The following is a 55788-nucleotide window of genomic DNA, read 5'->3' as shown; positions in this document are numbered from 1 at the left end:
GGGTCGAGCTTCTTGTTCTTGCCGCCGTTGGTGAGCTTGTTGATCTGCTGGATGAGGCCCTGGCGTTCCTGCAGGATTTTTTGCCCTTCCTGGCAGGCGCTCGACTGCGCAAAGGCAGGAGCGGTCACGAAAATGCCGGCGACGGCAAACGCAGCCAGGATGTGCGAACGGATGTGCGTCATGCCCAAAATTCCCTCACTTGGCACGCGACGTCTCGCGTGACTGTGTTCTGTTAACAGGTTCAGGGCCTTGAGGCCAAGAGGCGAATGGTCGCCTAAATCACAGCCTGTGCCATGCCGCACCTGAATTTTTAGTGACCGGACGGGTCGTCCCCCTCCCTCGGGCCGGAGGAACTTGATACAGGGGAGGCTGTTCTGCACAAGATCCCCATGGCCGATTACGACTTCAACGCCCCCCGCCTTTTCATCGACGCGCCTCTCCGGGCCGGGTCCAGGATCGCGCTCGACCGGGGGCAGGCCAACTATCTCCTGAACGTCCTGCGCCTGAAGGCGGGGGAAACCGTCCTGATCTTCAACGGGCAGGACGGGGAATGGCGGGCCGAGGTCGCTGTCGAGGGACGCAAGGCCGCCGATCTCGTCTGCATGGAGCTGACCCGGGAGCAGGAGCCTGCTCCCGACGTCATCTATGCCTTCGCGCCTCTCAAGCATGCTCGCCTCGACTACATGGTCCAGAAAGCCGTGGAGATGGGCGCGGGCATCCTCCAGCCCGTCCTCACGCGCCGGACCCAGGCCACCCGGGTGAACCTCGACCGCATGCGCAGCAATGCCATCGAGGCCGCCGAGCAATGTGGAATCCTGGCGATCCCCGGAGTGCGGGAGGAAGAGGATTTGGGCCGTTTTCTCAAGGGTTTGGAGAAGGAGCGGCTGGTTGTCTTCTGCGACGAGAACGCGCCTGTTTCCAACCCGGTCGAGGCTCTGGCCAAGCTTGGGAACAAACAAGCTGGTCTGGCCGTTATCGTGGGCCCCGAAGGGGGGTTCACCGATCAGGAGAGAGCGCTTGTCGCCGCCCACGAAAGATGTGTTTGCGTATCGTTGGGTCCGCGAATCCTGCGAGCTGACACAGCCGCTGTGGCCGCACTGGCGATCGTTCAGTCAGTGCTCGGCGATTGGAACTGATCGCACCGGCCGACAAGGGCTGAATTCAATCGGCCTATAGATTCAGAAGCTTAGCAGTTTCGCGTCGATTCGCCCCAATCTGGCCCCATTGCGCCGGAGTTTGGGCCGGGTCGACGCAGGCCGATCCGCACGTGCGAAGATCATTTCTGAATAAGATAAGAATTGAGGATACCAAGGAAATGAGCTGGGATTTCAAGTTCGGCATCGAGGAAGAGTACTTCGTCAACGATGCGCCGAGACGGGATATCGCCAAGGGGAAGATCAAGGAGTTCTTTGCAGCCTGCCGGGACAAGGTGTCCGGCGACATCCACCCCGAAATGCTCGAGCCGCAGATCGAGATTGCCACCAAGCCCGTGCTGGAATTTTCCGAGGCGCGCACGCAGCTCGCCGGACTTCGCTCCTCCGTGGGGGCTGTCGCGCGCGAGTTCGACCTGTCCATCATGGCTTCCGGCACCCATCCGCTCGCCGTCTGGACGCGAATCCGTCCCACGGCGCAGCCGCGCTACGGGAAGGTCATGCACGACCTGCAGATGCTCGGCAGCCGGAACGTCCTGTGCGGCATGCATGTGCATGTGGAAGTGCCGGATCTCGGCATGCGCGTCGATATCATGAACCGGATTCAGCCCTACCTGCCGCTGCTGCTCGCGCTCTCGACCTCCTCGCCGTTCTGGCAGGCGCAGCGCACGGGCCTTCTGGGCTACCGGCTCGCCGCCTATCGCGAGCTGCCGCGCACGGGCCTGCCGGACCTGTTCGAGAACGAGCAGGACTATCAGCGCTACATCGACACCCTCGTGACCGCACGCGCCATCGAAAATTCCACCTACGTCTGGTGGGTGATCCGGCCGTCGCTCAAGCACCCGACCCTCGAGCTGCGGGTTGCCGACAGCTGCACGCGCCTCGACGACACCATCGCGATCGCCGCCCTCTACCGCTGCCTCGTGCGCCACTTGAGCCTCGACACCACGCTCAACGCCGGGCAGACGGGCGCCTCGCGGGCCATCAACGACGAGAACGGCTGGCGGGCCCAGCGCTACGGCATCCACGGCAGCTTCGTGGACGAGAAGACGCGCACCGCCAAGCCCGTGCGGGAACTCCTCGAGGAGACCCTCGACCTCGTGGCCGACGACGCCAAGGCCCTCGGCTGCCAGCGGGAGCTCGATCTCGCGCGCTGGATCGTCGCCCGCGGCACCAGCGCCGACCAGCAGCTGACGCTCTATACGGAAGCGGTCGGTCGCGGCCTGTCGAACCGCGATGCCCTTGCCGGCGTGGTCGACTGGCTCAGCGCGGAGACGATGGGGGAGACGGCGATCCGGCACTAGCGGATCAAATGGATCTCGGAGGAGGCGCAAGCCTTCGGGACCCGGTGCTTCGGCGAGGGCGGCGGCGCCCTCGTCGTTTTGTGCTTTGGTCCCTCATTGCGCCTTGGCCTTAAGCCCCTTATTGAGTCCCGACCCTGAGTCGGCGCGCCTTGAACGCGCTTTTTGATGAGGTGATGCATGGCGCGGGACGTATCCGATACGACCCCCATTGGTGCGCGGTCGGAGCTCGTGGATTGGATCGCCTCCGGCGAGAAGCCGCGGGATGCTTGGCGGCTCGGCACCGAACACGAGAAGATTCCGTTCTACACGGCCGATGCCGCCCCCGTTCCGTACGATGGGGCCGAGGGCATCCGCGCGCTCCTCGAGGGGCTGCAGGCGCGCACCGGCTGGGCGCCGATCCTGGAGGACGGCCAGCCCATCGGCCTTGCCGACGACGTGGGCGGCGGAGCGATTTCGCTCGAGCCTGGCGGACAGTTCGAACTGTCCGGGGCTCCGCTCAGGACGCTGCACGAAACCGCCCGCGAGACGGCGCAGCATATCGCCGACGCGAAGGCGGTCGGGGAGGGGCTCGGCCTCGGCTTCCTCACCCTCGGCATGAGCCCCCTCTGGACGCGCGCCGAGACCCCGGTGATGCCCAAGGCGCGTTACCGCATCATGACGAACTACATGCCGAAGGTAGGCTCGCTCGGCCTCGACATGATGTACCGCACGTCCACCGTGCAGGTGAACATGGACTACGCGTCCGAAGCCGACATGGTGAAGAAGCTGCGCGTATCGCTCGCGCTCCAGCCCATCGCAACCGCGATCTTCGCCAACTCGCCCTTCACCGATGGCAAGCCGAATGGCTATCTCTCCATGCGCTCGCAGATCTGGCGCGACACGGATCGCGACCGCACGGGCATGATGGCCTTCGCCTTCGAGGACGGCTTCGGCTACGAGCGCTACGTGGACTGGGTGCTCGACGTGCCCCTGTATTTCGTCAAGCGCGACGCGACCTATCACGACGTGGCGGGTTCCTCCTTCCGCGACCTGTTCGCCGGCAAGCTCTCGCAATTGCCGGGCGAGCGCGCCACCCAATCCGACTGGGCAAACCACGTTTCCACCGTGTTCCCGGAGGTGCGCCTGAAGCGCTATCTCGAAATGCGTGGCGCGGACGTCGGCAATGTCGAACACATCGTCGCTCTCTCGGCGTTCTGGACCGGCCTGCTCTACGATGAGGCGGCGCTCGACGGAGCATGGGAGCTGGTGAAGACATGGACCGCGCAGGAGCGTGAGCAGCTGCGCGCCGACGTGCCGAAACAGGCCTTGAAGGCGAGCATCGCAGGACGGTCCGTGCAGGACGTCGCGCGCGATGCGCTGGCGCTCTCGCATGAGGGCCTCAAGCGGCGCGGATATCTCGACGGAGCAGGACGCGACGAGACCCGGCATCTCACCTACGCGGAAGAGATCGTCGCCTCGGGCCGCACGCAGGCCGAGCGGTTGCTGGCGCTCTTCGAAGGGCCATGGGGCGGCTCCGTGCTTCCGGCTTTCAAGGAAACCGCGTTCTGAAGTGCTAGTTGCTTCCTCCGGTCCACGCCGAACAATGCATTGTTCCGGAAGTGAAGCGACACGTTTCCTGTCATCACCGGCCTCGTGCCGGTGATCTCGATTGATCGAGGCTCCATCCCTCACCGTATCGAGATGGACGGCACAAGGCCGGCCATGAAGCAGTGCATGTCATCCCCGCCGCACGAAGCGGGAAAGGGGATGCGCACCATGGCCCGGCGCCATGAATTCTCGCCCTCCGCCATGTCTCGCCCAGAAATGACGGCCTGGTGCTTGCCTCGGGCGGCAAGGGCACTTCCCTTCAGTCAGTATCCACAGTTGCGGCGCTGGTTCGGGACCTTGCCGCGCAACAAGGGGAAGAGTACAGCAAATTATTGTTATTACATAACAATTGATTTATTGTCGCCCCAGGGTCCTGGGATTGGCCGTGTCCGGTCTGCCTCGAGGGCGTGCGGGGGGCGCGATGGCTAATCTTGAAATTCGGAATCTCGACGGCGACAATATTTTGAGAGAGCCCGGGGCGGACGTTCTGATCGACCAGGGACAAAACGCGGAAGTCGTGGCGGGGGATCACCCCTTGCTCTACCTGGACGTTGTCACCTGGGGACCACCGGCAGCATTTGGAATTCGGACCGAAGCCGGCCAGGTGGAGCTTCCTGACGGTCTGGGCGAGGGCAAGCCGGTCGTGGTAGCCGGAATCGAGATCGGATTTATCGGCTATGTCTGGGAATCCGGCATCGGTTTCGAATTCAATGACGATGCGACGGCGGCCTTGGTTCAAACGCTCATCAGGGCCCTGACTTACAGAGATTTGTCGCAAGAGATCGGCTTCAGTGCTGGGCGCGGCATCGACGTCTACCTGACCGACGCTGGCGAGGATTCCGCTTTCGTCGATCTCCACATCGGGGACAACATCATCGGGACGGCACAGGACGACACATTCAATGCCAGCAGGAGCCTGATCGGCGCGGGAGACAGCCTGAACGGTGGCGACGGCAACGACACCCTGACGCTGACCGGCGGCGGCGCTTTTGATCTGCACCTGATGGCAGGGCTCGACAATACCGAGACGATTCTGGGAACGGCAGATGTCGATTACGTGACCTTGAGAGCTGATCAGCTGGCTGATGTCGTGCGGATCGACGGCCAAGGAGGGAGCGACAGGCTCTATCTCCAGGGCTCTAATATCGACCTGACGGGCAAAACGATCTCCAGCTTCGACATTCATCTCAAGACCGATGGCGCCACGATCACCGTCGGCAATCTGGAGATCGCGCAGCTGGTCCATGGCTATGATACGGCCAATGACAGCCTGATCCTCGAGACCGGCACCTTGACCGCTCTCGATCGACTTCTCCTCCACCGTCAGGGCATCGAAAGAATCGTCACTTTTGATCAGGACGGAAACGAGGTTGAGTCGATTCACGGCGCTCCGAACCTTGTGAGATTTGGCGAGGCGCCGATTGCGGCGGAAATCGGCACTGCCGTGTTCCTGGACACGGCGCAGGATTCCGCCCTCAGTGTGGACAGCGGTCTCCTGAAGTCGCTGGTGTTACGAGTCGACGAGGCCGATGAGCACGACGTCATCAATGTCGATCAGTCGGGTGAGGTGACGGTCTCTGCCCAAGGGTCTGTAAGAGATGTCTTCGTTGCCGGCCGGAAGATCGGGTCCGTATCCGGACTGGGTTCCTCTCTTGTGGGTTTCGCTTTCGACGATCAGGCCACGACCGAACGCGTTCAACAAGTTCTTCACGCATTGACCTACAGCAGAAGCTCGGGTGAGGAGGGTGACACTCGCACCATCCATGTGTCCCTGCGCGATGTCGGGAATCGAGAGTTGGCGACGCAACTCACCGTCAATCTTTCCGCCGACGAGACACCGGACGATCCCAACACGGCTCCAACGAACCTCGATTTCACGGGCCATTCGATCCGCGAGGTCTCCGCGACGGGCACCAAGGTCGGCGATCTGTCCGCGACGGATGAACCGGGGACGATCCTGACCTTCCGGTTGCTCAACGATGCGGGCGGCCGCTTCGCCATCGGCCGGGACGGCACGTCCATCGTGGTCGCGAATGGTGCGCTGCTCGATTATGAACGCGCCCGGTCGCACGTGATCAAGGTCGAAGTCAGCGATGGCGCTCTGACGGAGGTGAAGGAGTTCACCATCCAGGTGAGCGACCTCGATGAAACACCGGACAATCTCAATCTCGCCGGGACTTCCGTGCGTGAGGTTGCGGCAACGGGGACGAAGGTCGGCGATCTGTCGGCTGTGGATCCTGAAGGCAGAACTCTCACTTACAAGCTGCTCGACAATGCAGGCGGCCGCTTCGCCATCGGACAGGACGGCAGATCTATCGTGGTGGCCGGCGGAGCACTGCTCGACTACGAGCAGGCGCGGTCGCACGTGATCAAGGTCGAGGTCAGCGACGGCGTTCTGACATCGGTGAAGGAGTTCACCATTCAGGTGAACGACTGGATCGGTGAGACCGCGACGGGCACCTCCGGCCATGACATCCTGGTCGGCGGCAGCGGCAACGACGTCTTCTCCGGCGGCGCCGGCGACGACAGGCTCAATGGCGGTGCGGGCAACGACACGCTCTCCGGCGGAGCCGGCAACGACGTCTTCGTCTTCGACGTCAAGCCTCACAGGAGGACGAACTACGATACCGTCAAGGACTACAACGTGAAGCAGGATTCCATCTATCTCGACAATGCCGTCTTCACAAAACTCGGGCCTGGCACAGCGGCGCTGCCGAAGATGCTCAAGGCCAAGCACTTCAAGCTGAGCACTCAACAGCAGGACAAGGACGATTACATCATCTACGACAAGGGCAAGGGCGTGCTCTATTACGATGCCAACGGAAGTGCCGCAGGCGGCCGGATGGAGATCGCCAAGTTTTCCAACAAGCCCGTCCTCAAGGCATCCGAGTTCTTCGTGATCTGAGGCGATCGGGGCATTGCCGGGTCAGGCGGCCTTCGCGGTCGCGACGCGGTTGCGGCCGTCCTGTTTGGCCCGGTAGAGGGCGGCGTCGGCAAGGGTGATCAGGTCCTCGGGGCCGTGGCGGGAGCGGTCCAGGCTCGGGATCCGGGTCGCGCTGCCGATGCTGACGGTCAGGGTCCGCGACGGGACATTCGCCTCGTGCCGCAACCGCAGCGTCTCGACCTTATCGCGGATCTCCTCGGCGATGGCGGCTGCGCCGGCCGCGTCGAGATCCGGCAGGAGAACCACGAGTTCCTCGCCGCCATATCGTGCCGCCAGGTCGCCCGGCCTGCGGGCCGCTCCTGCGATCGCAACGGCAATGGTGCGCAGGCACTCGTCGCCGGCCTGGTGGCCGTAGATGTCGTTGTAGGCCTTGAACTGATCCACATCGACGAGGAGCAGCGACACGGGAGATTTTTCCCGCGCGGCCCGGAGCCATGCCGCCTCGAGCTGCCTGTCGAACATGCGCCGGTTGGCGAGGCCCGTCAGGCCGTCCGTGGCGGCGAGCACGGAGAGTTCGACCTCCGCTTCCTCGCGTCGGCGCAGCTCCGCGGACAGGATCCAGCCGAGGGTGGCGATGATGGCGACGAGAACGCTCATGACCACCGTGCGGAACACGAATTCCCGGTTCCAGCTCGCCATCGCCTCGTCCTGACCGACCGAGGCGAGGACTCCGACGGGGACCATGGGATTGCGGTAATAGCCGCCCATGCGCGTCACCCCGTCGATCGGGGAGACGTACTCGTAGGCGCCGGAGCCTCTCCTTTCAAGGAACTGCGGTTCCTTCGAGATGTCGGTTCCGATGGCGCGCTCGATGTAGGGATAGCGCGAGAGGAGCGTCCCGTCCTTGTAGATGAGCGTGATGCTGCCCTGCCGGCCGACATCGAAGCGGCCGAAGAAATTGGCGAAGTACCGGGGCGGGATGCTGGCCTGAACGACGCCGCCGAAGCTGCCGTCCGGCTTGTCGATGCGGCGGGACAGGGTGAGCACCCAATCGCCGCCGAGCGGATCACGGATCAGGGGGCCGAAGAACCAATCCTTGTCGGTCGAATTCCTGTGGTGCTGAAAGAAGGCCTGCTTTTCGGCGTTGACCTTTCCACGATGCCCCGGCAACGAGCTGGACAGGAGAAAGCCGTCGTCCTCGTAGACGGAGAGGGATTTGATGCGAGGAAGCGACTGGACCCGGTCCACGAGGAAGGTGTCCATCCTCTTGACCGCGTTGGACTGCATGCCACCGGATTCGACCCGATCCACCACGTCCACCAGAAGAGCATCCGCCACCTCGAAGGTGTCTTCCGCGTGCTGGACCAGGGATTTGGCGAGATTGAGGATCTCCGCGTTGATCCGGGCGATCTCCTGCTCGCGGTCGCTCCAGTCGCGCCAGCCCCCCAGCCCGAGGATCACGAGGCATACCACGACGACGAAGGCTTTTAGCCCTCGTGCCGCGGATTTCGGCTTCGTGTGAACGATTGCAGTCATGACCCCCCAACCATAACTGCCGCGGCTAGCCTGAGGCTAACTTGAGGCCAAGGATACCGGACACGATCAGGCCGATGCAGACGAGGCGCATCGCCGTTGCGGGCTCGCCGAAGAGATAGATCCCCAACAGAGCCGTGCCGACCGTCCCGATCCCGGTCCAGACCGCATAACCCGTACCCACGGGTAGGGTCTTCAGCGCCAGTCCGAGCAGGACGACGCTGACGATCATGCTCAGGGCGGTGAGAACCGACGGGCCGGGGCGGGTGAAGCCGTCTGTGTATTTCAGGCCGATCGCCCAGCCGATCTCGAACAGCCCGGCAAGGGCGAGCAAAGTCCATGCCATGACAGGACCTCCGTCATTGGCAGGGCCGTCCCTACCGGTGTCATGAAGGTGTGAGGTCGTCCTCACCCCTCTAAATATAGGGGCTTGGAAATACCTTCTCAATACGTGGAATATACAGCCACAGGTCTGTTTGTCGGCTTAGTTACCGGCTTCTTCCGAAGGCTGCTCCGAGCGGCCGCCCAGGGCGGCGAGGGGGTTGAAGGGGGCGTAGATCTGATGCTTCCAGCTGTCGCCGCAATTGATGCAGATCGAGCGCATCATATGGTTGCTCTGCTCCAGCCGCTTGAGCAGCCGCTGCTGCCGCTCCGTCGCCTCGTTGGCCTCGGCGTCGAAGCCGGAGGGGCGCACAGTCAGCTGAAGAGCCTGACCGTCCGGGGCGTCCTGGGCGAAGCCAGGCCCGGCAAGGAGAAGGAGGCTGGCGGTCAAGGCGAAACGGGTCATCAAGAATCCTGAGGCTGATTTGGGCCTTTTTCCGAAAGGACTCCAGACACAGTGTTTCGTCAAGGCCAGGCGGCTCCGGGGAGACGAGATGTCCCGCCGAAGCCGCCTGTTCGTTAGGACCAGAAAGGGTCAGATCTGCCGGACTGCGCCTTTGGCAGCACTGGTGGCCAGCATGGCATAGGCCCTGAGGGCCGCCGAGACCTTGCGCTTGCGCGGTGCGGCCGGTTGCCAGCCCTTGGCCTGCTGTTCGGCACGGCGACGCTCCAGCTCCGCCTCGTCCACGGCGAGGCTGATGCGGCGGTTCGGGATGTCGATCTCGATCCGGTCGCCGTCGCGCACGAGGCCGATCGTGCCGCCTTCCGCCGCTTCCGGCGAGACGTGCCCGATGGACAGGCCCGACGTGCCGCCGGAGAAGCGCCCGTCGGTGATGAGCGCGCAGGCCTTGCCGAGGCCCTTCGACTTCAGGTAGCTCGTGGGATAGAGCATCTCCTGCATGCCCGGCCCGCCGCGCGGGCCCTCGTAGCGGATGACCACCACGTCCCCGGCCTTCACCTTGCCGTTGAGAATGCCGCTTACGGCATCGTCCTGGCTCTCGAACACGATGGCAGGGCCGGAGAATACCAGGATGCTCTCGTCCACGCCCGCAGTCTTCACGATGCAGCCGTCGAGGGCGAGGTTGCCGGACAGGACGGCCAAGCCCCCATCCTTCGAGAAGGCATGCTCCGCGTCGCGGATCGTGCCGGCGGTGCGGTCCGTGTCCACGCTGTCGTAGCGGCTTTCCTGGCTGAAGGCGACCTGCGTCGGCACGCCGCCGGGAGCGGCGCTGAAGAATTCATGCACGGCATGGCTGTTGGTGCGGCGCACATCCCACCGGTCCAGGGCCGACTTCATGGTGTCGGAATGGACCGTCGGGACGGAGGTGTCGATGAGGCCCGCCCGGTCGAGCTCGCCCAGGATGCCCATGATGCCGCCGGCGCGGTGCACGTCTTCCATGTGCACGTTCGCCACGGCGGGAGCAACCTTGCACAGCACCGGCACACGGCGCGACAGGCGGTCGATGTCCGCCATGGTGAAGTCGACTTCCGCCTCATGGGCGGCGGCCAGGAGGTGCAGCACCGTGTTGCTCGACCCGCCCATGGCGATGTCCAGGGTCATGGCGTTCTCGAAGGCCGCGAAGGACGCGATGGAGCGCGGCAGCACGCTCGCGTCGTCCTGCTCGTAGTGGCGGCGGGCGAGATCGACGATCAGGTGGCCGGCCTCCACGAAGAGGCGGCGGCGGTCGGCGTGGGTGGCGAGCGTCGAGCCGTTGCCCGGGAGCGACAGGCCCAGAGCCTCGGTGAGGCAGTTCATGGAATTGGCCGTGAACATGCCCGAGCAGGAGCCGCAGGTCGGGCAGGCGGAGCGCTCGATGACCTTGATGTCCTCGTCCGCCACCTTGTCGTCGGCGGCTGCCACCATGGCGTCCACCAGGTCGAGCTTCTTGGTCACGCCGTTGAGCACGACCTTGCCCGCTTCCATCGGTCCGCCGGACACGAAGACCACGGGAATATTGAGCCGCAGGGCGGCCATCAGCATGCCGGGGGTGATCTTGTCGCAGTTGGAGATGCACACCATGGCGTCGGCGCAATGGGCGTTGACCATGTATTCCACGGAATCGGCGATCAGCTCCCGCGAGGGCAGGGAGTAGAGCATGCCGTCATGGCCCATGGCGATGCCGTCGTCGACCGCGATGGTGTTGAATTCCTTGGCGACGCCACCCGCCTTCTCGATCTCCCGCGCGACCAGCTGGCCGAGGTCCTTCAGGTGGACGTGGCCGGGCACGAACTGGGTGAAGGAGTTCACGACGGCGATGATCGGCTTGCCGAAATCGGAATCCTTCATGCCCGTGGCCCGCCAGAGGCCGCGGGCTCCCGCCATGTTGCGGCCGTGGGTGGTGGTGCGAGAACGATAGGCTGGCATGGTTTCCCCTAGAGCATCGGACCCAAAAGTGGTGTCCACTTTTGGGATTGATCCGATGTTCGATCCCTCAGTGGCGCATCGTTGAGTGCAGAAAACCGGGTCCACTTTTCCGCACGATGCGCTGAACTTTGGGGTCTTGTTCGGCTGAAATTGCGCAACTTGCAAGAAAAATTGCCATTCCTTGTGGTCGCGCCTGCTTTGCCGCAATGGAATTGCGGGCCCGTCCAGGCTAGGGAGGGGCATTAAGGAGTGGAAATCCCGTGACTCAGACGCGTTCAAGCCAGGACCTGCGCCGTGTCGTCGCCATCGTGGCGGCCTTGAACCTGGGCTATTTCGGCATCGAGTTTGCCGTCGCGCTGGCCATCGGCTCGGTGTCCCTGTTCGCCGACAGCGTCGACTTCCTGGAGGATGCTTCGATCAACCTCCTTATCCTCGCAGCCCTCGGCTGGGGCGCGCGGACGCAGGCCAGGGTCGGAATGGCGCTCGCCGGCATCATCCTGGTGCCGGGCTTGGCGACCCTCTGGACGGCCTGGGACAAGTTCTGGCAGCCGGTGGCACCGGATCCGGTATCGCTTTCCCTCGCGGGAACGGGAGCCCTGATCGTCAATGTCTTCTGCGCCTTCCTTCTCGCGCGGTATCGCCACCACAGCGGCAGTCTGACGAAGGCGGCCTTCCTGTCGGCCCGCAACGACGCTGCCGCCAATATCGCCATCATCGGGGCCGGGCTGGTGACGGCAGGGACACTCTCGGCCTGGCCGGACCTGATCGTCGGCCTTGCCATCGCGGCCATGAACGCCGATGCCGCGCGTGAGGTCTGGGAAGCGGCCCGGGAAGAGCACCGGGCTGCAACGCCTTGAGCTCGCAGAACGTTGTCCTGCTCGAATCCCCCTGAAAAGGCAGGACAACGCCATGCTCACCAAAGCCGAACTGGATGCCCCGGCCCATCTGCAATATGAGCCGATCGGAACGGCCGGCCAGGGGCATCCGAGCGACGTAAGGGAGTTCGCCTCGCTCCGCGAGGCCGTTCACTGGGCCATGAACAACGAGCCGCCTGCCGGCATGGAGGCCGTGATCCGTGCCGCCTCCGGGGCCGTGCTCGGGCCGAGGCATCTGGAGGAGATCTGGGCCAGTCTACAGGGGCCTTGAAAACTCTCGGTCATTTCGGGCGCGCTTATTCAAACCCATCCGAGACTGAGCCCCGCTACCGCCAGATACCGCCCCGTCTTGGCGAGCGCCACGAGAGGGATGAAGATCCGCAGCGGCTCCCGCATCACGCCGGCCACCAGGGTCAGCGGATCGCCGATGATCGGCATCCAGCTCAGCAGCAGGGTCCAGCGTCCGTAGCGGTGATACCAGGCCTCGGCCCTCGCCATCTGCTTGCGCTTGACCGGAAACCAGCGGCGATCCTCGAAATGGGCGAAGAACCGGCCCAGGTACCAGTTCACGACGGAGCCGAGGATGTTGCCCGCGCTCGCCACGACAACGAGAAGCCACCATGGGTAACGTTCGGCCACGAGCATGGCGAAGAGCACGGCTTCCGACTGGAACGGGAACAGGGTGGCCGAGAGGAAGGCCGCGGCGAACAGGGCGCCGTATTCGGCAAGATGAAGCATAAGGCGAGGGATCACCCGGAATGACAGGTCGGCAGGTACAGGGCTTCAATGGAAGCCTGCAGGAATGAGCCTTATCACGGTTTCGAACGAAGGCCGAGCTGACCTGCTTCGAGCAGGTCAGCATCGGATCTCACGTGTTTAGCGAGGCTACATCCGTTCGCTGAACGTGCCGTGCTGAGCGCGTGGGTTGAGACGCGCGAAATCGTCGCCTTTCACATGAACCAGCGTGGCATGGTCTCCGCCTTCGAAATAGATGTCGGGCTGGCGTTCCATGCTGTTCTCGACGATCACGTCGAGGCCGTAGCATGTGCCGACGGGCGGAATGGCGCCGCGGTCGCAATCGCGGAACACGGTGACGATCTCATCTTCGGAGGCCAGGCGCAGCTCCTGGCCAAGTTCCGACTTGAGGTCGGACAGGCGCAGGTGATGCGAGGCCGGCAGAACCGCGAGCATGTAATTCCGCCCGTCGCTGAGCATGATGCCCTTGGCCATCCGGTCGCCCGGCACGTGCCCCGCCTGAGCCGTGCCCAGTGAAGTCATTGCCGGATCGTGTTGGATCAGGTCGTAGCTGATATTCTGATCGGACATGTAGCGCTGAAGGGTAGGCGCGATCGTCATGACAACCTCCTGTGAGACGAGGACGCTCGCATGCCGGGAGGGCGGCTGAACTGACACACCGTCGCTTCGGGATGCGCAGTTGCTTTAAGGCGCCGATGGTACACCCCTGGCCGAACCGCTTCAATTGCCGGAGGCAGCGCGGTGCAAATATTGGCGGGTGCGCGTGGTCTGACGGATGACACTTTCACACATGTCGTCGTCGGGCTCGTCCCGGCCATGATGTGGCGAGGCCATGGGCCGGTACTTGCACCTTGCGGATGGGTTTACTACGAACGGCCCGTATCGAGCTCACTTTGAACCCGCCATGCGTCTGCGCGCGAGGCGCCAAGAATTTCTCAGGAAGACCTCACTTGGATCTCTTCGACGTTGTGGTGATCGGCGCCGGTGCCGCCGGGATGATGTCTGCGGCGGAGGCCGGCAAGCGCGGCCGTTCCGTGCTGGTCGTCGATCATGCCGCCAAGCCCGGTGAGAAGATCCGCATTTCCGGCGGCGGACGCTGCAATTTCACCAATCTCAACGCGGCCCCCGCCAACTTCATCTCACAGAATCCGAGCTTCGCCATTTCGGCCCTGCGCCGCTACACACAACGCGACTTCATCGCCCTCGTGGAGCGCTACGGCATTGCCTATCACGAAAAGACCCTGGGGCAGCTCTTCTGCGACGGCTCGTCGAAGCAGATCATCGACCTGCTCTTGAGCGAAATGAGGCAGGCCGATGTGGAGCTTCGTCTCTCGACTTCGGTCGAAACCGTGGAGAAGACCTCCGAAGGCTTTGCGCTCAAGCTTTCGCACGGTTCCGTTCGGTGTCGGTCCCTCGTCGTGGCGACAGGCGGAAAGTCCATTCCCAAGATGGGCGCGACCGGATTCGGCTATGATCTCGCGCAGCAATTCGGATTGAAGATCGTCGAGACGCGGCCGGCGCTGGTTCCACTGACCCTGGAGCCGACGATGCTCGAGCGCCTCACGCCCCTGGCGGGCGTGTCGGTCGATGCCGTGGCGAGCTGCCGGAAGACGTCGTTTGCCGAGGCCATGCTTTTCACCCATCGCGGCCTGAGCGGTCCCGCGATCCTGCAGATCTCGTCCTATTGGCGCGAGGGAGACGAGATCGTGCTCTCCATGCTGCCCGGCGTGAATCTGTTCGAGGAGCTGCGCGCCGCCCGCGCCCAGAATGGGCGGCAGGCCTTGCAGACCGCTTTGTCGGCCTTCCTGCCGAAGCGTCTGGCGCAGCTAGTCGCCGAGACGGAGAAGGGGCCCGCCAATCTCGCCGACTATTCCGACAAGAGGCTTCGCGCCATCGACGAGACCGTGAACGGCTGGCGCTTCAAGCCGGCCGGGTCGGAAGGTTACCGCACCGCCGAGGTGACGCTCGGCGGCGTCGATACCCGCGAGCTCGATTCCAGGACCATGGAAGCCAAGACAGTGCCCGGCCTCTACTTCATCGGCGAGGTTGTGGACGTCACGGGCTGGCTCGGCGGCTATAATTTCCAGTGGGCCTGGTCGTCAGGCTGGTGCGCCGGACAGGCGGTCTGAGGGTGCGTCCAACCCCTGGGTTCTCCCCGGCCCCTGTGTTATTCTTCTCACGGTCGCAGCTCATTGGAGGGCCTCATGCATTTGGGCATGATCCTCATCTGGATCGGCGCGCTTCTCATCGTCGCCGGGATCGTGCTCGCGGCGGGCCAGGTGCTCTGGAAGGGGCGTCTGAGCGACCCGCACCGCATGGACCCGACGGGAGCCGGCGCGACGCTCGAGCCGAGGGAGCGGGCCTGGGGGCTGCATCCCAAACATCACTGGCCCAGCATCATCCTGGTTGCGCTCGGGATTGTCGTCTTGCTGGCGGAAACGGCGGTCTGACGGGCGCGGGCATCGCGTCTGAACCGCGTTCGCCGGCCCCAAAGGGGTAGAGCGGCGCTGTTTTGGCCGTCGGGTGCTTGCATAAGGCCGCGGTTCGGGCAACGATCCCGCCATGAAGCCGCTCTCGATCCTTCTGGCTGCCGGCCTTCTCCTGACGCCGATCTCCGTCGGCGCCTCTCCCATGCTGCTGGTGGATGCCTCGACCGGCGATGTTCTCGCCGCCCAGGAGGCGACCCGCTCCTGGCATCCGGCATCGCTCACGAAAATGATGACGGCGCACCTTGCGCTCACGGCCGTCCAGGAGGGCCGGGCCAGCATGGACACGTCCATCGTCCTGAGCCCGAAGGCGGTCTCTCAGGCTCCGACGAAGCTCGGCGTTCCTCCGGGCACGTCTCTGCGGCTCGAGGATGCGCTCACCGTCATCATGGTCAAGAGCGCCAACGACGTCTCGATGGCGATCGCGGAGGCCATCGGCGGCAGCGAAGAGGCCTTCGTCGCGGCGATGAACGCTGAGGCGAGGCGCCTCGGCATGACCGGAACCCGGTTCGTCAACCCGACCGGCCTGCACGACGACCGGCAGGTGACCAATGCCAGGGACATGGCGCTGCTGATGCTGGTGCTCCTGAGCTATCATGCCGATTACCTCGACCTCCTCAGGACGCCGGCCGTGACGGTCAACGGGCGGATGCTGAAGAACACCAACAAGTTGGTGGAGGAATATGCGGGGCTCGAAGCGTCGAAGACCGGTTATGTCTGCGCGTCCGGGTTCAACGTGGCCGTTTCGGCGCTTCGCGGGAACCGTCGCGTCATCGGCGTCGTCCTCGGAGCGCCCTCTGCGGCCACGCGCACCCTGGTGATGCGGGGCATGCTCGACAACGGCCTGTCGGAAGGCGGGCATCCCGTCGGCAATCTGCGCACGATGAGGGCCACGGCACCGATGCCCGCCGCCGACCTGCGCCCGTTCAAGTGCGGCCGCCAGGCTCCCGCTCGAATGGAGGCCAAGGCCTCGGGAAGCGTCGCCAAGCGCAGCGACGCCCAGCCGCTTCGCTGACGCCTCGCAAGCCGCTCATCGCCAGGGGACGGAAGCGGAGCCATGGCTGGATTTTTCACCCAGGCCTCATGACAATTCTCGGGCCGGATCCGGGTTACACCCGATGGACCTGTCAGCGTTGCACATTACCCTTCCCGTGATGGCGCAACAGGAGGAGGGCGTACCATGTCCGAACTCGTGGTCGTTGGATTCGACAACCAGAACGATGCGGACCGCGTTCTGACCGAATTGACACGGATGCAGAAGGAATACCTCATCGATCTGGAAGATGCGGTCGTGGCCATTCGCGGGGCCGACGGGGCCGTGCGCATCAAGCAGAGCATGAATCTCGTGCGCCTCGGGGCAACCTCGGGCGGCCTGTCCGGTGCGCTGTGGGGCAGCCTTATCGGGCTCCTGTTCCTCAACCCGCTCGCGGGCCTCGCCATCGGCGGCGCCGTGGGAGCCGGCTCCGGAGCCTTGTCCGGCAGCCTGATCGACTACGGCATCAACGACGAGTTCATTCAATCCATCGGCAATACCCTTCAGCCCGACACGTCCGCCTTGTTCCTGCTGATCCGGAAGTCTCAGCCCGAGAAGGTTCTGGCCGAGCTGTCGGGGTTCAAGGGACGCATCATCCGCTCCTCCCTGTCGCCGGAGCAGGAGGCAAAGCTTCAGGCCGCCCTGTCGAAAGCGCATGCTCCTAGTCCGGGTGAGGGTATAGCGTCGGCCGCCCCGGCAGCGTAAGATCCTCTGCAAGGGTCCGGAGGGTACGATGGCGATGTCGTTGGACGCCGCGGCGGAAGTCTTCCGCGAGGCGATGCGGGATGCGGTCAAGCGTTATTCATTGTGGTATCTCGTCGAGGGCGTTCTGCTGATCGCCGCCGGTTTCCTGGCGATCATCTATCCCGTCTTCTCCTCAACGGCCGTCATCGTTCTTCTCGGCTGGCTCCTGGTGATCAGCGGCTTCGTGCAGGCGCTCAGCCTCATCAGTGCACGGCACGTGCCGCATTTCTGGCTGCAGCTGATCTCCATCTGCCTCGCCGTGCTGATCGGCTTCCTGTTCCTGCGCGATCCTGCCCAGGGCCTGGCGACGATCACGCTCCTCCTGATCGTGTTCTTCATGATCGAGGGGATTTCGAAAGTCGTCTTCGCCCTGACGATCCGGCCCTTTCCCAATTGGGGCTGGGTGCTGGGAAGCGGCATGGTCGGGATCGTGTTGTCCCTCGTCCTCTGGGCCAATCTGCCGGTGACGTCCGTATGGCTATTGGGTTTCCTGCTCGGGCTCAACCTGATCAGCGTCGGCACTGCAATCGCCTATCTCGCCTGGCAGGTGCGTGCGGGTTAGAGCATCGGACGTGAAATCGAACTCGCTTCCGATGCTCTCACCTTTTGGTTTGACTCATCTTTCCACGCAAAACCGGTTCCCACTTTTGCGTTCGATGCTTTAGCGGAGCAGCCTTGGACTGCCCCGCTCGCTGTTTTGATGCTCATGCCGCCGAGGATGTGCTGACGGGGACGGATTCGAGCGCACCCGCCTCGTCGATGCGGCGCACGAGATCATCCACTTCCTCTTCCGTCTGGTAGATGCCGAAACCGATCCGCAGGCGTTGTCCACGCACGTCGGTGACCACGCGCAGCTCCGCGAGATCGCGATAGATCGATTGAGCTTCGGGGGCTTGGAAGGTGAGGAAATTGCCGCGCCGCATTTCGTCGGCCGGCACCACGAGCGAGGCCTGCTCGAACAGGGCGGAACCGCCGATGCCGCGCAGGAAATGCTGCTGCAAAGCCTTGGCATGAGCGTGGATGATGCCGGGCGTGATGCCTTCCTCGGCAAGCCAGCGCATCACCGCGTTGAAGCGGTAAAGACCCGAAGGATCGAACGTCGAGCCCATGAAGCGCCAGCCGTCCTGGCTGTAGCCGACCTGTCCGCTCTGCGCGTTCGTGAGGTTGCCGAAAGCCGCGTACCAGCCCGTGTCGCGCGGACGTGGGCCCCAACCGGGCGGGCAGTGCATGAAGCATGCGCCTTCGCCGGCCATTGCATATTTGTAGCCTCCGGCGATGTAGAACACGCGTTCCGCGATGCTGCCGAGATCGGTCGGCCGCGCCATGAAGCCGTGATAGCCGTCGATCACGATCATCGCGCCGTCGCGATTGCATTCCGCAAGGTGGCGTCCGTCGAGCGCAAAGCCCGAATTGAAGAAGACTTGGCTTACGAAAACGAGATCGTAGCCCTCCTGCGCGGCTGCGTAGAAGCGATCCTCGAAGGTCTCGAAGGGCTCCGCCGGTACGCGCGTGACGGCAACGACCCGCTCTTCTTCCAGGCGCGCGATCTGGCGCGCGAAGGAGTGAAACTCGCCGTCCGACGTCAGGATGCGGATCGGCTGGTCGGTGGGGAAGCAGGAGAGGATGCGCTTCAGGAATTCGTGCGTGTTGGGTGCAATCGCGATGGTGGACGGGTCCGGCAGATTGAGGTGTCCGGCCACATGGCCGCGATACTCGGCGAGGACGGGGCCGAGGACATGTTCCCACTTGTCGTCGATGAGCCGTGCCGCGTCGTCCCAGGCCTGGAGTTGCGCATCGCGCGTCACGTCCGGCCAGGGATGATGGCTATGGGCGGCGAAATGCAGGCGGTCCGGCTCGGTGTTGAGGAAGCGGGAGAAATGCGAGCGAAGGTCAAGCATGGCGCATCTCCTTCGTCAAAGCTTGCCGCGAACGGACCAGAGTTCGGGGAAGAAGTAACGCTCCAGCGCCTTGCGCAGATAGGTCACTCCGGTGCTGCCTCCCGTGCCGCTGCGCATGCCGATGATGCGCTCCACTGTCTTCATGTGCCGGAAGCGCCACTGCTGAAAGGCATCCTCCAGATCCACCAGCTCCTCGGCGAGCTCATAGAGATCGAAATGCTCGCCCGAATGGCGGTAGATCTCTTCCCAGACGGCTTCGACGCCCGGATGCGCGGTGTAGGGCTGCGTCACGTCGCGATCGAGCACCTCGGCCGGTATCGCATAGCCGCGCCGGGCCAGGAGGCGGAGAGCCTCGTCGTAGAGGCTCGGTGCCCGGTAGGCGGCGTCGAGCTGCTCCGCCAGATCGCTCCGGTGGCGGTGGGGCGCCATTTTGATGGCATCCTTGGCGCCGAGCTTGAACTCCACCAGGCGGTACTGCCAGGACTGGAAACCGGAGGATTTGCCGAGCGCCGGCCGGAAGCTCAGATAATCGGAGGGCGTCATGGTGGAGAGCACGGTCCAGGCCTGGATCAGCTGCTCCTGAATGCGGTTGATCCGCGCGGTGCATTTGAACGCGGGCTGGAGTTCGTCGGATCGGATATGGGCGAGCGCCGTATCGAGCTCCCGGTTCAGGAGCTTCAGCCAGAGCTCCATCACCTGATGGATGGTGATGAAGAGAAGCTCGTCATGCTCGGCCGTCAGGGGAGTTTGGGCGGAGAGGAGAGTGTCGAGCCGGAGATAATCCCCATAACTCATGCCTTCGGAAAAATCCGTGTGAATCCCATCTGTCGCTGCGGACAACGCCATCTCCCTAAACTGCTCCGCTTCTTGGCGGATTATTGTTACCTTTAAGTCATTCAACGAAAGTAGGACATCCTAACGGGCTTGTCACGTCAAGGGGCCGGAATTGGCTTTCCCGTCCCGAGCGAGTAGGTTGCCGCCCCTTATGACCCAGTCCGGAGAAAACTTCGCATGACCGATACGCTTCCCGACCGCTTGTCCTCGAACCCGGACAGCCCTTTTTACAACGAGGAGTTGCTCGCCAAAGGGGTGGGGATCCGCTTCAACGGGACCGAGAAGACCAACGTAGACGAGTACTGCGTCAGCGAGGGCTGGGTCCGCGTGACGGCTGGCAATGCCAAGGACCGGTTCGGCAATCCCATGACCATCAAGCTCAAGGGCAAGGTCGAGCCGTACCTCCAGACCAAGGCGTAATGCTCCCGGGCAGGGCTGGACGCGCGCTGTATTGCGCGCCACTTTCAAGGATAAGCTTGTCGATCGGGGCAGATCCCCGGGAAAGGCTTGTCCTGGATGGCCATCGGCCGGCAGCGAACGATCTTGATGATTGCGGGCTGGCTCCTCAGCGCGCCGGCCCTGGCGCATAGCTGGTACCCGATTTGGTGCTGCAGCGATCAGGATTGCCGCGAGCTGAGGGAGGACCGGGGCGAGACCGTGACGGAGACGCCCGAGGGCTGGAGGCTCTGGGACGGGCGGCTCATCGGCCGGGACTATGCCAAAACGTCTCCCGACGCCAAGTTCCACCTCTGCGAAGAGCCCGCCACCCGGGCGATCATCTGCTTCTTCGCGCCGGAGGGATCGTCATGATGGGCAAGGGAGCCTGCCCATCATGACAGCTTTCAAGGCGTAGGTTTCATCCGCGTCCAGATCGCCTCTGCGGCCTTGCCGTAATCCCCATCGAAATGATGCCCGCCCTCCAGGGCGACGCGCTGCGCGCCGCCGAGTTCGGGTGCCGTGCAGGAGGTTTCGTTGTCATCGGCTTCCTCGCGGCCGTAGATGCACTGGGTCCTGTCGAGAGGCAGTTGATGCAGGAGAGGAGCCAGGGGCCGGCTCTCGGCGGAGGGTGCGCCGATGAAGCCTTCCACGGTCACCTCGAAATCGGCATTGGTACCGAGGGCCAGAAGCGACACGACGTTGACGTGATCCTTGACGGCTTTCGGCAGTTCGGGCCACACGTCGGGCATGATGTCGGATCCGAACGAGAAGCCGACGATCGCGTAATGGTTGGTGCCGAATTCGGCACCGTAATGATCGAAGAGCAGGGCGAGGTCGGAGGCCACATCCTTTGGGCTCTTCTTGGACCAGAAGTAGCGCAGCGAATCCAGTCCCACGACGGCGACGCCTTTCTGCGACAGCCACTCGCCAATGGATTTGTCGATATCCCGCCAGCCGCCGTCTCCCGAGATGATCACGGCCAGTCCCTTCACGGGGCCCTCGGGCCGGATGATCGAGACAGGCAATTGCGAAGCGCCCCGCTCGCCGGTCTTACCCAGCTCGACGGCGTTGTCGACCAGGGCCTGACGGGTCGCGGCATCGTCCTCGGCCAGCACGAATGCCACGTCGTCGTCGCTTCCCTGGAAGGTCTCGATGCCTTGACGCTCGCGCTCCGGAGCAATGGCCCGCCATGGATCGGGCAGGTCGGGTATGCGGCGCAAGGTAAAGTATCCGTCGCCCGCCGGCTCGAGCTTGGGATCGAAGCAATAGGTCCGGTCGGTTTTCAGCAGGGGCTTGAAGCCGATCCCGATGGCGCCGCCCAGGGTGTTGACGGGCGCCTGCGCCAAGGCCGCATAGGCGAAGGCCGCGCCGTCGCCGCGTCCGGCGATCACGGGAAAGAAATATCGCCCGAGCCCGAGCTTGCGCTGCACCGCCTGGGCCAGGTCCTTCATATCGTCCGAGATGTAGTGACACTCGTCTGTCGGAGGCGACTTGGCCAATTCCGCGCGCAGCGCGTCGAAGTCGAAGGACACCGCGATCATGTCGGCCTTCGCGAGCGCCAGTGCGTCCTGCCGGCGCGTTTGCGCATCGGTCTCGTTCGCCACCAGGATCACCAACCCACGCGGATCGCGGTTCTCGGCACGCACCACCTCGACGGAGCCGAATTCATCGATATCGATCTTCGTCGTTTCGATGGTCGGCGGCGTCAGCGCCGACCACGCCGAACGGCCGAGGAGGATGCTGCCGGACGCGAAGGCGGCGAGAGCCGCTACAACCGTCAGGATCTTGAGGGGCTTCATGATCTGGCTCCCTTGCTGGTGGTTCTGGACTGGGTGCCCGAAATCAGGTTCGTCACGTCGAGCAGGATCTGGGGCAGCGCCCATCCGCCGGGGCTGGCGAGATAGCGCGGCTCCCAGACCGGGCCGAACTTTTCCTTGTAGGCTCTTAAGCCCTTGAAGCCGTAGAACCGCTCGCCGTTACGGGCGACGAAGGCTGCAAGCTTGTGCCAGTTTGGCGCGAGTCGATGGTCGGACAGACCGGACAATGGCGCCATGCCGAGGTTGAACCAGCGGTAGCCCCGGGCCTTTCCCTCCTGCATGAGGCTGACGAAAAGCAGGTCCATGATGCCGGACACGCCGGGCATGTAGCGCATGAGATCGACGGTGATCTCGCCGCCGGGCTGGCCGTACCAGATATTGGCGAAGGCGACGATGCTGCCCTCGCGGCGGATGACCGCCACATCGAAGTGCGACAGGTAGCGCTCCGACCAGAAGCCGATGGAGAACCCCTTCTCGCCCGCACCGCGTTCCGCCAGCCAGGCGTCGGAGACACCTTTGAGTTCGGCGAGATGCGCGGGCACCTCGGCGGCGGGAAGGACCGCGAATTCCAAATTCTCGCGTTTGGCGCGGTTGAGCGCCGCGCGCCAGTCCTTCCCGGCCTTGCCTTCGGTCGTGAAGGCATCGAGATCCACATGTGCTTCCTCGCCGAGCTTCACGAGCGACAGGCCGCCGTCGAGGTAAAGGGGCAGATGGGTGGGGCTGACCTGATAGAACACGGGCCAGCCCGCGTGCCGATCGACCTCTTCGAGGAACTGCCACATGAGGTCGGCGGCGTGCTCGGGCTTCCCGATGGGGTCGCCCATGGCGATCCAGCTCTTGCCGCGCACGGCGTACATCAGGAAGGCCTCGCCGGATTCATGGAAGAGGAAGCGCTTGTCCTCCAGGAGGGCGAGATGCGCATCGGCCCGCTCAGCATGCGCCAGGGCGGGCGTAATCGCATTGGTCGTGACGGGATCGACCCGGTGCAGACCGGGCTGACGGTGGATCAGCGCATAGAGCGACAGGGCCGCCCCGATGATGATGGCGCCGAGGCTGCCGCGCAGGAAGCGGGATGCATCGTCGTGCCAGTTGAACTCCCACCACAGGTCATGGCTGTAATCGACGTCGTGGAACGCCGTGAAGCCGAGCCAGAGAGTACAGCCGACGATGAGGGCGATGGCCACGAGCCAGCGCGGCTCCAGCGGTTCCGCGAAGATCCCGGCCTTGCGGTAGAAGGCGGAGCGGTGTGTCAGGAGAAGGCTGAGAACGGCGCAGAGAACGAGTGCTTCCTCCCAGTCGAAGCCCTTGGCCAGCGACACGACGATCCCCGCGCCGATCAGTGCGACGGAGAGCGTCCAGGCGCTCGACAGGCGACGCATCAGGCCGCGCGACAGGATGAGGAGCATGACGCCGACCGCGCTGCCGACGAGATGCGAGACCTCTGCGAAAGGCAGCGGCACGAGGTGCCGCAGGGCGCGCACGCGGGAATAGTCGTTCGGGAGCGCGCCTGAGGTGAGCAGCACGAGGCCGCCGATGAACGTGAGCGTGGCGAGCGCGGCGGGCACGAAGGGCAGCACGACCCGTCTGACGCGCCGCACCGCCTGAGAGAACCGGGCATCCGAGCGCTTGATCTCGTGGACGGCGAACAGCACGACGGCGAACAGGAACGGGATCAGCGTGTAGGTCAGACGCCAGACGAGAATCGCGGACAGAAGCTCGGCCGTAGGCGCCTGCGGGAAAGCGAGCAGGATCGCCGCCTCGAACGCGCCGAGTCCGGCCGGGACGTGGCTGACGACGGCTAGCAGGATCGCGCTGGCGAAGACGGCGGCGAAGGCCGGAAACCCGATCCCGAGATCGCTGGGAAGGAGCACCCATAGGGCAGCGGCTGCCGCGCAGATATCGGTGAGGCCGAGACCGATCTGGACGAGTGCGGCGGATCCGCCCGGAAGACGGATCCGGATATCGCCCCGTCCGATTTCTCGGCCCCCCTTGCGGCTCCACGCCCAATAGGCCGCGAGAGCGACCAGCAAGGCTGCCCCGATGCCTTGGTTGAGGCCAGCCGGCAGGTAATCCAGCGAGGCGAGGGCCTGCGGCTCGGAGATGGCGCTGAGCCCGAGAACGCCCGCCATGCCGACCCAAAGGGTCATGGCGGCGACGGCGGTGAGCTTCGCGACTTCGGCCAGGGTCAGGCCGGCGCCGCCATAGATCCGCCAGCGCACGGCGCCCGCCGTCACCAGGGGGAAGCCGAGAGTGTGGCCGATGGCGTAGCTGGTGAACGATCCAAGGGCGATGGTCTTCAACGGCACCGGCTTGGCGGTCGCGGCGCGGACGCCGAAAACGTCGTAGCCGACGAGAGCGGCATAGCTCACGGCCGCGCAGAGGAGGGAGAGGCCGATGAGATACGAGGGCGTTCCGAGGGCGCTTGCAGCCACGGCCGCGACATCGAGGCCGGACAGGAGCTTGACGAGCAGGGCTGCCAATCCGGCGAATCCCGCGAGAGCGACGACCGGCGTGGCCCATCGCAGAAGCGCGTGCCGGCGGGTCGAGGGGACGACCGTCAGTAAGCTGGTGCTGGGGGAAAATGTCGCCTGCCGCGTTTCGGCGGCAGGGCTCGCATGGTCGGCCCGAAGAGCATTGGTGGGCATGGGAGATCTCGTCTGATGGTCTGAAGGGCGCCTGTCATTCCGGCGCCCGGATGCCTCGATAATCGATCAAGGCCTGAGCAGGGAATGTGCGGCGGCACATGGGAGCGGCGGCGCACGCGAGGGCGCGGCGCCGGCAGGCTCAGACGAGAGGTGGGCCAGTCGGAGGAGCGGCGCAAGGCCTGTGCGTGGGCGGCGCGGTGGAGTAGGCAACGCACGCCATCCGGATGAGGCGAGCCTGATCGAGGATGATCGCCGGTGCGACGGCTGGCAGGACGGAGCCCGCATCGTGATCGTTGTCGCCGTTGGCCTGGGTCTGGAGGCCGACCGCGTAATCGTCGAGCGGAGCCATGACGTCGCCGGTCAGGCTCAAGCTGCGCTCGACGGCGCCGTTCCGATCCCGGTCCTCGAACAGGCACAGCTCTGCCTGAGCCGTTCCTGCGATCAGCAGGAGCGCCAGCAGGGGCTGAACGAGGGCTAATAGGATACGATGCACGGGCACGGACAATCGCCTTATATCGATGCGATTATTCCACATGAAAGCTGAATGGTTGCTGATCGGGAACCGCCAGGGCGGGGCGGCTCTCCAAAAAGAAAGCGCCCACTTCGCAGGGGCGCTCCAAGGTCCGACCCGTAGGGGCAAATAAGAGGTCGGTGACCTATCTATTCAAAGAGTATTTTGTCCAAATTGTGACGGTTCATGACCTGAATGGGGCGTGTCAATAGAGCATCTGCGCTATTCTGACGCTTAGGATAGTTCATTCCCAAACGATTTGGCTTGATCGCGCAACTTATATGATTTATGCCGGACAAACCGTAGGGGCAAATACGGTTCGAGGGTCGCGAACACGGTCGATAAGGCCGGGCGCGGCCCTTTCTATTTATATCTATACGTTCATTTTATTGCTAAGACCCGTCGGCCTTGGGAATAGGGTCCGTCATTTGGACCTGCTGCGAGCCTCCTGCAGCCTCTCCACCATGGCCTTGATGTCCTCGACGGCCTTCGGGCCGCGGATGCCGATCACGCCACGGTCGATGGTCTTCCCGTTTTCATCCTTCCGGCCGTTGAAGAACACATCCCGTTCCTGCTTGGACATCTTCAAGACGGTGCGGGCTTCAGTTTCGATTCGCCACTCCTCGGACCAGGTGCTGACGGTTTGACCGGTGAGTTCGGAAATCGCTGTGGTGTCGCGGGAGTACGTCATGGCGGCGTTATGGCATTCAGCGGTGAACAAAGGCTTTCGGGCGGCTGACGGCTCACTCCGTCAGGCGGGACAGCACCTGATGGGCCGCCCGCACCCTTGCCTCGTTGGGATAGGCTTTGTTCGCGAGCATCACGATGCCGATCTTCCTGCCCGGCACGAAGGCGACATAGGCGCCGAATCCGAGGGTCGACCCCGTCTTGTTGACGATCACGTCGTCGCGCGGCGCCAGCGGCGGATCGATGGCGAAGGCTGGGGAGGCCCTCTGGTTCATCGTGTTGCCGGCGATGAACGTGTCCAATGCAACCGGATAGGGATATTGCTCCCAGATGAGGCCCTGGGTCAGCTCGCCCGAGCGGAAGTAGCAGGTCCGGGTCGCCCTGAGGGATCGTGCGATCGGTTCCGGAACCGAGCCGATTCCCATATTCACCTCGAGAAAACGGATCATGTCGACCGCATTCGACTTCACGCCATACGCTTCGTCCGCAAGCAGCGCTCGGGAAACGCGCACGGGCTTGCCGTCGCGGCCATAGCCCCAGGCGTAGGACTTCATCTCCGCCGCAGGAACCTCGACATAGGTCCGCCGCAGCCCGAGATCGCCAAACAGGCGCTCCGCCAGAGACGTGAAGCTCGCATCCATCGCCCGTGCGGTGACGAGGCCGAGCAGGCCGATGCTCGGATTCGCATAGCTGCGCCAAGTGCCGGAAGCCGAGGTGGGCTTCCACGCGCGATAATAAGCGATGAGCTGCTTGCGATCCTTCACGCTTGCGGGCAGCTGGAGCGGGAACCCGCCGGCAGTATGCGTTGCGAGATCCACGAGCCGAACCTTGTCGAAGGCGCTCCCCTTCAGCTCCGGCATGTGCCGGCTGACGCTGTCGGTCAGCTTCAGCCGGCCTTCGACCTCGGCATAGGTCGCCAGGGTAGCCGTGAAGGTCTTGCTGATCGAGCCGAGTTCGAAAAGCGTATCGCGTGTCACGGGAACCTGGGGCTCCTTCGATGCCAGGCCATATGCCATGAAATGGCGCCTGCCATCGACGGACACCGCGACGGCCATGCCTGGAAGCCCATACTGCGCAATGACCGGCTTCATGGCCTCATCGACGGCCTTCCGGACTTCCGCATCCTGCACAGGTCCTGCAGCGCATGCAGAAGACGGAGCACCGACGATGGATCCCATGAGAATGGTCGCAAGGCACGCGAGATGTCGTGGCGGCAAAGGCATGTCCTCTCAGCTCCAGCATGAGTCGGTCGGAAGGTGATTCATACGACCGGTCGGACGTGAGCGTACCGTCTCATGGGATGCAATCGGAGATCGGCTGGGGATAAGCCGCGGAGTGGGCTGAACATGCTCCTCGAACAAGCATTCGCCCGGCAAGCTCTCTTCAGGATGTGCTCGGACGCACCGCTTTTCCGAGGCTGCCAGCTTAGCCTGACCTGTCAATCGAAATCGGGGAGATGCATCATTCGAGCCAGGACTCAAACTGCGTTTCACCACAGCAACTGGTTTCTGGGTGCGCTGGAGCCCGCGGATCTGGCTTACCTGAAGCCCCATCTCGACGTCGTGACCCTGCCGAAGGACGCGATCCTCTACAAGGCGGGTGATCTCATCAACTACACCTATTTCCCGCATGACGCCATCGTGGGGTTGATCAATGTCATGGAGGAGGGGCAGTTCGTCGAGGTGGCCTCCATCGGGCGGGAGGGGATGTTCGGACTGATCAGCGCCCTGGTTTCCCGCGAGTCTTTCGGGCGCTACAAGGTGCAGGTCCCCGGAACCGCTTCCCGGATCACCGTGGACTGGATGCAGGAGGCGATCCGGATTAGACCGAAGCTGCGCCGGATGTTGCTGAGTTACACCGAGGCTTTGCTGGCGCAGACGTTCCAATCCATCTCCTGCAACGCCGTTCACACGGTCGAGGAGCGTTGCTGCAACTGGATCCTGAACGCACGTGACAGGATCGATGAGGATGTCCTCCCCCTGACCCATGCCGATCTGGCGGAACTGCTGGGTGTCCAGCGTTCGACGCTCAGCACGGTCCTGCGGGCCCTTCAGAGGCAGGGGCTCATCGCCCAGCAGCGTGGCGGCATCGTCATCGCTGATCGATCCGGTCTCGAAAATATTACGTGCGAATGCTATGATAAGACCAAGCGGGTTTACAGGCGCCTGCTGCCCCGTTCCTATCCTCCGGCCCACTCTTCGTAGAGTGTTCGGATGCAGACGAGTTCTTCTGCCTTCAAACTGCCCTGCGGATGAGGCGTCATATCTACCGGAAGGAGATTGACGTGGCCCGATATTATTTCGACGTCCACGACGGGGCGCAACTTGTCCGTGACGAGGACGGCTCCGAGTTCGAAAGCGACGATGCGGCCGTCCAGGCGGCGGCGCGGTCGGCGACAGAGATCGGCCAGGGGCGTTTGGCCAAGGGCGATTTCAGCGATGTCGTCATCGAGGTGCGCAAGGCCCAGAACCAGAATGTCTGTACCGTGACGGCATCAATTAAGATGGACTGGCAACCGAAGCCTTAAGGCAAGGCGGCAGATTCCCATTCACATTCGCGCGAGCGGGCCGTCGATGATCACGTGACGGCACAGGCGTGAGCATTGCTCGATGCGTCCTTCCACCTTGTAGATGGTCTGAAGCAGGGTCGGGGTGATTACCCTGTCCACCGGTCCGCAACTCACCATGGTGCCGGCATCGATCACCATCACCCGATCGGCCACGCGCAAGACCTGGTTCAGGTCATGGATGGCCAGGATCACGCAGATCCCGCGCTCCTTGGCGAGCGAGCGGATCAGAGCCAGCACTTCGACCTGTCGGTGCAGATCGAGCGCGCTCGTCGGCTCGTCGAGGAGAAGGATCTTCGGGTCGCGGACCAGCACCTGGGCGAGCGAGACCAGCTGCCGTTGCCCACCGCTGAGTTCGTGCAGGCCCTTGAAGGAGATGGGTTCGATCTGCAGGCCGTGGAGAACGCGGTCGACCTCCTCGAGGTCCATGTCGGTCACCTTCCGCCCCGCACCCTGCTTGCGGGCGAGGAGCACGGATTCATAGACGGTCAGAACCGTGTTCACCGAGGTGTCCTGCGGCATGTAGCAGACCTGGCCCGGACCGGGCAGGGGGGCCGCACCGTCGATCCGGATGCTTCCGGGGCCGTCGAGCAAGCCGGCGATGCGTCGGAACAGGCTCGACTTGCCGGCGGCATTCGGTCCGATCACGGCGGTGACCTCGCCGCCCTTCAGTTCCGGCGTGGTGACACCGGCAAGCACTTCCTGCTTGCCGTATCGAACGCCGACATCGGTGAGTTGCAGGCTCGTTACCATGAGCGCCTCCGGCTGGACATGATCAGGCTGAAGAGGAACGGCACGCCCACGAGGGCTGTGATGATGCCGATGGGAAAGATCGTTCCCGGCACGATGGACTTGCTGATGACGGAAGTCAGCGACAGGATTGCCGCTCCGGAGAGAACCGACGCCGGCAGGAAGTATCGCTGGTCTTCGCCCACGAGCATGCGTGCGATGTGCGGGCCCACCAGTCCGATGAACCCGATGGTGCCCACGAACGCCACGGGCACGGCGGCGAGCACGCTGATGATCATCATCGTCTCGAGACGCAGCCAGCGCACGTTGACGCCGAAGCTCGCCGCCTTGTCGTCGCCGAGGCGCAGCGCCGTGAGCGCCCAGGCGCGACGCATGAAGAGAGGGAGCGAAATCGCCACCACGGCGGTGGTGATCGCAAGCTTCGGCCACGTGGCGCGGGTGAGGCTGCCCATGGTCCAGAACACAACGGCCGCAAGCGCCTGCTCGGAGGCGAGATACTGCACCAGCGCAAGAAGCGCATTGAAGGTGAACACGAGGGTGATGCCGAGGAGCACGATGGTCTCGACGGTTACGCCACGCTTCTGGCTCATGAAGTGGATGAAGAGCGCCGCCGCCATTGCCATGAGCAAGGCGTTGATCGACACCACGTAGTCGATGGCCCAGGGCAGGATGCCGACGCCGAAGACGAGCGCGATCGAGGCGCCGAAGCTCGCCGCCGCCGAGATGCCGAGCGTGAAGGGGCTCGCCAGCGGGTTGTTGAGGATCGTCTGCATCTGCGCGCCCGCGGCCGACAGCGCTGCGCCAACGACCACCGCCATGAGTGCCACCGGCATTCGGATATCCCAGATCACCACGCTGATCTGCTGCGAGACGTCGGGAGAGCCCATGAGCGCCAGCACGACCTCGCGCATGGTGTAGCGGGCCGGGCCCAACCCCAGGTCCGCGATGACGGAGAGGACCAGAACGAGGCTCATGGCAAGAAGCACGAGCTTCTTGCGCTGCACGAGGACGCGGTAGGCTCCGCGTCCTTTCGGCATGGCGATGGCGGGAGAGTGAGCCAAGGGCTTAGTCCTTGTCCGCGAGGGAGACCCAGTATCCGGTCTTGTAGGGAACGGGCAGGAAGCGCTCGTAGAGCGTCTTCATGGTCGCCTCGGGATCGAGGTCCTTGAACAGATCCGGATGCAGCCACGTGGCAATCGCCTGGATGGCGATGAACTGATAGGGGCTGTTGTAGAACTGGTGCCAGATGGCATGAACCTGACGGTCGCGCACGGCCTTGACCCCCGTATAGGCGGGACGCTTCATCAGGGCGGCGAGCTTGTCGCGTGCCTTCGCCTTATCGGCGCCGGAGCCGACGCCGACCCAGGCTCCGCCCGGAACGTACAATTCCCAATTCGAGCCGGTGACGATCACCTGGTCCGGATTGGCCGCGATGATTTGCTCAGGATTGACCACGCCGAAGGTGCCCGGAATGATCTTGGCTGCGAGATTCTGCCCGCCTGCGACTTCCACGAATTTGCCGAAGTTCTCGTTCCCGAAGGACATGCAGCAATCGTCGGAATATCCGGCCGCACGCTCGACCATCACCACCGGCTTCGGCGGGTTGGCCTTCGCGAGGCGCTCGGTGATGAGATCGATCTGGGCCTTCCGGAACGCGATGAATTCTTCCGCCCGTGTTTCCTTGCCGAACAGCTTGCCGATGATCCGCATGCTCGCATCGGTGTTCTCGAAGGGTTTCTCGCGGAAATCGACGAAGACCACCGGGATGTCGATCTTCGCGAGCTTCTCGATGAGTTTGGCGTCGTCGGTCGCGGTTTTTGCCTCGATGTTGAGGAGGATCACGTCGGGCTTGAGCGAGACGGCCTGCTCCACGTCGAACGTGCCTTCCTTGAAACCGCCGAAGGTCGGGATCCTGTCGATCTGCGGATACTTGGCGAGGTAGTCCTTATAGCCGTCGAGATCTGCCTTCTGCAGATCGTCGCGCCAGCCCACCACGCGCCTGAAGGGCTGGTCGGTGTCGAGGGTCGCCACGAAGTACATCTGGCGCCCTTCGCCGAGGATGACCTTCTCGACAGGTGCGTTTACTTGAACCTGACGTCCGGCGATGTCGGTCACCGTGATCTTGTCGGCAGCATGAGATGGGACGGGCAGAAGCCCGGCGAGCGCCAGGGCGGAGCCGAGGGCCAGTTGTGAGAGTTGCATGACGCGCCTCGTGTCAAGGAAAAAGCAGGCAGTTCCTATGTCCATGACGACCATGAGGCAAGAAATATCTTTTAGAATTACTTCAATTAAAATGTAAATAGGCCAGTTTAAAACAGTTCTATTCTGCAGATCATAGTAATTATAAATTGACGTCTTCGGGATTTGGCCATAGATGAGGGCCGAAATCATCCGCATCCGTGAGTCCTCAATGAACGCGAACTACACCCTCCGGGACGAGATCCGTGATTATTGGTCCTTGCGCGCTCCGACCTTCGATCAGCAGGTCGGGCACGAGATCTTCTCGGAGGCGGAACGGCAGGCATGGCGCGACCTGTTCCTGCGCCATCTCGGACCCGGCGAAGGAAGGCAGGCGCTCGATCTCGCCAGCGGAACGGGCGTGATCTCCCACCTGCTGCACGGCCTGGGTTTCGACGTCACGGGCCTCGACTGGTCGGAGCCGATGCTGAGCCAGGCGCGGGCCAAGGCGGCCCGGAACGGCGCCGACATTCGCTTCATCCTGGGCGATGCCGAACGGACGCTGGAAAAGCCGGAGAGCTACGACGTGCTCGTCACGCGTCACCTCGTCTGGACGCTCGTCGATCCGGCAACCGCGTTTCGCGAATGGCATTCGCTGCTCAAACCGGGCGGGCGGCTTCTCGTCGTCGACGGTGATTTCGTCTCCGATACGCTCGTCAAGCGGGTGATCCGTTTCGTCGAGAAGCTTGTACCGGGCCTTGCCGGAGCCGCCCATGCGCCCAATGCTATGCGCGAGACCCATGAGCGAATCCTGAGCCGTGTCTACTTCTCCAAGGGCGCCCGGGCCCAGGAGGTCGCCGCGCTGTTGGGCGAGGCGGGCTTTGCGCACATCGTCATTGATCGGGACCTCAAGCAGATCCATCGCCAACAGGCGAAAAACCTGCCGCTCCTGAAGGGGCTCGAGCGTGCGACGCAGCATCGTTACGCTGTGCTTGCCGTGAAGACCTCCACCTGAAAAGTCATGGCCTGAGCCGCCGGGTCATGGTCTCCTGATCCCGCTGATACGGCACGAGCGGGAGAGGGCCATGGGACGAAACCTGATCAAGCTTCTCGTCGTTTGCGCCGCTCTGACCGGCGCGATCCCGTTCGAGGCACGGCCGCAGCAGCGGCCCGACGTCGAGGTCGCAACGCCCGAAGGCTTGCCGGCGGTCGGGAAATGGATGCTGACCGCCCAAGGAGTGCCCTCGGACTGGCTTGGCGAGATCTACGAGGGCAAGCACCTGCGTGAGCCGATCAACGTCATTATTGTCGACCAGGGCGCGTCATCGGCTGACGATGCGAAGGAGAGACTGCTGGCTGCCGCCGCCCGGGCCGGCTATCCGATCCGCTTCGGTCATTCGACAGGCTATCAGGGTTCCATCGCCGGGCAGCTTTACGCACAGCTGCCGCAGGGCAGGGATGACGCGTTCTCCAACGATGTGTTCGAGGTCAACAACAACCACGGCCGTGTCTTCGGTCCGCATCAGTTCGATCAAGGATACCTCTTCATCGCGGCTTTCAGTCGGGAAGAGGTCGATCCGATCCGCATTCCGGGCCATCGCTTCGGCTCGTTCAACCGGGCACGGGACGACTTCACGCAGCGCCTCGACCGCAGCACCGATTTCAAGGTGACCCGGTTCGTCGATCTCGGCAATGCGCTGATCGGCGACCCGAAGCTCACGACCGGCGATCACGACGGCATTGCGGTCATGGTGCGCGTCGGGCCGTGACGTGTGAGAATGTCATCCCCGGCGAGCGAAGCGAGGGAAGGGGATCCATGGCGTTTCGCCTGATCGTGGTTTCCCTTCCCCTCCACTGTGCTCCGGCCGGGAATGACACTGAGTAAGCGGAGTGAACGCTATCCCGCCAGGAAGCCCGCCAGCGCTCGCGGGTCGACGTTGCCGCCGCTGATGATGATGCCGACGCGCTTGTCCTTGCACGGCACGATGCCGTGGAGGGCGGCTGCCGCCGCGAGGCATCCGGTGGGCTCGACCACGATCTTCATGCGCTCGACGAAGAAGCGCATGGTGTCCACGAGCTGCGTGTCCGACACGGTGAGTATGTCGTCCGCGAAAGCGCGCATGATCGGAAATGTCTTGTTGCCGACATAGGTCGTCTGCGCCCCGTCGGCGATTGTGGTCGGTACGGGAATCTTGACGATGGAGCCCGTGCGGAAGGATTGCTGCGCATCGTTGCCGGCTTCCGGCTCGACGCCGTAGATCCGGCAATCGGGCGAGAGGGCCTTGGAGGCGAGAGCAGAACCGGCAAGCAGCCCGCCGCCGCCGACGCAGACGAGGAGCATGTCAAGGGGACCGACCTCCTCGATCAGCTCCTTGGTCGCCGTGCCCTGGCCGGCGATCACATCCTCATGGTCGTAGGGAGGAATGAGGGTCAGGCCACGCTCCTGCGAAAGCTTGCGGCCGATGGCTTCCCGGTCTTCCTTGTATCGGTCGTAGAGCACGACCTCGCCGCCGTAGCCCTTGGTGGCGGCAACCTTCATGGCCGGCGCATCCTGAGGCATGATGATGACCGTCGGCACCTCCTGCAGCTGCCCGGCATAGGCGATGGCCTGGGCATGATTGCCGGAGGAGAACGCCACGACACCGCGCTTCTTCGCGTCAGGAGACAAGCGCGCGATGGCGTTGTACGCGCCGCGAAACTTGAAAGCGCCGCCCCGCTGAAAGTTCTCCGCCTTGAAGAACAGCCGGCCGCCTGTGCGCTCATCGGCCGTGCGGGACGTGAGAACCGGCGTCCGGTGGGCCACCCCGTCGATGCGCCGCGCGGCTGCGACGACATCCTCGTAAGTGGGTAGGTTTGGCGCAGCCTGGGCCGCTGGCTCGGAATTCTGCGGGGTCGGCACGTTCATCGGGCACTCACTATCTCAGTCGAGCCTGGGGCGTCTTCTCGCTCCCAAGCGTAAGGTACAGCTTCACCGTTCTTCATATCAACTTTGCGCAATCCTTGTCACCATTGAGGCTTTCCCGAAGGTCAGAGGTCTTTGGGGCTAAGGTTCGACCAATGTCCGTCGCTTGCGGAACAGCCCGTCCGTTCCGGCCGTTCATGCTTATCAGGGCATGACAGGAGGCCTTCCATGGAACTGTGGCAGATGGTGGTGGCAGACCACGCGAATATCGAGGAGCTCTGCCGCGAGGTGCTGCGCGCCACCGGCAGCCGGCCGAACAGCCGCGCGGAACTCTTCGCCGACCTTCGGGACGAGCTTGAGCGACATTTTGCAGCACAGCAGAACGTGCTGTATCCGGCCCTGTCCTCCCATGAGCGTACCGCAGCCTACCTGGCCGATCTCGAGAGCAAGCAGGAGGAGATCTTGCGCGAGCTCGACCGGCTCGCCGCGCGTCCCGACAAGAACAGCGCCGATTGGGCGACGGATTTCAAGGAACTCACGGGATCGATCCGGCACGCCTTCACGCTCGAGGAGAATGGCGTGATGATCGTGGCCCGTGGAGCCTTCTCGCCGGATGAGCTCAAGACTCTGTGGCGGCGGTACGAGCGCGAGCGCATCGCCTCCTATGAGGCCGAGCGCTGGCACATGCCGCAATCCATGATGCCGAGCCGTTACGGGCTGCCGACTGGAACAGTGTTCGGCGTGCTCGCGGGGCTGGCCGCCGTCGGGGCTGGCGCGCTCCTGTGGAACATGACCCGGTCCGGACGCCCTGGCTCGCGGCAGGGCAGGCCGCTGCATGCGGCGCCCCGGCGTCCCCAGCCACCGTTCCCGCTCGACCGCGGCGTCATCGACCACAGCCTGGAAGGGTCTCGGCGCGGCCGCATGGGAGAGGCGTCCTCCGGAGCCCGGACCTACCGGGCGGCGGGCCCGGCATCGGCAGCCGGCACCGGCGCCGAAGCATCGTCGAGCAGCACGGCGAAAGCCGCGACAGCAGACGATGCGCTGCTTCACGGCGCGGGGGGCGGGGCTGCCCCCGCGGCGGGCGGAAGCCCCTCGGACGACACGTGGTTCTCCTCGGCCCATCCGCCCCGCGCACCGTCCGGTCTTTCGACACCGCTGCAGCCTGGCGGAACGCTTCCCGCAGGCAGTCCGGCCGGTTCCACCGGTTCCCTCGGCACCGGAGGCGCTCAGACCGGCGGCGCTGGTTCAGGCTCGCCCAAGCGGGACGGGCAGTAAACGGCTGTCCGTCCGTGGCCTAGATGCGATTGCGATTTCTGGCGATATACCAGACGATCAGGGCTACTACGACGATGAGCGCGATCAGCCACCAGGCACTCTCGACGCCGTGTGACGCGCCGGGAGTGTTGGCAGGGGCACCTTCGACGGGCGGGTTGGCCTGAGCCATAACCGCCGAAGCTGACAGGAACAGCGTAACAAGACCCGCGAAGACTCTACGCATCCAATCCTCCTGTCAGGTCTTCGGTAGGGCATAGGCGATCACATAGTCACCCGCCTTCGTGCCGAGCGAGCCATGGCCGCCTGCAACCACGAGCAGGTACTGCCGCCCATCGGCTCCCGTATAGGTCATCGGCGTCGCCTGTCCGCCGGCGGGAAGCCGCGCTTCCCAGAGCTGGTTCCCGTTGGAGACGTCGTAGGCGCGCACGAAATAGTCGATGGTGCCGGACAGGAACGCGACGCCGCTTGCCGTCATCATCGGGCCGCCAAGGTTGGGCACGCCCATCGGGAAGGGAAGCGGGATCGGAGAGGCGTCACGGACCGTCCCGTTCTTGTGCTTCCAGATGATCTTTCCGGTTGTGAGATCGGCCGCCGCGACATAACCCCAGGGCGGCGCCTGGCAGGGGATGCCGAGCACCGATGTAAAGGCGGAGAGCTTTACGGCGAACGGAGCGCCGAAATTCTCGTTCAGGGCCGGCAGGCTGCCCTCGGGCCGGTTCGCTCCCTGGACATAGAGTGTCTTGTCGTTCTGGCGCGGCACGAGCTGCGACACGAAGGCAAGGTAGGTCGGCGTGGTGAAGGCGACCTGCCGCTCCGGATCGACGGCGATGCTGCCCCAATTGAACACGCCGAAATTACCCGGATAGATCAGGCTGCCCTGAAGCGAAGGTGGCGTATAGCGGCCGTCGTAGCGGAGCTTCTTGAAAGCGATGCGGCAAGCGAGCTGATCGAACATCGTCGCGCCCCACATGTCGCGCTCGGCCAAAGGCGGCGGATCATAGGAGAGAGCGGAGACGGGCTGCGTCGGCGCCGTCCGGTCTCCGGGGGCGGCTCCCTGCGGGGCAGGCTTCTCCGTCACCGGCAAGACGGGCTGGCCGGTGCGACGGTCGAGCACGTAGAGCTCACCCTGCTTGGTCGGCTGCACCAAGGCGGGGACGGTCTGGCCGCCGATGGACAGGTCGATCAGGCTCGGCTGCGAGGGAACGTCGTAATCCCACAGATCGTGATGCACGGTCTGGAAGACCCATCGTACTTGGCCAGTCGTGATGTCGAGCGCCACGACAGAGGAGGAGAAGCGATCCACATTGGCGTTGCGATTGCCGCCCCACTGATCCGGCGGCTGGTTGCCGAGCGGGATGTAGACGAGCCCCAGGGCCTCGTCGACGCTGGAAATCGACCAGGAATTGGGAGAGTTCGGCACATATGTTTCACCCGGCGCCAGCGGCGTGGTCACATCGGGCTTGGCGGAGTCCCAGTTCCAGACTAACGCGCCGGTGCTCACGTCGAAGGCCCGGATGACGCCGGACTGCTCGCTCGTCGACACGTTGTCGAGAACCGTGCCGCCGACGATGATGAGATTGCGCGCGATCGCGGGAGGCGACGTGGAGTAATAGGCGCCTGGCTGCACGTTGGGCATGTTCGCCCACAGATTGATTTGGCCCGTTCCGCCGCCGAAGGTGGTGCAGACGTCGCCGTTCTCCGGGTTCAGGGCGATCAGCCGCCCGTCGGCCGTGGGCATGAAAAGCTTCGTCGGGCAGTTATCGGCCGCCTGCCTTTCGCTGGCCGCCACCGGCAGCTCAGGAACCGGAGCGGCGGTCGGGACGGGTGCCGCGGCTGGAGGTGTCGACGAGGCCGCCGCACCGTTGCCATGGTAATAGGACAGACCGCGGCAGGTCAGATGCTGAAGGGCGAGATCGCTGCGGATCTTCGGATCGTAGCGCCAGACCTCCTTGCCGCTCGTATCGTCGAGGGCGATGATCGATTGATGCGGTGTGCAGAGGAACAACCGGTTGCCGAATTTGAGCGGCGTCACCTGGAACGTGGTTTCTTCCGGATCTCCCGGCCGTCCGCGCACGTCGCCGGTGCGATAGGTCCAAGCCTCCTGGAGATTCGCCACGTTTGCGGGCGTGATCTGGTTGAGGGGGGAGTAGCGCTGTCCGTAGGTCGTACGCCCATAGGCATGCCATTCGCCGGGCGGAACGCCGAGGACATCGTCCGGCACGTCCGCACGCGGTCCCGGAGCGACGCCCTCGATCCGCGTCGGATCGTTGAACCAAGAGGCCACGGCAACGACAAGCGCGACAGCCAGTACGCCCGTCAACGGTAATCCCGCGCCCCGGAAGGCGGAACCGCGTCGGATCGGTGCATCCTGGTCCGATGCCGAATAGGCGGTCCGATCTCCGAGGCTGCGAGTGACCCAAGGCGTGACCAACAGCAATCCAAGGAGAAATACCACGTCGCCGCGTGCCGCCAGGGGCCACCATTGGAGACCCACTTCCCATAAGGCCCAGCCGAGCGTACCGGCGGTGACGAGTGCATAAACCCACAAGGCGGCGGGCTTCTGCGCGAGGAGGAGCACGCCCGTGAGCAGAAAGCCGACTGCCGCGATCACATAAAACCAGGAGCCGCCGAGCGTGATCAGCCACACGCCGCCAACAGCAAGAGCCAGACCGATCAGAAGGGCGAGAATGGCGGCAACGATGAGAACTGGGCTTCGCCTCGTACCAGGCATGACTCACTCCTCCGGACAAGTCGGCTTCCAACGACAGGGAGGAGGAAATGTTTCACGGGTGAGGGACGCCAAGGGTGGCGAATGCAGTCCAGCTATGTCTCTCTCACATTCGTGCCCCAGCGGCGATGGAGGAAGCGCTCCCAGGGCGAGAACAGCAGCCGGTCGACGAGGAGCCCGATCACCACGATGACGATCATGATGCCGATCACCTGATCCATGGCATTCAATTCACGCCCGTAATGCAGAAGGTGGCCGAGGCCGAAGCCGGTGAGAATCGTCACGTAAATCTCGGCCGCCATGAGCGAGCGCCATGCAAAGGCCCAGCCCTGTTTCATGCCGCTGACGAGGAAGGGAAGCGAGGCCGGCAGGATGACACGGGTCCATTTGTGAAATCCCTCCGATCCCATGGTGCGCGCCGCGCGCGCATAGATGGGCGGGATGTTGCGCGCTCCATGGTCCGTCGCGATGATGACCGACCAGACGGTGCCCATGATCACCACGAACAGCATCGCGCCTTCGGTCTGTCCGAACCAGACCAGTGCCAGTGGGACCCAGCACACGCTCGGCAAGGTCTGTAAGCCGAGGGCCAATGCACCGAGGGTGTCCTCGAAAATCTGCGATGTGCTGGTCAGGAGGCCGAGCGGGAGCCCGATGAGGACGCCGGCCGCGTAGCCGATCATGAGTCGCTTGAGCGTCACCCAGGTCGATTCCTCGAGGGTGCCGTCGAGCATTGCTCCCCAGATATATTCACCGACGAAGATCGGCGAGGGAAGCAGCACCACGGACCAGCGTCCGGTGCGCACGGCCAACTCCCAGAGGGCGATCAGCAGCCCGAAGAACAGGAGGGCGGAGGCGAGACGCTTCATTCCGAGAATGCCTCCGTCAGCGTGCCTTTGAGCGCCGCGGCGATCTTCGATGCATAGCCGGCGAGCTCCGGGCTGTTGATGTCGCGCGGGCGCGGCAGGGGAACGTCGAAGATCTGCTGGATGCGTCCGGGCGAGGGCGACATGAGGACGACGCGATCTCCCAGGCAAACGGCCTCGCGCACATTGTGCGTGACGAACACGATGGTCTTGCGGCTTTCCATCCAGATCTGCTGGATGTCGTCATAGAGCTGGTCGCGGGTCATGGCGTCCAGCGCTCCGAAGGGCTCGTCCATGAGCAGAACGTGAGGATCCGGAGCCAGGGCGCGGGCCAAGGCGACGCGCTGCTTCATGCCGCCCGAGAGCTCGTGAACCTGCGCGTGCTCGAATTTGCTGAGGCCGACGAGATTCAGGAAATGACGTGCGATCTCCTTGCGCTGCGCATTCGTGAGGTCGGGACGCAGCTTGAGCCCGAACATCACGTTGCCGAACGCGTCGAGCCAAGGGAAGAGCGCGGATTCCTGGAACATGACGAGACGTTCGCGGCCCGGTCCTGCCACGGTCCTTCCATCGGCGAGAACACGTCCCGCATCAGGCTTGGTCAGGCCGGCGATGATGTCGAGAAGCGTGGACTTGCCGCATCCGCTCGGTCCGACCAGGCAGACGAATTCCCCGTCGGCGATGGTCAATGACACATTGTCGAGAGCCTGCACCATGGCTCGTGACGAGATGAAGCGCTTGGAAACTCCCTCGATGATCAGCTTTGCCGGTCGTCCGGTCATGGCATTCCTGTCGAGTGCCTCCATCAAGGCGCCTCGATCAGACGGGACAGATCGGGCGTATCGCGCAGAAATCCGACCTGCTGGGCGCTGGTCACGAAGGATTGGAACGCCTCGCGCGACGTATCCGGCGTGATCACCATGCGGCTCCAGGCCTTGGCGACAAGCTCGGGCGGCATGTCGAGGCGAAAGGACGCCTTCAACTCGTCGCGGGCCATGCGTTGGGCTTCGTCCGGGTTCTTCTGAATCCAGTCGGTGAGTTCGCGATGGGCGACGACGAAGCGTTTGGCGAGATCGCGGTTCTTTGCCAGAAAGTCGACGCTCGACACGAGGATCGTGGTGATGGCGTCCTTCTCCTCCACCAGGATCTTGCCTCCGGCTTCGGATTCGAGCCGCGACACCCACGGCTCCACGGTCCACACCGCATCGAGCTGCCTGCCCTGGAAGAGGGAGAGCTGATCCGGATTGCTGGTGGGAACCACCTGCGCATCGCCGCCGGTCTGCGTGATGCGCAATCCGCCTGCAACGAGCCAGGCCCGGGCCGCCACGTCCTGCGTGTTGCCGAATTGCGGCGTGGCGATGCGCTTGCCTTTGAAGTCGGCGGGCTTGGTCAGGGTCGAATCCCCCTGCACGACGAGGGCCGAACCTCCGTTGACGGCGCCGGCAATCACGCGGACCTCGGCTCCACGGGAGCGGGCATAGGCATTGAGCGCCGGGTTCGGGCCGACATAGGTCAGATCGAGCGACTTGGCGAAAATCGCCTCCATGGCGCTCGGACCGGCATTGTAGACATACCATTCAACCTTCACGCCGGGCCCGAGACGCTCTGCGAACCAGTTGCGACCCTGCCGCTCGAAGGCGCGGGCCACCAGGGCTTGAACATGGGTGATGTTCGGGAAATGTCCGACCCGGACCGTCGTTGCCTGCTGAGCCCAGGTCGGGGCATGCGCCGCAACGAGCGATAGCGCCGACAGAAGAAGAATCCGCCATCCATGCCGCATCGGAAGATCTCCAGAGACGTCGGTTCAAGGCTAGGGATTCCCGGCTGAAGGTCAATGGGACGGGGCGAAGCGACGTTCACGGGAGCCGCTTTGCTTGCGGGCAGAGGACAACAATCCTCAGAATGCCTCCGATTGGCTGAAACTCTTGTTTTTTCAACAAAAAACTTGGTTGAAACCGGAAATGTTAACCACCCGGTAACCATGAATGGCGTCGAATAAGATGCATTACGTAGCGTAACAAATCCGCGATAGCCTGATCCGCCTCCGCTCTCCGACCATGTTCTGCGGTCCTCCGGGGAACCTGATGGTGATGCCGTCGCAGGGACAGATTTGTAGGGCGAGGAGAACCAAGGATGGCGAAAGTACTTGTCGTGACATCGGGCAAGGGCGGTGTCGGAAAGACGACTTCCACGGCCGCGCTTGGCGCGGCACTGGCGCAGAGCGGGAAGAAGGTGGCCGTGGTCGATTTCGATGTCGGCCTGCGCAATCTCGACCTGATCATGGGCGCCGAGCGCCGGGTGGTGTTCGATCTCATCAATGTTGTCAAGGGTGATGCCAAGCTCGACCAGGCCCTCATTCGCGACAAGCGCATAGAGACTCTTTTCCTGCTGCCCGCCTCTCAGACCCGCGACAAGGACAACCTCACCGAGGAAGGCGTCGAGCGCGTCATCAACGGCCTTCGCGAGAAGTTCGACTGGATCATCTGCGACAGCCCGGCCGGGATCGAGCGCGGTGCGACGCTCGCCATGCGCCATGCGGATGTGGCTGTCGTCGTGACGAACCCGGAAGTTTCCTCCATCCGCGATTCCGACCGTATCATCGGGCTCCTCGATTCCAAGACCGAGAAGGCGGAGAATGGCGAGCAAGTGGAGAAGCATCTCCTGCTCACGCGCTACGACAATGCCCGCGCGCAGCGTGGCGAGATCCTCAAGGTCGAGGATGTGCTGGAGATCCTTTCGATCCCGCTTCTCGCCATCATCCCCGAAAGCACGGAAGTGCTGCGCTCGTCGAATCTCGGCGCGCCAGTGACGCTCGGCAGCCCGAACTCCGCGCCGGCCCGCGCCTATCTCGATGCCGTGCGCAAGCTCCAGGGCGAGACCGTCGTCGAAGTGCAGAAGCAGCGCGGTCTTTTCAGCAAACTCTTCTCACGGAGGGCCGCATGAGCCTGTTCAGTTTCTTCAAGCGCAACACGTCCGCGCCCGTCGCCCGCGAGCGGCTCCAGGTCCTGCTCGCCCATGAGCGCACCATCGTCGGTGGTGGCGAATCCGATCTCGTGGCGATCCTGCGCGAGGAGATCATGGCCGTGATCGCCAAGCACATGTCGGTCCCGCAGGACAATGTGCAGATCAAGATGGACCGCGGCGCCTCCGTGTCGACCCTGGAGGTCGATATCGAGATTCCGACCGACATCGCAGCCGGCATGCGCCCGGCCGCGTGATCGCCCCGATCCTCGGTGCGGCCGGCACTCCGATGGAATGGCGGCCGCACCGTCATCTATAGCTTCGATGCCCATTCGGGTGTTCTCCCATTCAGGCCGCCTTGCTGCCTGGGCTGAACGATGATCTACTCGATTTGAGATCCGTTTATCACGGAGGCATTCGATGCAAGACGCATCCTGGCCCGAACTGCCCTATCCCGCTTGGCGCGACGCGGCGACGACCCTTCAACTCTGGACGCAGATCGTCGGTAAGATCCGGCTTTCCCTTTCGCCTTGGGTCAATCACGGCTGGCAAGTCCCGCTCTACGTGACAGCCCGGGGGCTTGGAACCTCGCCCATTCCCGTCGGCCACGAAATCCTCGAACTCGAGTTCGACTTCACCTCTCATCTGCTACGCGTGCGTACGAGCAACGGGGAGGAGAGGGAACTGCCGCTGCAGCCGCAGAGCGTCGCCGATTTTTACTCGCGGCTTCTCACGATCCTGAGGGATATCGGCATCGATGTGACCATCAACGAGACGCCGAACGAGGTCGCCGATCCCATTCCTTTCTCCGAGGATCGGGTTCATGCCTCTTACGACCGGGACGCGGCCCATCGCTTCTGGCGAGTGCTCTTGCAGGTGGACCGGGTGTTCAAGCTGTTCCGCAGCGGGTTTGTTGGAAAGACCTCTCCGGTGCATTTCTTCTGGGGCAGTTTCGATCTCGCCGTGACGCGCTTTTCCGGGCGGGCCGCGCCGCTGCATCCCGGCGGCGTGCCCGGTCTGCCGGACGATGTGACCCGCGAGGCCTATTCGCACGAGGTTTCGAGCGCAGGCTTCTGGCCCGGCAGCGATGCCTTCCCGCAGCCAGCCTTCTATTCCTATGCCTATCCTGAGCCGCCGGGCTTTCGCGATGCTGTCGTCGCACCGGGTGCCTCTTTCGACACCACTCTCGGTGAGTTCGTCTTGCCCTATGATACCGTGCGCCAGGCAAAGGATCCCGACGCTCTGCTGCTCGATTTTCTCGTCACCACCTACAATGCCGCCGCCGATGCGGGCCGATGGGATCGATCCAATCTCGAATGTACCCTCGGTGCGCCTGCAAAGGTACGCCCTGTCTGAACGTGTGATGTTATTGAATGTGATGCTGTCACGTATCCCACGGGTTGCGTGCAAAACACCCACACCTATCCGAAATTGTCGGTGAAGGTCCTTTACAGGCGTGCCTTGCCACGCCTGCGCCACATCCGCCGTCTAGCTCTAGCCTTCCCACGGTTCCGTCATCGATGTGATGTGCGAGGATCCTATGCACGTTGGCGATCTGTCTCGAACGCGAGCGCCCAGCGAACCGAACGACAACGCGGCCCGGCTGGCCATGCGCGTTCTGCTGGTGGTTGGCCTCATGAGCGCCGGGTGGCTCGCCCTCTGGCGGTTTCAGGAAAGCGGTCCCGCCAGGGAGGGCATGGTAGCGGCCGCTCCGCCGCAAACCATCACCGTGGAGCCCAGAGCCCCAGTCCCTCCTGACCGGACGATGCCCCTCCAAGTGGCCGATGCGGATCCGGCAGCCCCGATGGTGCTGCCCAGGAAGCCGCCAGTTGCGGCTCCGCTGCCGGAGGCGGACGAGGATGAATGGGACCAATCCTTCGCCGAACCTGCCATCGACGCCGTTGCCATCGGACAATCGCGCGATCGATCCCTTGCCGTGTTGAAGCAGTTCGAGGCCGTCATCGGTCAATCGTCCAGGAAGGAGCCCTCAAAGCCTCGGGCCGCAACGCGCTCGGACATGAACTTGACGGGCACGGTGACGCAACAGGCGAATCTCACGGATCCCGCCGCCCCGGCGGGCGGTCCCGCTTCTGACCTCGTCGACCTCAACAAGAGCTCGATCGAGGATCTGAACAAATTGAAAGGTGCCGGTTCTCTCGGCCGCGCCATCATCAGGGGACGTCCTTACAAGTCCGTGGAGGATCTGGTGAACAAGCGCGTGGTGCGTCGCGGCACCTACGAGAGGATCAAGGATCAGATCACCGTCCGGTAGATATCGCGATCCGCATCGGGCACGCGGCACGCTTGCCATGCGGCCATGAAAGGTGCTAAGAAAATCCAATCCGACAGGGGTGCTCCGTATAGCCGGGGCTGAGATGACGGCGCGAAGCCGTTGGACCCTCAAGCTGATCTGGGTAATGCCAGCGGAGCGAGGTGGCGATGTTTTCCGGCGCACAGATTTCCCTCTATCCGATGACCGACGACTTCGTCGGCGTCATCCTCGGTGCCATCGGAGCGCTCGATCCTTACCGATCAAACTTCCGGATAGAGACCGACGACCTCTCGACGTTGATCGTCGGCCCACCTGAGCAGCTCTTTCCGGCCATGCGCGATCTGTTTCTGGCAGCCTCGCGTCGCGGCGTTCACTGCGTCCTGGCCGCAACCGTATCGCGTGGTTGCCCCGGCGAGCCTGACGATCCGATCTGTACGCCGATCGCCGGTTCGAGCGACGATAGACCTCTCGAGAGCCGCATCGCCGCCGCTGTCAGGCATGTCGAGACGGCGCCACGCACAGGGCAGGTCGTCGCAGCGCAATTCTCGCTTTATCCGCTTGGTAGCGGGCACCATATGGACGAGATCTACGGCTGCATCGATTTCCTCAAACGATCCGGAGTCTTCGATCGCTCGAAGAACTTCTGCACCAAGCTGTGCGGCGATGCGGGCCCGGTCTTCGCCACGTTGAGCGAGGCCTTTCTGCGCTTCGGTGCGCCGCAGGGCCATGTGGCGCTCGATCTCAAGGTCTCGGCTAACAGTCCGAGCAAGGCCTAATTTCCGTCGTCAACTAGGAGGTCGTCATGTCCGTGACGCGTGGCTGGACGTTGAGAGAGACCCTCATCGTCACCGTGATCGGCGCGGTGTTCGCCGTGCTCTATCTCGGATGGGTGCAGGTTTGGCTGATCGCACAAGCGGTCTTCGGCCCTCTGACGATGGATGTGGTGATGGGTTTCTGGTTCGTCGCCTCGATGGTGGCGGCCGCCATCATCCGCAAGCCGGGCGCCGCCTTCGCGGCGGAGGTCTTGGCGGCGGCCGTGCAGGTGCTGCTGGGGAGCCCTGCGGGATTGCTGCTCGTGGTCAGCGGGATCGTCCAGGGTGCCGGCGCAGAGGCGGTCTTTGCCGCGACGCGCTGGCGCAATTATTCGCTTCCGGTCTTGATGGCCGCGGGTGTCGGCGCTGCGGTCTTTTCCTACATCTACACCTGGATCCGGTTCGATTACGGCGCGCTGCAGCCCACATTGCTCATCGCCATGTTCGTGTTGCGCACGTTGAGCGGCGCGGTGCTCGGTGGGTGGCTCGCCCATGCTATCGTGCAGGCGCTCTACAAGACCGGGGCACTCGCAGGCCTTGCGATCGATGTCGACAAACGCTCCGCTGCCGCCTGATCCCGCCGCGGAGTGGCGCGGGGTCGAAGTCGTTTATCCCTTCGCCAAACGCCCTGCTGTCGGGCCCTTGAACCTGCAGGTCCACCGGGGCGAGCGCCTGCTTCTGCTCGGGCCGTCGGGCTCCGGAAAATCCACGCTGTTGCTGACCCTGACGGGGCTGATCCCCACCAGCATCCCGGCGGAGGTGAGGGGAGAGGTGCGTCTGTTCGAGGCCGATGTCCCCACCTGCAAACCATGGGCCTGGGCACGCCATGTCGCGCAGTATTTTCAGGATGCGGATCAGACACTCTGCGGCATGCGGATCGAGGATGAACTCGCCTTCGCGCTCGAGAACCGGGCCGTGCCGCCCGAGTGCATTGCGCAGGCCGTCGCGGAGGTCATGCGAAAAGTCGGCTTGCCGGAGGACTGGCGCCAGCGCCGCACGACCCAGCTCTCCGGCGGCGAGCGGCAGCTCGTCGCAATGGCGGCCGTTCTCGTCCAGGACGTGCCGCTCTTCGTCGTCGACGAGCCGACGGCGCATCTCGCGCCGGAAGCGGCGCGCCGCCTGCACATGCTGCTGACGGTTGGCGAAAGCGAGCGAACAATTCTCATCGTCGATCACAGGCTCGATGGGCTGATCGAAGCCATCGACCGGATGGTCGTTCTCGGCCGCGACGGTACGATCATCGCAGAGGGCGAACCGCGCAGCATCTTCCGCGAGGAGCGCACGCTGCTGCAATCACACGGCATCTGGTACCCCGCCGCGAGCGCGCTCGATGATGAACTGACACGGGCAGGAATTGCGGCGCCCCTTCCGCCGCTCTCCATCGGCGAAGCACTTGCGCATCTCGATCCCGAGGATGCGCCGTGTCATCGCCTCGAGCAGGCGCGCCCCGCCGTGGAGAGCTTCGTCGCGTCGGCCAAGCCCACCACCATTCTCTCCGATGCTCCCGCGCTCGTGCAATTATCGAAAGCCGATTGTGCGCCTTTCCTGGGGCCTGCCGTCCTGCGTGGCATCAATCTCGTCATCCGCGAGGGTGAGATCCTCGGCATATTGGGCCGGAACGGCGCAGGCAAGTCCACCCTGGGTCTCACTCTCGCGGGTCTTCTGCCTTTGAAGGCCGGAACGCGCAGAGGACCACCGGGCGGATATGCCTTCCAGCGCCCCGAGAGCCAGTTCACCGCCGGCACCGTGCGCGAGGAACTGCTCGACGCATGGCCAAAGCGCATAAGCGGGGACGATAGGACAATCCGCACGGAGGCTGCGCTCGAAGCCTGGGGTCTGACGCATCGGGCAGCAAACCATCCGTTCGAGCTTTCGCAGGGCCAGAAGCGCAAGCTCGCTCTGGCAACGCTCACGCTTTCCGACCGTTGGCCCCTCCTTGTGCTCGACGAGCCCATGGCCGGACTCGATGCCCAGGGCGCGGCGCTTCTCACGCAGGAGATCCTCGTACTACATGAGAAAGGCCGTACCATCGCGCTGATCACGCACGACATGGATCTTGCGCTGAAACTCTGCTCCCGCTCCATCATCGTGGGAGAGGGCGGCATCCTTGCGGACGGTGCGACGGAGGAGCTGATGAGAAACGCCGATCTGCTCGCTCGTGCGGGGCTTACAGAGCCTGCCTGTCTTGCAGCGATGCGCTGGCTTGAGGCTGTCGCGCCGAGGCTGGAGGCGGTGGCCGCATGCTGAAATCGCTCAATCCTCTATCGAAGCTTGCGGTGTGCTGTGCCTGGCTCGTCGCCTCCGTCGTGATCTTCGATCCACGCTTCCAGCTAGCTGCGATCCTCGTGCCTGCACTTGTGCTCATCACCTTCAATCGCACCTCGCCCCTGGTGATCCTGACCCTGATGGTTCCCTTCGCCCTGTTCGGCTTCGGCTTTCTCACCACCAGTCTTCTATTCCGCCAGGAAAGCGACTTCGCTCTGCGCATGGCGGGTGAAGGCCTTCTCGCGTCGCCTGCCTTCTCGGCCGGCATCACTCTTTTTCTTCGCGCGCTCGCCTGCGGCATGATCTCGGTGTTCTTTGCCTTGACCACCGATCCCGGCCTCTTCGTCCGATCCCTGATGCAACATGCGGGCTTGCCGCCGCGCATCGGCTATTCGTTATTCGCCGCGATGCAGCTCGTGCCCGATCTGGCCGGTGAAGCGCAGCAGATGCGCCTCGCCCGCTCCATGAAATCCGGCCGTCACGTGCGACGCATTCCGAGTCCTTTCGAGCTGATCAGCCTCGTCATCCCGTTGCTCGCCTTCGCCATCCGCTGCGCCGGCCGTACGGCGATCGCCATGGAGGCGAGGGGGCTCAGTCCCGATGCGCCACGCACGATCATGAACGCGCCCGGGTTTCACAGGCGCGATGGGGTGTTCCTTGTGCTGGCATCGACGGCGTTGGGATTGTGCAGCATCGCGACGGTCACCGGCTTATGAGCGCCTGCGTCAGAGGAGGGCCCGCAGGAAGAGCTCCGTCCCGAGCAGCAGCAGACAGACGAGAAACCAGCGCCGGAACGTTTGTGGGCTCACCCGCTTGCGGATGGCCTGCCCGAGCCACATGCCAAGGAGCGCGGGGGCGATGGCGAGGGACGACAGAGCCAATCCATCGAGGGGAAAGGCGCTCCGCCACGTGAGCCCTGCGGCGAGAGCGATGGTCGAGATGGTGAAGGACAGGCCAAGGGCCTGGATCAGGTCATCCTTGCCCAATCCGAGCGCCTGGAGGTAAGGCACGGCCGGAATGACGAAGACGCCGGTTCCACCGGTAACGATGCCCGTCGTCAGGCCGATGACCGGTGAGAGCCATGGCTCCATCCGACGCGGCACGGATAGCTGCCGGGCAAACAGCGTGTAGCCCGCATAGATGATCAGCGCCGCGCCGAGGGCCAAGGTGGTCCAACGCGTGCTGCCGCTTGCCAGAACGGACGAGCCGGCCATCGTGCCAAGGACGATGCCCGCCATCATGGTCCACAGCCGTCGGATGAGTGCGGAGAAGCCAGGACCGGAGAGGAGCTGCCAGACATTGGTCACGAAGGACGGCACGATCAGCAGAGCCGCCGCTGCGGCAGGCGCCATGAAGGCACCCAGTACCCCCATGGCGATGGTCGGCAATCCCATGCCCGTCACGCCCTTGACGATCCCGGCAAGGAGAAAGGTCGCGGCGATGGCGAGGAGGGCCCACGGGGACAGATCGAACATGCGGCATTTGCCCATGGCCCGGAGGCAGGCACAATGCGGATGTTATAGAGTCAGCCTTCGGCCCAGCCGAAGGATCATCGCCCGTCGAATGACCAGCGACACGGGTTCGACCAAGGATTTTCCCGCAGCCCATTCACGGGACGACTTCGCCCCGCTACAAGTCTGTTCCCGCCGCAACTTGGATTATCCCATGGCCGCCAGCGTTACAGACCGTTTCCTCCGCTACGTCGTCATCGACACCCAATCGGACGCCAAGTCCCAGAGCCAGCCCTCCACCGAGAAGCAGAAGAACCTCGGCCGCGTGCTCGTCGAGGAACTGCTCGAGATCGGGATTTCCGACGCGCATCTCGACGAGCACGGCTACGTCTATGCGACCATTCCGTCGAACACACAGAAGAACAACGTACCCGTCATCTGCATCACGGCCCATATGGACACGGCGCCGGATTTCTCCGGCACGAACGTGAAGCCGCAGGTGGTCAGGAGCTATCAGGGGGGCGACATCCGCCTGCCGGGCGATTCCAACCAGGTCATACGTGTCGCCGACCATCCCGTCCTGAAGGATCTGATCGGCCACGACATCATCACCTCCGACGGTACGACGCTGCTCGGCGCCGACGACAAGGCCGGCATCGCCGAGATCATGGCGGCGGCCGAGTTCCTGATCAACAACCCTGACGTCAAGCATGGCACGATCCGCATCCTGTTCACCACGGACGAGGAGATCGGCCGCGGTGTCGACAAGGTGGACCTGAAGAAGCTCGGCGCCGATTTCGGCTACACCATGGACGGCGAGACCGCGGGCACCATCGAGGACGAGACCTTCTCGGCTGATGCCGTGGACATTGCCATCAAGGGCGTGGCGATCCATCCGGGCTTTGCCTACGGCAAGATGGAGAACGCCATCCGGATCGCCGGCGACATCGTCGCGCGCCTGCCGAAGGACATGGCGCCCGAGACCACGAAGGGCCGCGACGGCTTCATCCACCCGACGGGCATCTCCGGCGTGATGGAGAAGGCCCACCTGAGCTTCATCATCCGCGACTTCACGGAGGAGGGGCTCAAGACCAAGGAGGCGCTGCTGGAGGACATCACCAAGGAGGTGATGAAGGCCTACCCGGGCTCCAGTTATACCTTCACGGTCAAGGAACAATACCGCAACATGAAGGTCGTCCTCGATAAGAACCCGGAGATCGTCGAGAATGCCGTCGAGGCAATCCGACGGGCCGGCATGGATCCGGTGCGAGGCAGCATTCGGGGCGGAACGGACGGCTCGCGCCTCTCCTTCATGGGCTTGCCCTGTCCCAATATCTTCGCCGGTGGCCATGCCTTCCATTCTCCGCTGGAATTCGTCAGCAGCCAGGACATGGAAAAGGCCGTGAAGACCATCGTCGAGCTCGCCAAAGTCTGGGAGGAGCGCGCGTAGCGCGACGTGCGGGTCCAAAAGACTGCGGCGATCGAGCCGCCCTTCGAGATTCTGTCGGTGGAGAGACAACAGTTGCTCTCATGCTCATGGGAGCAACTGTTGGCAAAGCATGCAGAGGGAGGGGCGATTTTCAATCCAACCTTGAGATCAGCCCCTGCGATCGCCCCTTCAAAAGCTTGACACCAACAAACTTGAGCGTTTAGGCCTGTAACTCAATTTCCTTTTCATGCGACGCGCTGAGCATAGACGATAGTCGGAATCCAGGGTAGGTGTCGGAAACTTGACGACGCATCGTAATGTCGATCAGGAAGCCAGAAGATTCGGAGCGGATTTCTGACGCCGTTGGCCTCCGTGTCGCTCGATCCACAAGACGTGCCGGTCAACGATGCTATTTAATTCCTTTGCGTTTCTTCTCGTATTCCTGCCGGCCTCCTTGGTGATGCACTGGCTCGTCGAGCGCTTCCGGCCGCAATGGCGATTGCCGTTGCTGCTCATCCTGTCGTTCGTCTTCTACGGCTATTGGGATTGGCGCTTCGCCCCGCTGCTGGCGGCCTCGATCCTGGTGAACTGGTTCGTGGCACAAACCTTCCTGAAAGCGCGGCAGGGAATCCTGATTACCCTGGCGTTGATTGCGAACCTCCTCGTTCTCGGCATCTTCAAGTATTTCAATTTCTTCGCCGATCTTACGAGCCTTCTTTCCGCCGTCGTTATTCCGAAATGGGACATCGCGCTGCCGCTGGGCATCTCGTTCTTCACGTTCCATCATGTCATGTACCTCGTCGACCTGAAGGCCGGACGGGCGCCGCGTTTCGGCCTCGTGCGCTATGCCCTTTACATCGCCTTCTTTCCCCAGGTGCTTGCCGGTCCGCTCGTTCGTTGGAGCGAGATCATGCACCAGTTCGACGAGCGACCCTACAAGCGTTCCGACGCGGCGGAGCGCTTCGGCCGCGGGTTCATGCTGCTTATTCTCGGCCTTGCGAAGAAGGTCTTCGTCAGCGATCCCCTGGCCGAAAACGTCAATCCCATTTTCGCCCAGGCGGCCGCCGGCGCTACGATCCCCACTCTCGACGCATGGCAGGCGACGCTCGGCTTCACGTTCCAGATCTATTTCGACTTCTCCGGCTACACGGACATGGCACTGGGCATGGCTCTCACGCTCGGGATCGTCCTGCCGCAGAATTTCGACAAGCCCTATATCTCAACGTCCCTCCAGGACTTCTGGCGCCGCTGGCACATGACCCTGTCGCGCTTCCTGCGCGACTATCTTTACATTCCTCTCGGAGGCAGTCGGAACGGCCTCGGAGTTCAGATCGGCGCTCTCTTCGCCACCATGGCCCTCGGAGGTCTCTGGCATGGTGCCGGGCTCACCTTCATCGCCTGGGGAGTCGCGCATGGTCTCGGGCTCGGCGCGGGCGTGCTCTGGCGACGGGCCGGACTGCGCATGCCGGGCATACTAGGCTGGGCGCTGACGATGCTGTTCGTCATGTTCACATGGGTCCTGTTCCGTGCGCCGAGTTTCGATGCCGCATTGCGGATTTATGAAGGGATGCTCGGGTTCACGACGATCGGCGAGACCTTCAAGTGGCGTGCCATCGCGCTTGCTGCTGCAGTCGCATGCTTCGGGCCGACGACATGGACGGCCGTCCAGCTCGTTCCGCCCCGGCGCTGGATCGCCGTCGGCTTCGCGGTCGTGCTGATGGCGGTTCTGCTCCAGATCGGGGATTCCGCGAACTATGAATTCATCTATTTCCAGTTCTGACGGACAGCGCATCCGATGACGGCAGATAATCAGAACCCGGCCTGGAAACAGTTCGTCCTATGGGCGGTCTCCTCGTCCGTTGCCCTCTTTCTCGCATTCGTGGTCGGGATGTACCTGATCGACCCATACGATACGGGACGTTCGCCGTTCTTCCGCGAGCCGAACCTGCGTGGGCAGAAGGAGGTCAATGCGACAGCGAGCGTGGGGCGTAACCGGAAATTCGAAGCGGCCGTGATCGGCAATTCGACCATCGCTCTCATCATGCCGTCCCGGCTGACGGCGCAGACCGGAATCCCATTCGTGCAACTGGCCGTGCCGGGTACGCAGATCCCCGAGCAGCTCGCGATTATCGACTGGTTCATGAAGCACCATGAGGGCACGGCGAAAGCGCTGGTCATGGGAATCAGCCGGGACACCTGGTGCGCCTCCGATCCGACGCAACTCGGCAACAGCGCCTTTCCGCTCTGGCGCTTCAGCGCCTCGAAGGTCGAGTATCTGACCGGGCTGATCAGCATGGGAAGTATCGGGCAGGCCGCTCGGCGTTTGGGAATCCTCCGGAGTTCCAAACCCGATTCCGCCCCGGATGGCTATTGGGATTACGATCCTCTCTATGCGAAGCTTCTTGCCGATGCGCCCCGCCGACGCGAGCTCCTGTTCAAGCGTCGGAACGATCAGGAGGTGCTGGGAGAGCCGTCATTCCCCGGGGTTCAGGTTCTAAGGGAAAAGCTTGCGGCTCTTCCGGCCGATCTCTCGGTCGTTCTGGCGGTTCCGCCCGTCTTCACGGCAAAGCAACCGCGCCCCAATACACCCCGATACCGCTCCGAGCAGGCCTGCAGACAGCGTCTCATCGCTCTGGCATCGGAGCGGCCGAATACGGCCCTGGTCGATTGGTGGGATGACCGGCCGGAGCTGAAGAAGATCGATGCGTTCATCGATCAGATCCATTATCGCCACTCTGTCGCCCGGGCCATGGAGCAGGACATCGCGGCGGCATTGCTCGACATCCGGAAGCGTGCGGGACTTTAACACATCCCTAACCATAAATGAGAGAAACGGCACTTGCTGCATGCGGTGACGGGGATCCTGCGTTAGGTTAGGGGCGTTCCCAGGACAAGCCGTTCATTTCGCACGATATCGCGCGGGCACGATCCATTATGTTGCGTTTCCTCCTTCTCCTCACCCTCGTCACCATCTTCGTTCACTTGTATGGCCCGGTTCTCTTCAGCCGGGCTCCGCTCCTGAACAAGCTGAAACGCATCCCCATCCAGACGGCGGTCTTTGCGATTCTTGCGCTTGCGACCATCAATGGATTTCGCGGTGAGCCGCAGGAAAGCGAGCCGCAAGCCTCCGCAACGAACCAGGTTCCAGAGGTGGAAACCACCGCTGCCATCGCGCCGCCCGTCGTGATCGAACCCCTGCAGCCTAAGGAGGCGGCCGTGGCCTGCGTCGAGCAGGCCCTGAGCGAAGCGCGCGCCACGGAGGATCTCGTAGGCCAAAGCTGGTTGTCGTCCGTCGAAGGCTATCTCGAATCGGCCCCTGGGGAGGTGACGGTCCAGTTCGCAGTCGGGCCGCGGGTCGGTCCGGCGAAGGGCCCGCAATGTCGCTCCGAGGCGCGCCTCACCTGTGCCGTTGCCGGTCGCGACGTCAAGCCGGTCACGCCCGTTCATATGACGGGAGCGCAGATTGCCTGCGGGGCGCAAGGTAGCCTCTGACGAGCGGATACGAGCGCGTCCCTGCGGGACCGCGCTCGACGATGCGCTCTCCCAAGAGTGGAGCACCTTTCCAAGCAGAACCGGTTCCCGCTTTTGCGTTCGATGCTTTAATGAAGCGCCGACATGATGCGCCGGATCGTCGCCTCAAGCAGCTCGGTCGCGGATTCCGCCTGGGTGTCGCCGGCGAGCATGGCCAGCGAAGCGTCCCCACGGCTTATCATCGCCGTTTCGAGCACGGCATAGTAGGCGAGATCCCGCGTCCGGCCGCTGGTCTGATCCCGCAGGGAACTGATCGCTTCGATGATCCCGAGCGATTGCCCGCTGCCGACGAGATCGCAGGCCTTCCTCAAGACGCTGAGAACGGTTGTTTCCATGAGAGGTGCCCCCTCTATCGCCAGGTTCGACCTGGATCTGGTCCTTTATGATGGCCCCTGGTTCAGAAGAGACCAAGCCTGACGGGAAGAATACCATAACATTCGACTATCGGACGACGCTTATTGTCGCGCCGTGAGGAAAGTGGAGCGCCGCGGGCCCATGGCCCTGGCGCTCCGAGGCCGTGGTCAGCCCTGAAAGTTGAAGATGTGGGCGTCCTGGTTGGTGAAGGCGAGGGCATCGCCGCCATGCCCGAAGAGGCCGAGGCCGCCGACGGCGGTCGTGTCCGCCACTTGGGTGATCGGGCTGGCGTTCACGTTGATGTCGGGGCCGAAGTCCGCGCCCGGGCCGCTCCACGGGAAGTGATAGCTGTCCCCCAACTGGACATTCGAGCTCTCGGCGTGCTGGTTCGTCACGGCCGTGGCGTCGCCGCCGTCGCCGAAGATGCCAGGGCCGCCGATGGCCGTGGTGGTGGCAACCTGGGTGATCGGGCTGGCATTCACGTTGATGTTCATGACATAAATCCTCTGCAGTTCAAATGTTGCGTTCCGTACCGCCTGAGATGCGATCTCCATTGGCGATGATTGGACTTTGAACGATCGTGCGGAGGCGGGCTGTGAAGCGGATCACAGGCGCGGATGATTCAATCTCATTATGCGCTTAGGGCAGGCCGGCATCAGAACTCGTTCAGGCGGGCGTGCCGCAATTTGAACCAGCGGGGGCGCAAGATGTCGAGATTGACGAAGATCGCTCCCGCTGCAGCCATCAGTGCCAAAGCGGCCCAGGTCAGAGCGTAAACGAGGTGATTGTTCGAGAAGGCTATTACGGTCAGTCCCGGGACGGGCAAGCCGCCTTTGCCGGGTGTCCGTTCGGCATCGATGAAGTACGGTGCGACCTTAGCGAGCTCATGGGCGGCGGCGATCGCCGCCACGTCGCGGGAGTACCACCGGTCGGACGCTGGATCGTTCGCACGCAGAAAGCCACCGCCCGGTTCCGACACGCGCAGCAGGCCCGTCACGGTGACAGGTTCCGAGGTACGCGGCTGCCAGACGGCCGGATCGCGCTCTGTCTCGGGAATGAAGCCGCGGTTGACGAATACAGTCGTCCCGTCATCCCGGGCCAAGGGCGCCATGACCCAGTATCCGCCGCCCAGTTCCGTGACCGCCTGCACGCGCGCGGAACGATCTTCGAGCCACCGTCCCGTCACGACCACGTGGCGGTACTCGTCCGCGGCCGCCGACACGTCGGCCCATTGTTCGCGCCCCGGCGCAGGCGTGGGAGCCGCATGAACCCGCGCGTCCACGCGCGCGATCAGGTCGAGCTTGCTGGCACGGCGATGAACCTGCCAAACCGCGAGCGACGCGAGACCGATCACGAGCAGCAGCGCGATCACGTCGAAGGCGACCAGCGCCGCGATGCGCTTGCCCGTCAGGGCTTTTGCACTGCCTCGTGGGGTGGCATCGGCATCATGTTCTGATCGAGGTGGTACATGACCCATATGGAGCCAACCAGCGTGATGACGACGAGAATGAGCGTGAAC

58 protein-coding genes and 1 riboswitch (2 of these 59 cut by a window edge) are annotated in these 55788 nt (G+C 63.6%); of the genes, 30 read left to right on the top strand and 28 right to left on the bottom strand.

Annotated features, from left to right (window positions below):
- Positions 1–182 carry the 5' portion of a hypothetical protein gene (locus U0023_RS02780; protein ID WP_009763871.1) on the bottom strand. The gene continues 286 nt to the left of window position 1, outside the view, so the window shows 182 of its 468 coding nt (coding positions 1–182); its start codon is at positions 180–182; its stop codon lies off the left edge, out of view.
- 207 nt (positions 183–389) lie between these two features.
- Between U0023_RS02780 and U0023_RS02775 the strand changes: the two genes are divergently transcribed.
- The 4 genes from U0023_RS02775 to U0023_RS02760 all read left to right on the top strand — a co-directional run bounded on the left by U0023_RS02775 (position 390) and on the right by U0023_RS02760 (position 6947).
- Complete coding sequence (locus U0023_RS02775) at positions 390–1136, top strand: 16S rRNA (uracil(1498)-N(3))-methyltransferase (RefSeq protein WP_009763872.1); 747 nt, start codon at positions 390–392, stop codon at positions 1134–1136.
- A 179-nt stretch (positions 1137–1315) separates the two neighbouring features.
- Positions 1316–2455 carry a carboxylate-amine ligase gene (locus U0023_RS02770; protein ID WP_009763873.1) on the top strand — a complete coding sequence of 380 codons (1140 nt, stop codon included), beginning with the start codon at positions 1316–1318 and terminating at the stop codon, positions 2453–2455.
- Positions 2456–2632: 177 nt separating this feature from the next.
- Positions 2633–4003: a glutamate--cysteine ligase gene (locus tag U0023_RS02765; RefSeq protein ID WP_009763874.1), complete on the top strand. Its 1371-nt coding sequence runs from the start codon at positions 2633–2635 to the stop codon at positions 4001–4003.
- Positions 4004–4463: 460 nt separating this feature from the next.
- On the top strand, positions 4464–6947 hold the full coding sequence (locus tag U0023_RS02760; protein ID WP_009763875.1) for a cadherin domain-containing protein: 2484 nt from the start codon (positions 4464–4466) through the stop codon (positions 6945–6947).
- A 21-nt stretch (positions 6948–6968) separates the two neighbouring features.
- Here the strand turns inward: U0023_RS02760 and U0023_RS02755 are convergent, their stop codons facing one another.
- From U0023_RS02755 to ilvD, 4 genes are all read right to left on the bottom strand, one after another.
- Complete coding sequence (locus tag U0023_RS02755; protein ID WP_009763876.1) at positions 6969–8462, bottom strand: sensor domain-containing diguanylate cyclase; 1494 nt, start codon at positions 8460–8462, stop codon at positions 6969–6971.
- A gap of 25 nt (positions 8463–8487) precedes the next feature.
- A complete protein-coding gene (gene sugE, locus U0023_RS02750) occupies positions 8488–8805 on the bottom strand; it encodes a quaternary ammonium compound efflux SMR transporter SugE (protein WP_009763877.1) in 318 nt (105 codons plus the stop codon).
- Between the two features lie 138 nt (positions 8806–8943).
- Entirely contained in the window at positions 8944–9246 is a 303-nt protein-coding gene (locus U0023_RS02745) for a hypothetical protein (RefSeq protein ID WP_009763878.1), read from the bottom strand.
- 129 nt (positions 9247–9375) lie between these two features.
- Positions 9376–11205, bottom strand: a complete 1830-nt coding sequence (gene ilvD / locus U0023_RS02740) for a dihydroxy-acid dehydratase (RefSeq protein WP_009763879.1) — start codon at positions 11203–11205, stop codon at positions 9376–9378.
- A gap of 260 nt (positions 11206–11465) precedes the next feature.
- On the opposite strand from ilvD, the gene U0023_RS02735 reads away from it, so the two are divergent.
- Together U0023_RS02735 and U0023_RS02730 are read left to right on the top strand one after the other, a co-directional pair.
- Positions 11466–12062 carry a cation transporter gene (locus U0023_RS02735; RefSeq protein ID WP_009763880.1) on the top strand — a complete coding sequence of 199 codons (597 nt, stop codon included), beginning with the start codon at positions 11466–11468 and terminating at the stop codon, positions 12060–12062.
- 52 nt (positions 12063–12114) lie between these two features.
- The gene (locus tag U0023_RS02730; protein WP_009763881.1) at positions 12115–12351 is read left to right on the top strand and encodes a hypothetical protein; all 237 of its coding nucleotides are present in this window, start codon (positions 12115–12117) and stop codon (positions 12349–12351) included.
- Positions 12352–12380: 29 nt separating this feature from the next.
- Here U0023_RS02730 and U0023_RS02725 read toward each other — a convergent pair whose 3' ends face one another.
- Complete coding sequence (locus U0023_RS02725) at positions 12381–12818, bottom strand: YqaA family protein (RefSeq protein WP_009763882.1); 438 nt, start codon at positions 12816–12818, stop codon at positions 12381–12383.
- Between the two features lie 147 nt (positions 12819–12965).
- Entirely contained in the window at positions 12966–13436 is a 471-nt protein-coding gene (locus tag U0023_RS02720; RefSeq protein ID WP_009763883.1) for an aminoacyl-tRNA deacylase, read from the bottom strand.
- A 350-nt stretch (positions 13437–13786) separates the two neighbouring features.
- Between U0023_RS02720 and U0023_RS02715 the strand changes: the two genes are divergently transcribed.
- The 5 genes from U0023_RS02715 to U0023_RS02695 all read left to right on the top strand — a co-directional run bounded on the left by U0023_RS02715 (position 13787) and on the right by U0023_RS02695 (position 17661).
- Positions 13787–14965, top strand: a complete 1179-nt coding sequence (locus U0023_RS02715) for a BaiN/RdsA family NAD(P)/FAD-dependent oxidoreductase (RefSeq protein WP_009763884.1) — start codon at positions 13787–13789, stop codon at positions 14963–14965.
- A gap of 75 nt (positions 14966–15040) precedes the next feature.
- Positions 15041–15286 (top strand): hypothetical protein, encoded by a 246-nt coding sequence (locus tag U0023_RS02710; protein WP_009763885.1) that lies wholly within the window; start codon positions 15041–15043, stop codon positions 15284–15286.
- A 112-nt stretch (positions 15287–15398) separates the two neighbouring features.
- Positions 15399–16337, top strand: a complete 939-nt coding sequence (locus tag U0023_RS02705; protein WP_009763886.1) for a D-alanyl-D-alanine carboxypeptidase family protein — start codon at positions 15399–15401, stop codon at positions 16335–16337.
- Positions 16338–16502: 165 nt separating this feature from the next.
- Entirely contained in the window at positions 16503–17060 is a 558-nt protein-coding gene (locus U0023_RS02700; protein ID WP_009763887.1) for a DUF1269 domain-containing protein, read from the top strand.
- 28 nt (positions 17061–17088) lie between these two features.
- Positions 17089–17661, top strand: coding sequence for an HdeD family acid-resistance protein (locus U0023_RS02695; protein ID WP_009763888.1), 573 nt, complete (start codon positions 17089–17091; stop codon positions 17659–17661).
- Positions 17662–17803: 142 nt separating this feature from the next.
- On the opposite strand, the gene U0023_RS02690 is transcribed toward U0023_RS02695, so the two are convergent.
- Both U0023_RS02690 and kynA read right to left on the bottom strand, forming a co-directional pair.
- On the bottom strand, positions 17804–18997 hold the full coding sequence (locus U0023_RS02690) for an aminotransferase class V-fold PLP-dependent enzyme (RefSeq protein ID WP_009763889.1): 1194 nt from the start codon (positions 18995–18997) through the stop codon (positions 17804–17806).
- Positions 18998–19012: 15 nt separating this feature from the next.
- A complete protein-coding gene (kynA, locus tag U0023_RS02685; protein ID WP_009763890.1) occupies positions 19013–19843 on the bottom strand; it encodes a tryptophan 2,3-dioxygenase in 831 nt (276 codons plus the stop codon).
- Between the two features lie 165 nt (positions 19844–20008).
- Between kynA and U0023_RS02680 the strand changes: the two genes are divergently transcribed.
- Positions 20009–20251 carry a DUF3297 family protein gene (locus U0023_RS02680; protein WP_009763891.1) on the top strand — a complete coding sequence of 81 codons (243 nt, stop codon included), beginning with the start codon at positions 20009–20011 and terminating at the stop codon, positions 20249–20251.
- A gap of 96 nt (positions 20252–20347) precedes the next feature.
- Entirely contained in the window at positions 20348–20641 is a 294-nt protein-coding gene (locus tag U0023_RS02675) for a hypothetical protein (protein ID WP_009763892.1), read from the top strand.
- 32 nt (positions 20642–20673) lie between these two features.
- On the opposite strand, the gene U0023_RS02670 is transcribed toward U0023_RS02675, so the two are convergent.
- The 5 genes from U0023_RS02670 to ampC form a co-directional block, all read right to left on the bottom strand.
- A complete protein-coding gene (locus tag U0023_RS02670) occupies positions 20674–22068 on the bottom strand; it encodes a virulence factor family protein (protein ID WP_009763893.1) in 1395 nt (464 codons plus the stop codon).
- Entirely contained in the window at positions 22065–24731 is a 2667-nt protein-coding gene (gene mprF / locus U0023_RS02665; RefSeq protein ID WP_009763894.1) for a bifunctional lysylphosphatidylglycerol flippase/synthetase MprF, read from the bottom strand. Before mprF ends, U0023_RS02670 begins: the two co-directional genes overlap by 4 nt.
- A 139-nt stretch (positions 24732–24870) precedes the next feature.
- Positions 24871–25230 (bottom strand): hypothetical protein, encoded by a 360-nt coding sequence (locus U0023_RS02660; RefSeq protein ID WP_009763895.1) that lies wholly within the window; start codon positions 25228–25230, stop codon positions 24871–24873.
- 436 nt (positions 25231–25666) lie between these two features.
- The gene (locus tag U0023_RS02655; protein WP_009763896.1) at positions 25667–25933 is read right to left on the bottom strand and encodes a DUF7696 family protein; all 267 of its coding nucleotides are present in this window, start codon (positions 25931–25933) and stop codon (positions 25667–25669) included.
- A gap of 52 nt (positions 25934–25985) precedes the next feature.
- Positions 25986–27152, bottom strand: a complete 1167-nt coding sequence (gene ampC / locus U0023_RS02650) for a class C beta-lactamase (protein WP_009763897.1) — start codon at positions 27150–27152, stop codon at positions 25986–25988.
- A gap of 339 nt (positions 27153–27491) precedes the next feature.
- Here ampC and U0023_RS02645 point away from each other — a divergent pair, with 339 nt between their 5' ends.
- Positions 27492–28133 (top strand): Crp/Fnr family transcriptional regulator, encoded by a 642-nt coding sequence (locus U0023_RS02645; RefSeq protein ID WP_245272994.1) that lies wholly within the window; start codon positions 27492–27494, stop codon positions 28131–28133.
- A gap of 80 nt (positions 28134–28213) precedes the next feature.
- Positions 28214–28456 (top strand): DUF6894 family protein, encoded by a 243-nt coding sequence (locus tag U0023_RS02640; protein ID WP_154661145.1) that lies wholly within the window; start codon positions 28214–28216, stop codon positions 28454–28456.
- 21 nt (positions 28457–28477) lie between these two features.
- Here the strand turns inward: U0023_RS02640 and U0023_RS02635 are convergent, their stop codons facing one another.
- From U0023_RS02635 to U0023_RS02625, 3 genes are read right to left on the bottom strand one after another with little or no spacing between them, the layout of a single operon-like run.
- The gene (locus tag U0023_RS02635; RefSeq protein ID WP_009763900.1) at positions 28478–29248 is read right to left on the bottom strand and encodes an ABC transporter ATP-binding protein; all 771 of its coding nucleotides are present in this window, start codon (positions 29246–29248) and stop codon (positions 28478–28480) included.
- Positions 29242–30282, bottom strand: coding sequence for a FecCD family ABC transporter permease (locus tag U0023_RS02630; protein WP_154661217.1), 1041 nt, complete (start codon positions 30280–30282; stop codon positions 29242–29244). The genes U0023_RS02635 and U0023_RS02630 overlap by 7 nt, the downstream gene beginning before the upstream one ends.
- 28 nt (positions 30283–30310) lie before the next feature.
- On the bottom strand, positions 30311–31447 hold the full coding sequence (locus U0023_RS02625) for an ABC transporter substrate-binding protein (RefSeq protein ID WP_040639089.1): 1137 nt from the start codon (positions 31445–31447) through the stop codon (positions 30311–30313).
- Between the two features lie 208 nt (positions 31448–31655).
- Between U0023_RS02625 and U0023_RS02620 the strand changes: the two genes are divergently transcribed.
- The gene (locus tag U0023_RS02620) at positions 31656–32438 is read left to right on the top strand and encodes a class I SAM-dependent methyltransferase (RefSeq protein WP_009763903.1); all 783 of its coding nucleotides are present in this window, start codon (positions 31656–31658) and stop codon (positions 32436–32438) included.
- Between the two features lie 70 nt (positions 32439–32508).
- Positions 32509–33192, top strand: a complete 684-nt coding sequence (locus U0023_RS02615; protein WP_009763904.1) for a hypothetical protein — start codon at positions 32509–32511, stop codon at positions 33190–33192.
- A gap of 128 nt (positions 33193–33320) precedes the next feature.
- Here U0023_RS02615 and U0023_RS02610 read toward each other — a convergent pair whose 3' ends face one another.
- Positions 33321–34328, bottom strand: a complete 1008-nt coding sequence (locus U0023_RS02610; protein ID WP_009763905.1) for a threo-3-hydroxy-L-aspartate ammonia-lyase — start codon at positions 34326–34328, stop codon at positions 33321–33323.
- Between the two features lie 225 nt (positions 34329–34553).
- Here U0023_RS02610 and U0023_RS02605 point away from each other — a divergent pair, with 225 nt between their 5' ends.
- Entirely contained in the window at positions 34554–35600 is a 1047-nt protein-coding gene (locus U0023_RS02605) for a hemerythrin domain-containing protein (protein ID WP_009763906.1), read from the top strand.
- A gap of 19 nt (positions 35601–35619) precedes the next feature.
- On the opposite strand, the gene U0023_RS02600 is transcribed toward U0023_RS02605, so the two are convergent.
- From U0023_RS02600 to U0023_RS02580, 5 genes are all read right to left on the bottom strand, one after another.
- Complete coding sequence (locus U0023_RS02600; RefSeq protein ID WP_009763907.1) at positions 35620–35823, bottom strand: hypothetical protein; 204 nt, start codon at positions 35821–35823, stop codon at positions 35620–35622.
- Between the two features lie 12 nt (positions 35824–35835).
- A complete protein-coding gene (locus U0023_RS02595) occupies positions 35836–38331 on the bottom strand; it encodes a glucose/quinate/shikimate family membrane-bound PQQ-dependent dehydrogenase (protein WP_009763908.1) in 2496 nt (831 codons plus the stop codon).
- 92 nt (positions 38332–38423) lie between these two features.
- Entirely contained in the window at positions 38424–39197 is a 774-nt protein-coding gene (locus U0023_RS02590; RefSeq protein ID WP_009763909.1) for an ABC transporter permease, read from the bottom strand.
- On the bottom strand, positions 39194–40000 hold the full coding sequence (locus U0023_RS02585; RefSeq protein ID WP_009763910.1) for an ABC transporter ATP-binding protein: 807 nt from the start codon (positions 39998–40000) through the stop codon (positions 39194–39196). Before U0023_RS02585 ends, U0023_RS02590 begins: the two co-directional genes overlap by 4 nt.
- Positions 40000–40974, bottom strand: coding sequence for an ABC transporter substrate-binding protein (locus tag U0023_RS02580; protein ID WP_009763911.1), 975 nt, complete (start codon positions 40972–40974; stop codon positions 40000–40002). Before U0023_RS02580 ends, U0023_RS02585 begins: the two co-directional genes overlap by 1 nt.
- Before the next feature lie 353 nt (positions 40975–41327).
- Here U0023_RS02580 and minD point away from each other — a divergent pair, with 353 nt between their 5' ends.
- The 8 genes from minD to U0023_RS02540 all read left to right on the top strand — a co-directional run bounded on the left by minD (position 41328) and on the right by U0023_RS02540 (position 48220).
- A complete protein-coding gene (minD, locus tag U0023_RS02575; protein ID WP_009763912.1) occupies positions 41328–42137 on the top strand; it encodes a septum site-determining protein MinD in 810 nt (269 codons plus the stop codon).
- A complete protein-coding gene (gene minE, locus U0023_RS02570; protein ID WP_009763913.1) occupies positions 42134–42412 on the top strand; it encodes a cell division topological specificity factor MinE in 279 nt (92 codons plus the stop codon). Before minD ends, minE begins: the two co-directional genes overlap by 4 nt.
- A gap of 163 nt (positions 42413–42575) precedes the next feature.
- Positions 42576–43511, top strand: a complete 936-nt coding sequence (locus U0023_RS02565) for a DUF5996 family protein (RefSeq protein WP_009763914.1) — start codon at positions 42576–42578, stop codon at positions 43509–43511.
- A gap of 184 nt (positions 43512–43695) precedes the next feature.
- Positions 43696–44427 (top strand): ComEA family DNA-binding protein, encoded by a 732-nt coding sequence (locus U0023_RS02560; RefSeq protein WP_009763915.1) that lies wholly within the window; start codon positions 43696–43698, stop codon positions 44425–44427.
- Positions 44428–44492: 65 nt separating this feature from the next.
- A riboswitch (TPP riboswitch) is annotated at positions 44493–44604 on the top strand.
- On the top strand, positions 44595–45203 hold the full coding sequence (locus U0023_RS02555) for a YkoF family thiamine/hydroxymethylpyrimidine-binding protein (protein ID WP_009763916.1): 609 nt from the start codon (positions 44595–44597) through the stop codon (positions 45201–45203). Its footprint overlaps the riboswitch before it by 10 nt.
- A gap of 26 nt (positions 45204–45229) precedes the next feature.
- On the top strand, positions 45230–45814 hold the full coding sequence (locus tag U0023_RS02550) for an ECF transporter S component (protein ID WP_009763917.1): 585 nt from the start codon (positions 45230–45232) through the stop codon (positions 45812–45814).
- On the top strand, positions 45786–47486 hold the full coding sequence (locus tag U0023_RS02545; RefSeq protein ID WP_009763918.1) for an ABC transporter ATP-binding protein: 1701 nt from the start codon (positions 45786–45788) through the stop codon (positions 47484–47486). Before U0023_RS02550 ends, U0023_RS02545 begins: the two co-directional genes overlap by 29 nt.
- Positions 47480–48220 carry an energy-coupling factor transporter transmembrane component T family protein gene (locus U0023_RS02540; RefSeq protein ID WP_009763919.1) on the top strand — a complete coding sequence of 247 codons (741 nt, stop codon included), beginning with the start codon at positions 47480–47482 and terminating at the stop codon, positions 48218–48220. Before U0023_RS02545 ends, U0023_RS02540 begins: the two co-directional genes overlap by 7 nt.
- Positions 48221–48229: 9 nt before the next feature.
- On the opposite strand, the gene U0023_RS02535 is transcribed toward U0023_RS02540, so the two are convergent.
- Positions 48230–48979, bottom strand: coding sequence for a sulfite exporter TauE/SafE family protein (locus U0023_RS02535; protein WP_040639092.1), 750 nt, complete (start codon positions 48977–48979; stop codon positions 48230–48232).
- 190 nt (positions 48980–49169) lie between these two features.
- On the opposite strand from U0023_RS02535, the gene pepT reads away from it, so the two are divergent.
- The 4 genes from pepT to U0023_RS02515 all read left to right on the top strand — a co-directional run bounded on the left by pepT (position 49170) and on the right by U0023_RS02515 (position 53876).
- On the top strand, positions 49170–50405 hold the full coding sequence (gene pepT / locus U0023_RS02530; RefSeq protein ID WP_040639093.1) for a peptidase T: 1236 nt from the start codon (positions 49170–49172) through the stop codon (positions 50403–50405).
- Positions 50406–50790: 385 nt separating this feature from the next.
- Positions 50791–52164, top strand: a complete 1374-nt coding sequence (locus U0023_RS02525; RefSeq protein ID WP_009763922.1) for an MBOAT family O-acyltransferase — start codon at positions 50791–50793, stop codon at positions 52162–52164.
- A 15-nt stretch (positions 52165–52179) separates the two neighbouring features.
- A complete protein-coding gene (locus U0023_RS02520; protein WP_009763923.1) occupies positions 52180–53190 on the top strand; it encodes a hypothetical protein in 1011 nt (336 codons plus the stop codon).
- A gap of 128 nt (positions 53191–53318) precedes the next feature.
- Positions 53319–53876: a hypothetical protein gene (locus U0023_RS02515; RefSeq protein ID WP_009763924.1), complete on the top strand. Its 558-nt coding sequence runs from the start codon at positions 53319–53321 to the stop codon at positions 53874–53876.
- 107 nt (positions 53877–53983) lie between these two features.
- On the opposite strand, the gene U0023_RS02510 is transcribed toward U0023_RS02515, so the two are convergent.
- The 4 genes from U0023_RS02510 to cyoD all read right to left on the bottom strand — a co-directional run.
- A complete protein-coding gene (locus U0023_RS02510) occupies positions 53984–54250 on the bottom strand; it encodes a hypothetical protein (RefSeq protein ID WP_009763925.1) in 267 nt (88 codons plus the stop codon).
- Between the two features lie 186 nt (positions 54251–54436).
- Complete coding sequence (locus U0023_RS02505) at positions 54437–54763, bottom strand: hypothetical protein (protein WP_009763926.1); 327 nt, start codon at positions 54761–54763, stop codon at positions 54437–54439.
- A gap of 161 nt (positions 54764–54924) precedes the next feature.
- Complete coding sequence (locus U0023_RS02500; protein ID WP_195904216.1) at positions 54925–55746, bottom strand: SURF1 family protein; 822 nt, start codon at positions 55744–55746, stop codon at positions 54925–54927.
- Positions 55677–55788: the end of a cytochrome o ubiquinol oxidase subunit IV gene (gene cyoD / locus U0023_RS02495; protein WP_009763928.1), read on the bottom strand. It continues 299 nt past the right edge of the window; the window shows 112 of its 411 coding nt (coding positions 300–411); its start codon lies beyond the right edge, outside the window; it ends in the stop codon at positions 55677–55679. The genes U0023_RS02500 and cyoD overlap by 70 nt, the downstream gene beginning before the upstream one ends.

Source organism: Microvirga lotononidis, assembly GCF_034627025.1.
Taxonomy (GTDB): domain Bacteria; phylum Pseudomonadota; class Alphaproteobacteria; order Rhizobiales; family Beijerinckiaceae; genus Microvirga; species Microvirga lotononidis.
The sequence above is the reverse complement of the archived record's forward strand: the minus strand, read 5'-3'. Positions and strand labels throughout refer to the sequence as shown.

Coding starts and splice junctions, on each gene's coding strand:
- sugE (WP_009763877.1), bottom strand. CDS start 8,805: ATGGCATGGACTTTGCTCGCCCTTGCCGGGCTGTTCGAGATCGGCTGG.
- U0023_RS02720 (WP_009763883.1), bottom strand. CDS start 13,436: ATGACGATCGCGCCTACCCTTCAGCGCTACATGTCCGATCAGAATATC.
- U0023_RS02745 (WP_009763878.1), bottom strand. CDS start 9,246: ATGACCCGTTTCGCCTTGACCGCCAGCCTCCTTCTCCTTGCCGGGCCT.
- U0023_RS02545 (WP_009763918.1), top strand. CDS start 45,786: ATGTCGACAAACGCTCCGCTGCCGCCTGATCCCGCCGCGGAGTGGCGC.
- U0023_RS02680 (WP_009763891.1), top strand. CDS start 20,009: ATGACCGATACGCTTCCCGACCGCTTGTCCTCGAACCCGGACAGCCCT.
- minD (WP_009763912.1), top strand. CDS start 41,328: ATGGCGAAAGTACTTGTCGTGACATCGGGCAAGGGCGGTGTCGGAAAG.
- mprF (WP_009763894.1), bottom strand. CDS start 24,731: ATGCCCACCAATGCTCTTCGGGCCGACCATGCGAGCCCTGCCGCCGAA.
- U0023_RS02760 (WP_009763875.1), top strand. CDS start 4,464: ATGGCTAATCTTGAAATTCGGAATCTCGACGGCGACAATATTTTGAGA.
- U0023_RS02600 (WP_009763907.1), bottom strand. CDS start 35,823: ATGCGTAGAGTCTTCGCGGGTCTTGTTACGCTGTTCCTGTCAGCTTCG.
- U0023_RS02755 (WP_009763876.1), bottom strand. CDS start 8,462: ATGACTGCAATCGTTCACACGAAGCCGAAATCCGCGGCACGAGGGCTA.
- U0023_RS02520 (WP_009763923.1), top strand. CDS start 52,180: ATGACGGCAGATAATCAGAACCCGGCCTGGAAACAGTTCGTCCTATGG.
- U0023_RS02500 (WP_195904216.1), bottom strand. CDS start 55,746: ATGGGTCATGTACCACCTCGATCAGAACATGATGCCGATGCCACCCCA.
- U0023_RS02695 (WP_009763888.1), top strand. CDS start 17,089: ATGGCGATGTCGTTGGACGCCGCGGCGGAAGTCTTCCGCGAGGCGATG.
- U0023_RS02605 (WP_009763906.1), top strand. CDS start 34,554: ATGGAACTGTGGCAGATGGTGGTGGCAGACCACGCGAATATCGAGGAG.
- U0023_RS02765 (WP_009763874.1), top strand. CDS start 2,633: ATGGCGCGGGACGTATCCGATACGACCCCCATTGGTGCGCGGTCGGAG.
- U0023_RS02770 (WP_009763873.1), top strand. CDS start 1,316: ATGAGCTGGGATTTCAAGTTCGGCATCGAGGAAGAGTACTTCGTCAAC.
- U0023_RS02655 (WP_009763896.1), bottom strand. CDS start 25,933: ATGACGTACTCCCGCGACACCACAGCGATTTCCGAACTCACCGGTCAA.
- U0023_RS02730 (WP_009763881.1), top strand. CDS start 12,115: ATGCTCACCAAAGCCGAACTGGATGCCCCGGCCCATCTGCAATATGAG.
- U0023_RS02630 (WP_154661217.1), bottom strand. CDS start 30,282: ATGCCGAAAGGACGCGGAGCCTACCGCGTCCTCGTGCAGCGCAAGAAG.
- U0023_RS02585 (WP_009763910.1), bottom strand. CDS start 40,000: ATGGAGGCACTCGACAGGAATGCCATGACCGGACGACCGGCAAAGCTG.
- pepT (WP_040639093.1), top strand. CDS start 49,170: ATGGCCGCCAGCGTTACAGACCGTTTCCTCCGCTACGTCGTCATCGAC.
- U0023_RS02510 (WP_009763925.1), bottom strand. CDS start 54,250: ATGGAAACAACCGTTCTCAGCGTCTTGAGGAAGGCCTGCGATCTCGTC.
- U0023_RS02615 (WP_009763904.1), top strand. CDS start 32,509: ATGGGACGAAACCTGATCAAGCTTCTCGTCGTTTGCGCCGCTCTGACC.
- U0023_RS02775 (WP_009763872.1), top strand. CDS start 390: ATGGCCGATTACGACTTCAACGCCCCCCGCCTTTTCATCGACGCGCCT.
- U0023_RS02535 (WP_040639092.1), bottom strand. CDS start 48,979: ATGTTCGATCTGTCCCCGTGGGCCCTCCTCGCCATCGCCGCGACCTTT.
- U0023_RS02515 (WP_009763924.1), top strand. CDS start 53,319: ATGTTGCGTTTCCTCCTTCTCCTCACCCTCGTCACCATCTTCGTTCAC.
- minE (WP_009763913.1), top strand. CDS start 42,134: ATGAGCCTGTTCAGTTTCTTCAAGCGCAACACGTCCGCGCCCGTCGCC.
- U0023_RS02690 (WP_009763889.1), bottom strand. CDS start 18,997: ATGCTTGACCTTCGCTCGCATTTCTCCCGCTTCCTCAACACCGAGCCG.
- U0023_RS02560 (WP_009763915.1), top strand. CDS start 43,696: ATGCACGTTGGCGATCTGTCTCGAACGCGAGCGCCCAGCGAACCGAAC.
- U0023_RS02675 (WP_009763892.1), top strand. CDS start 20,348: ATGGCCATCGGCCGGCAGCGAACGATCTTGATGATTGCGGGCTGGCTC.
- U0023_RS02555 (WP_009763916.1), top strand. CDS start 44,595: ATGTTTTCCGGCGCACAGATTTCCCTCTATCCGATGACCGACGACTTC.
- U0023_RS02710 (WP_009763885.1), top strand. CDS start 15,041: ATGCATTTGGGCATGATCCTCATCTGGATCGGCGCGCTTCTCATCGTC.
- kynA (WP_009763890.1), bottom strand. CDS start 19,843: ATGGCGTTGTCCGCAGCGACAGATGGGATTCACACGGATTTTTCCGAA.
- ilvD (WP_009763879.1), bottom strand. CDS start 11,205: ATGCCAGCCTATCGTTCTCGCACCACCACCCACGGCCGCAACATGGCG.
- U0023_RS02725 (WP_009763882.1), bottom strand. CDS start 12,818: ATGCTTCATCTTGCCGAATACGGCGCCCTGTTCGCCGCGGCCTTCCTC.
- U0023_RS02635 (WP_009763900.1), bottom strand. CDS start 29,248: ATGGTAACGAGCCTGCAACTCACCGATGTCGGCGTTCGATACGGCAAG.
- U0023_RS02610 (WP_009763905.1), bottom strand. CDS start 34,328: ATGAACGTGCCGACCCCGCAGAATTCCGAGCCAGCGGCCCAGGCTGCG.
- U0023_RS02700 (WP_009763887.1), top strand. CDS start 16,503: ATGTCCGAACTCGTGGTCGTTGGATTCGACAACCAGAACGATGCGGAC.
- U0023_RS02595 (WP_009763908.1), bottom strand. CDS start 38,331: ATGCCTGGTACGAGGCGAAGCCCAGTTCTCATCGTTGCCGCCATTCTC.
- U0023_RS02505 (WP_009763926.1), bottom strand. CDS start 54,763: ATGAACATCAACGTGAATGCCAGCCCGATCACCCAGGTTGCCACCACC.
- U0023_RS02540 (WP_009763919.1), top strand. CDS start 47,480: ATGCTGAAATCGCTCAATCCTCTATCGAAGCTTGCGGTGTGCTGTGCC.
- U0023_RS02705 (WP_009763886.1), top strand. CDS start 15,399: ATGAAGCCGCTCTCGATCCTTCTGGCTGCCGGCCTTCTCCTGACGCCG.
- U0023_RS02565 (WP_009763914.1), top strand. CDS start 42,576: ATGCAAGACGCATCCTGGCCCGAACTGCCCTATCCCGCTTGGCGCGAC.
- ampC (WP_009763897.1), bottom strand. CDS start 27,152: ATGCCTTTGCCGCCACGACATCTCGCGTGCCTTGCGACCATTCTCATG.
- U0023_RS02590 (WP_009763909.1), bottom strand. CDS start 39,197: ATGAAGCGTCTCGCCTCCGCCCTCCTGTTCTTCGGGCTGCTGATCGCC.
- U0023_RS02620 (WP_009763903.1), top strand. CDS start 31,656: ATGAACGCGAACTACACCCTCCGGGACGAGATCCGTGATTATTGGTCC.
- U0023_RS02525 (WP_009763922.1), top strand. CDS start 50,791: ATGCTATTTAATTCCTTTGCGTTTCTTCTCGTATTCCTGCCGGCCTCC.
- U0023_RS02550 (WP_009763917.1), top strand. CDS start 45,230: ATGTCCGTGACGCGTGGCTGGACGTTGAGAGAGACCCTCATCGTCACC.
- U0023_RS02580 (WP_009763911.1), bottom strand. CDS start 40,974: ATGCGGCATGGATGGCGGATTCTTCTTCTGTCGGCGCTATCGCTCGTT.
- U0023_RS02670 (WP_009763893.1), bottom strand. CDS start 22,068: ATGAAGCCCCTCAAGATCCTGACGGTTGTAGCGGCTCTCGCCGCCTTC.
- U0023_RS02625 (WP_040639089.1), bottom strand. CDS start 31,447: ATGCAACTCTCACAACTGGCCCTCGGCTCCGCCCTGGCGCTCGCCGGG.